The sequence below is a fragment of the Vibrio sp. Vb0349 genome (assembly GCF_033338975.1).
This window is the reverse complement of record NZ_JAWOTS010000001.1, coordinates 362,945-420,615: the sequence shown is the minus strand read 5'-3', so window position 1 is coordinate 420,615 and position 57,671 is coordinate 362,945. Positions and strand designations below refer to the sequence as shown.

The 57,671-nt window shown below is 44.6% G+C and carries 51 protein-coding genes (2 of these 51 running past the window's edge); 20 read left to right on the top strand and 31 right to left on the bottom strand.

Going from position 1 to position 57,671, the window contains the following annotated elements; translation table 11 throughout:
* On the bottom strand, window positions 1-711 hold the 5' portion of the coding sequence (locus tag R7Q47_RS01920) for a YbgA family protein (RefSeq protein ID WP_017635475.1). 240 nt of this gene lie to the left of the window's left edge; 711 of the gene's 951 nt are visible here — the first part of the coding sequence; it begins with the start codon at window positions 709-711; its stop codon lies beyond the left edge, outside the window.
* A 398-nt stretch (window positions 712-1,109) separates the two neighbouring features.
* Between R7Q47_RS01920 and deoD the strand changes: the two genes are divergently transcribed.
* The 9 genes from deoD (at window position 1,110) to R7Q47_RS01875 (ending at window position 11,799) form a co-directional block, all read left to right on the top strand.
* A complete protein-coding gene (deoD, locus tag R7Q47_RS01915; protein ID WP_226082797.1) occupies window positions 1,110-1,820 on the top strand; it encodes a purine-nucleoside phosphorylase in 711 nt (236 codons plus the stop codon).
* A gap of 70 nt (window positions 1,821-1,890) precedes the next feature.
* Window positions 1,891-3,360: a hypothetical protein gene (locus tag R7Q47_RS01910; protein WP_005383936.1), complete on the top strand. Its 1,470-nt coding sequence runs from the start codon at window positions 1,891-1,893 to the stop codon at window positions 3,358-3,360.
* 166 nt (window positions 3,361-3,526) lie between these two features.
* Window positions 3,527-5,011 carry a hypothetical protein gene (locus tag R7Q47_RS01905; protein ID WP_149191630.1) on the top strand — a complete coding sequence of 495 codons (1,485 nt, stop codon included), beginning with the start codon at window positions 3,527-3,529 and terminating at the stop codon, window positions 5,009-5,011.
* Window positions 4,995-6,578, top strand: a complete 1,584-nt coding sequence (locus R7Q47_RS01900; RefSeq protein WP_149191631.1) for a GGDEF domain-containing protein — start codon at window positions 4,995-4,997, stop codon at window positions 6,576-6,578. The genes R7Q47_RS01905 and R7Q47_RS01900 overlap by 17 nt, the downstream gene beginning before the upstream one ends.
* Before the next feature lie 244 nt (window positions 6,579-6,822).
* The gene (locus R7Q47_RS01895; RefSeq protein WP_262583690.1) at window positions 6,823-7,203 is read left to right on the top strand and encodes a DUF3302 domain-containing protein; all 381 of its coding nucleotides are present in this window, start codon (window positions 6,823-6,825) and stop codon (window positions 7,201-7,203) included.
* Complete coding sequence (locus R7Q47_RS01890) at window positions 7,203-8,333, top strand: HlyD family secretion protein (RefSeq protein ID WP_318088569.1); 1,131 nt, start codon at window positions 7,203-7,205, stop codon at window positions 8,331-8,333. The genes R7Q47_RS01895 and R7Q47_RS01890 overlap by 1 nt, the downstream gene beginning before the upstream one ends.
* 335 nt (window positions 8,334-8,668) lie before the next feature.
* Window positions 8,669-9,217, top strand: a complete 549-nt coding sequence (locus tag R7Q47_RS01885) for an ECF-type riboflavin transporter substrate-binding protein (RefSeq protein ID WP_005375133.1) — start codon at window positions 8,669-8,671, stop codon at window positions 9,215-9,217.
* Window positions 9,218-9,223: 6 nt separating this feature from the next.
* Window positions 9,224-10,963, top strand: a complete 1,740-nt coding sequence (locus R7Q47_RS01880) for an ABC transporter ATP-binding protein (protein ID WP_005375132.1) — start codon at window positions 9,224-9,226, stop codon at window positions 10,961-10,963.
* Window positions 10,960-11,799 (top strand): energy-coupling factor transporter transmembrane component T family protein, encoded by an 840-nt coding sequence (locus R7Q47_RS01875; RefSeq protein WP_213972890.1) that lies wholly within the window; start codon window positions 10,960-10,962, stop codon window positions 11,797-11,799. The genes R7Q47_RS01880 and R7Q47_RS01875 overlap by 4 nt, the downstream gene beginning before the upstream one ends.
* 122 nt (window positions 11,800-11,921) lie before the next feature.
* Here R7Q47_RS01875 and R7Q47_RS01870 read toward each other — a convergent pair whose 3' ends face one another.
* The 4 genes from R7Q47_RS01870 to napG all read right to left on the bottom strand — a co-directional run bounded on the left by R7Q47_RS01870 (window position 11,922) and on the right by napG (window position 15,415).
* Window positions 11,922-12,203 carry a YrhK family protein gene (locus R7Q47_RS01870; protein WP_213897528.1) on the bottom strand — a complete coding sequence of 94 codons (282 nt, stop codon included), beginning with the start codon at window positions 12,201-12,203 and terminating at the stop codon, window positions 11,922-11,924.
* Window positions 12,204-12,409: 206 nt separating this feature from the next.
* Window positions 12,410-13,591 carry an MFS transporter gene (locus R7Q47_RS01865; RefSeq protein ID WP_005375129.1) on the bottom strand — a complete coding sequence of 394 codons (1,182 nt, stop codon included), beginning with the start codon at window positions 13,589-13,591 and terminating at the stop codon, window positions 12,410-12,412.
* Window positions 13,592-13,790: 199 nt separating this feature from the next.
* Entirely contained in the window at window positions 13,791-14,645 is an 855-nt protein-coding gene (napH, locus tag R7Q47_RS01860) for a quinol dehydrogenase ferredoxin subunit NapH (RefSeq protein WP_047104522.1), read from the bottom strand.
* Window positions 14,645-15,415: a ferredoxin-type protein NapG gene (gene napG, locus R7Q47_RS01855; protein WP_064376387.1), complete on the bottom strand. Its 771-nt coding sequence runs from the start codon at window positions 15,413-15,415 to the stop codon at window positions 14,645-14,647. The genes napH and napG overlap by 1 nt, the downstream gene beginning before the upstream one ends.
* Before the next feature lie 395 nt (window positions 15,416-15,810).
* Between napG and R7Q47_RS01850 the strand changes: the two genes are divergently transcribed.
* Window positions 15,811-16,311: a GNAT family N-acetyltransferase gene (locus R7Q47_RS01850; protein ID WP_017820512.1), complete on the top strand. Its 501-nt coding sequence runs from the start codon at window positions 15,811-15,813 to the stop codon at window positions 16,309-16,311.
* 46 nt (window positions 16,312-16,357) lie between these two features.
* Here the strand turns inward: R7Q47_RS01850 and R7Q47_RS01845 are convergent, their stop codons facing one another.
* Window positions 16,358-17,335 carry an ecdysteroid 22-kinase family protein gene (locus R7Q47_RS01845; RefSeq protein WP_248486583.1) on the bottom strand — a complete coding sequence of 326 codons (978 nt, stop codon included), beginning with the start codon at window positions 17,333-17,335 and terminating at the stop codon, window positions 16,358-16,360.
* Window positions 17,332-17,607 carry a GNAT family N-acetyltransferase gene (locus R7Q47_RS01840; protein WP_115386799.1) on the bottom strand — a complete coding sequence of 92 codons (276 nt, stop codon included), beginning with the start codon at window positions 17,605-17,607 and terminating at the stop codon, window positions 17,332-17,334. Before R7Q47_RS01840 ends, R7Q47_RS01845 begins: the two co-directional genes overlap by 4 nt.
* Window positions 17,608-17,734: 127 nt before the next feature.
* Here R7Q47_RS01840 and R7Q47_RS01835 point away from each other — a divergent pair, with 127 nt between their 5' ends.
* Window positions 17,735-18,481 (top strand): flagellar brake protein, encoded by a 747-nt coding sequence (locus R7Q47_RS01835; protein WP_042521645.1) that lies wholly within the window; start codon window positions 17,735-17,737, stop codon window positions 18,479-18,481.
* Between the two features lie 124 nt (window positions 18,482-18,605).
* Here R7Q47_RS01835 and R7Q47_RS01830 read toward each other — a convergent pair whose 3' ends face one another.
* From R7Q47_RS01830 to R7Q47_RS01820, 3 genes are all read right to left on the bottom strand, one after another.
* Window positions 18,606-19,565: a porin gene (locus R7Q47_RS01830; RefSeq protein WP_171344177.1), complete on the bottom strand. Its 960-nt coding sequence runs from the start codon at window positions 19,563-19,565 to the stop codon at window positions 18,606-18,608.
* A gap of 397 nt (window positions 19,566-19,962) precedes the next feature.
* A complete protein-coding gene (locus R7Q47_RS01825) occupies window positions 19,963-21,591 on the bottom strand; it encodes a methyl-accepting chemotaxis protein (protein WP_206949142.1) in 1,629 nt (542 codons plus the stop codon).
* 293 nt (window positions 21,592-21,884) lie between these two features.
* Window positions 21,885-24,245, bottom strand: a complete 2,361-nt coding sequence (locus R7Q47_RS01820) for a Lon protease family protein (protein WP_005375118.1) — start codon at window positions 24,243-24,245, stop codon at window positions 21,885-21,887.
* A gap of 187 nt (window positions 24,246-24,432) precedes the next feature.
* Here R7Q47_RS01820 and R7Q47_RS01815 point away from each other — a divergent pair, with 187 nt between their 5' ends.
* Window positions 24,433-24,930, top strand: coding sequence for a hypothetical protein (locus R7Q47_RS01815; RefSeq protein ID WP_005375116.1), 498 nt, complete (start codon window positions 24,433-24,435; stop codon window positions 24,928-24,930).
* 85 nt (window positions 24,931-25,015) lie between these two features.
* Complete coding sequence (locus tag R7Q47_RS01810) at window positions 25,016-26,647, top strand: ABC transporter ATP-binding protein (protein WP_318088568.1); 1,632 nt, start codon at window positions 25,016-25,018, stop codon at window positions 26,645-26,647.
* Window positions 26,648-26,889: 242 nt separating this feature from the next.
* Here the strand turns inward: R7Q47_RS01810 and R7Q47_RS01805 are convergent, their stop codons facing one another.
* Complete coding sequence (locus tag R7Q47_RS01805; RefSeq protein ID WP_213910485.1) at window positions 26,890-28,923, bottom strand: prolyl oligopeptidase family serine peptidase; 2,034 nt, start codon at window positions 28,921-28,923, stop codon at window positions 26,890-26,892.
* A gap of 120 nt (window positions 28,924-29,043) precedes the next feature.
* The gene (locus R7Q47_RS01800; RefSeq protein WP_005375112.1) at window positions 29,044-29,943 is read right to left on the bottom strand and encodes a LysR family transcriptional regulator; all 900 of its coding nucleotides are present in this window, start codon (window positions 29,941-29,943) and stop codon (window positions 29,044-29,046) included.
* A gap of 162 nt (window positions 29,944-30,105) precedes the next feature.
* On the opposite strand from R7Q47_RS01800, the gene R7Q47_RS01795 reads away from it, so the two are divergent.
* Entirely contained in the window at window positions 30,106-31,797 is a 1,692-nt protein-coding gene (locus tag R7Q47_RS01795) for an L-lactate permease (protein ID WP_005375111.1), read from the top strand.
* A gap of 315 nt (window positions 31,798-32,112) precedes the next feature.
* Complete coding sequence (lldD, locus tag R7Q47_RS01790) at window positions 32,113-33,252, top strand: FMN-dependent L-lactate dehydrogenase LldD (protein WP_005375110.1); 1,140 nt, start codon at window positions 32,113-32,115, stop codon at window positions 33,250-33,252.
* Between the two features lie 90 nt (window positions 33,253-33,342).
* Here lldD and R7Q47_RS01785 read toward each other — a convergent pair whose 3' ends face one another.
* Window positions 33,343-33,690 carry a helix-turn-helix domain-containing protein gene (locus tag R7Q47_RS01785; protein ID WP_005375109.1) on the bottom strand — a complete coding sequence of 116 codons (348 nt, stop codon included), beginning with the start codon at window positions 33,688-33,690 and terminating at the stop codon, window positions 33,343-33,345.
* A gap of 300 nt (window positions 33,691-33,990) precedes the next feature.
* On the opposite strand from R7Q47_RS01785, the gene R7Q47_RS01780 reads away from it, so the two are divergent.
* A complete protein-coding gene (locus R7Q47_RS01780; protein WP_005375107.1) occupies window positions 33,991-35,094 on the top strand; it encodes a mechanosensitive ion channel family protein in 1,104 nt (367 codons plus the stop codon).
* Window positions 35,095-35,166: 72 nt separating this feature from the next.
* On the opposite strand, the gene R7Q47_RS01775 is transcribed toward R7Q47_RS01780, so the two are convergent.
* The 12 genes from R7Q47_RS01775 to R7Q47_RS01720 form a co-directional block, all read right to left on the bottom strand.
* Window positions 35,167-35,886: a carbonic anhydrase gene (locus R7Q47_RS01775; RefSeq protein WP_005375106.1), complete on the bottom strand. Its 720-nt coding sequence runs from the start codon at window positions 35,884-35,886 to the stop codon at window positions 35,167-35,169.
* A gap of 141 nt (window positions 35,887-36,027) precedes the next feature.
* Window positions 36,028-36,996 (bottom strand): spore coat U domain-containing protein, encoded by a 969-nt coding sequence (locus R7Q47_RS01770; RefSeq protein ID WP_206971234.1) that lies wholly within the window; start codon window positions 36,994-36,996, stop codon window positions 36,028-36,030.
* Window positions 36,993-39,419 (bottom strand): fimbria/pilus outer membrane usher protein, encoded by a 2,427-nt coding sequence (locus R7Q47_RS01765; RefSeq protein WP_411912862.1) that lies wholly within the window; start codon window positions 39,417-39,419, stop codon window positions 36,993-36,995. Before R7Q47_RS01765 ends, R7Q47_RS01770 begins: the two co-directional genes overlap by 4 nt.
* Complete coding sequence (locus tag R7Q47_RS01760) at window positions 39,419-39,940, bottom strand: molecular chaperone (protein WP_318088615.1); 522 nt, start codon at window positions 39,938-39,940, stop codon at window positions 39,419-39,421. Before R7Q47_RS01760 ends, R7Q47_RS01765 begins: the two co-directional genes overlap by 1 nt.
* The gene (locus R7Q47_RS01755) at window positions 39,940-40,173 is read right to left on the bottom strand and encodes a hypothetical protein (RefSeq protein ID WP_318088566.1); all 234 of its coding nucleotides are present in this window, start codon (window positions 40,171-40,173) and stop codon (window positions 39,940-39,942) included. The genes R7Q47_RS01760 and R7Q47_RS01755 overlap by 1 nt, the downstream gene beginning before the upstream one ends.
* 20 nt (window positions 40,174-40,193) lie before the next feature.
* Window positions 40,194-40,691: a spore coat U domain-containing protein gene (locus R7Q47_RS01750; protein ID WP_318088613.1), complete on the bottom strand. Its 498-nt coding sequence runs from the start codon at window positions 40,689-40,691 to the stop codon at window positions 40,194-40,196.
* A 39-nt stretch (window positions 40,692-40,730) separates the two neighbouring features.
* Entirely contained in the window at window positions 40,731-41,276 is a 546-nt protein-coding gene (locus tag R7Q47_RS01745) for a spore coat U domain-containing protein (RefSeq protein ID WP_005375099.1), read from the bottom strand.
* A 389-nt stretch (window positions 41,277-41,665) separates the two neighbouring features.
* Window positions 41,666-42,697 carry an L-threonine 3-dehydrogenase gene (gene tdh / locus R7Q47_RS01740; RefSeq protein WP_005383983.1) on the bottom strand — a complete coding sequence of 344 codons (1,032 nt, stop codon included), beginning with the start codon at window positions 42,695-42,697 and terminating at the stop codon, window positions 41,666-41,668.
* A gap of 44 nt (window positions 42,698-42,741) precedes the next feature.
* On the bottom strand, window positions 42,742-43,935 hold the full coding sequence (locus R7Q47_RS01735; protein ID WP_205391361.1) for a glycine C-acetyltransferase: 1,194 nt from the start codon (window positions 43,933-43,935) through the stop codon (window positions 42,742-42,744).
* 212 nt (window positions 43,936-44,147) lie between these two features.
* Complete coding sequence (locus R7Q47_RS01730) at window positions 44,148-46,478, bottom strand: putative bifunctional diguanylate cyclase/phosphodiesterase (protein ID WP_005375094.1); 2,331 nt, start codon at window positions 46,476-46,478, stop codon at window positions 44,148-44,150.
* The gene (locus tag R7Q47_RS01725) at window positions 46,475-47,407 is read right to left on the bottom strand and encodes a transporter substrate-binding domain-containing protein (protein WP_005375093.1); all 933 of its coding nucleotides are present in this window, start codon (window positions 47,405-47,407) and stop codon (window positions 46,475-46,477) included. Before R7Q47_RS01725 ends, R7Q47_RS01730 begins: the two co-directional genes overlap by 4 nt.
* Before the next feature lie 62 nt (window positions 47,408-47,469).
* Window positions 47,470-48,879, bottom strand: a complete 1,410-nt coding sequence (locus tag R7Q47_RS01720) for an aminotransferase class V-fold PLP-dependent enzyme (protein ID WP_005375092.1) — start codon at window positions 48,877-48,879, stop codon at window positions 47,470-47,472.
* Window positions 48,880-49,419: 540 nt separating this feature from the next.
* On the opposite strand from R7Q47_RS01720, the gene sodC reads away from it, so the two are divergent.
* Window positions 49,420-49,935 carry a superoxide dismutase family protein gene (gene sodC, locus R7Q47_RS01715; protein ID WP_206953169.1) on the top strand — a complete coding sequence of 172 codons (516 nt, stop codon included), beginning with the start codon at window positions 49,420-49,422 and terminating at the stop codon, window positions 49,933-49,935.
* 27 nt (window positions 49,936-49,962) lie between these two features.
* Here the strand turns inward: sodC and R7Q47_RS01710 are convergent, their stop codons facing one another.
* The 4 genes from R7Q47_RS01710 to R7Q47_RS01695 form a co-directional block, all read right to left on the bottom strand.
* Window positions 49,963-51,336 (bottom strand): sensor histidine kinase, encoded by a 1,374-nt coding sequence (locus R7Q47_RS01710; RefSeq protein WP_017820524.1) that lies wholly within the window; start codon window positions 51,334-51,336, stop codon window positions 49,963-49,965.
* 116 nt (window positions 51,337-51,452) lie between these two features.
* Window positions 51,453-52,184 carry a response regulator transcription factor gene (locus tag R7Q47_RS01705; RefSeq protein ID WP_017820525.1) on the bottom strand — a complete coding sequence of 244 codons (732 nt, stop codon included), beginning with the start codon at window positions 52,182-52,184 and terminating at the stop codon, window positions 51,453-51,455.
* Between the two features lie 146 nt (window positions 52,185-52,330).
* Window positions 52,331-53,026 (bottom strand): spondin domain-containing protein, encoded by a 696-nt coding sequence (locus R7Q47_RS01700; protein WP_206949148.1) that lies wholly within the window; start codon window positions 53,024-53,026, stop codon window positions 52,331-52,333.
* 9 nt (window positions 53,027-53,035) lie between these two features.
* Window positions 53,036-53,719: a spondin domain-containing protein gene (locus tag R7Q47_RS01695; protein WP_005384002.1), complete on the bottom strand. Its 684-nt coding sequence runs from the start codon at window positions 53,717-53,719 to the stop codon at window positions 53,036-53,038.
* Between the two features lie 288 nt (window positions 53,720-54,007).
* Between R7Q47_RS01695 and R7Q47_RS01690 the strand changes: the two genes are divergently transcribed.
* The 3 genes from R7Q47_RS01690 (at window position 54,008) to R7Q47_RS01680 (ending at window position 55,902) form a co-directional block, all read left to right on the top strand.
* Window positions 54,008-54,481 carry a hypothetical protein gene (locus tag R7Q47_RS01690; protein ID WP_248486153.1) on the top strand — a complete coding sequence of 158 codons (474 nt, stop codon included), beginning with the start codon at window positions 54,008-54,010 and terminating at the stop codon, window positions 54,479-54,481.
* 77 nt (window positions 54,482-54,558) lie between these two features.
* Window positions 54,559-55,488: a LysR family transcriptional regulator gene (locus R7Q47_RS01685; RefSeq protein ID WP_206953166.1), complete on the top strand. Its 930-nt coding sequence runs from the start codon at window positions 54,559-54,561 to the stop codon at window positions 55,486-55,488.
* Between the two features lie 30 nt (window positions 55,489-55,518).
* On the top strand, window positions 55,519-55,902 hold the full coding sequence (locus tag R7Q47_RS01680) for a VOC family protein (protein ID WP_005375080.1): 384 nt from the start codon (window positions 55,519-55,521) through the stop codon (window positions 55,900-55,902).
* Window positions 55,903-55,953: 51 nt separating this feature from the next.
* Here R7Q47_RS01680 and R7Q47_RS01675 read toward each other — a convergent pair whose 3' ends face one another.
* Window positions 55,954-57,393, bottom strand: coding sequence for a PepSY-associated TM helix domain-containing protein (locus tag R7Q47_RS01675; RefSeq protein ID WP_248486151.1), 1,440 nt, complete (start codon window positions 57,391-57,393; stop codon window positions 55,954-55,956).
* A gap of 151 nt (window positions 57,394-57,544) precedes the next feature.
* Window positions 57,545-57,671 carry the final stretch of a hypothetical protein gene (locus tag R7Q47_RS01670; RefSeq protein ID WP_318088565.1) on the bottom strand. It continues 233 nt past the right edge of the window, so 127 of the gene's 360 nt are visible here — the last part of the coding sequence; its start codon lies beyond the right edge, outside the window — the gene reads right to left on this strand; the stop codon is at window positions 57,545-57,547.

The following is a 57,671-nucleotide window of genomic DNA, read 5'->3' as shown; positions in this document are numbered from 1 at the left end:
GCTAGCCCGATTCGTTAACGCCTTCATAAGTCCTAAACGATACTCTTGGTAAAAGTCTTCAATTTCATAATTAGCGACATCAGCGACTAAGCGGCCAAGGGAGCGGTATGACTCTGGGTGGTGTGCCATTAACGTCAGTTTGTAGCGCGAATGAAAGTCGATGATTTTGCCACGAGTAGGCTCACCATCCATCGAGTCGTAAAAGTCATTTAGACAAAATACTCGAGTGATAAAATTTTCTTTCAATACAGGGTCGTTAAGTCTGCCATCCTCTTCAACAGGCAACCAAGGCATTTTTTGCATCAATGTTTGTGTATACAAGCCAACACCTTCTTTCGCAGCACTGTTCTTGCTGTAAACCTTGACTCGCTCCATGCCACAAGTTGGTGACTTAGCACAAACGATGTAACCACAAAGCTGCTCACTTTGAAGTTCATCTACTTTATTGGCCGAGTAAGTGAGCATATTGTCGGTATGATCATTTTCTGGATTTTTGGTTTCAACCAATGCAACACGCTCTTCATTAGAAACAAGACGAATGGTTGGACGGGGTACTGGCATACCTACGCCGACTTCAGGGCATACCGAAATAAAGTCAAAATACGGGCTAAGCTCTTTAGTCACAAAGTTGCTCACCTTATGACCAGAGTCAAAACGCACTCGTTCACCCAAAACACACGAACTGATACCTACTTTGATCGAAGATTCCATGATGACGCATCCCTATACAAAAAGTTTTATTGTATAACTTATAGCAAGCCTTTCCAGATTGTACAAGAAAATAAGTTGTACAATTTAATCGTTTTACTTCACTCGAAAGTATTTCGATCAACCAGCTTTCAGAAAAAAGTTTGGCCCAAAAACAAAGAATTTGTGCGCGCAATCGACAAACTGCTCAAAAGCAAATCGATTGCTCTTTTGGTTTCAACAGATTTAGTTATCAATAGGAGTTGCAGTTTCTAAATGCGTGGTTTTTGTGACTAAGCTCTCAAGGGGCTACTGTACGTCCCGATATTATTGCCTCAACGAAAACGAACAAGTTCAACAGAATTGGTAATAGCGTTCTATAATAGAGGCGTTTTATCAAAACAAAACTTTGGAGAGCACTTATGGCAACCCCACACATTAACGCACAACCAGGTGATTTCGCTGAAACAGTTCTGATGCCAGGCGACCCGTTGCGCGCTAAATACATCGCTGAAACGTTCCTAGAAGATGTGAAACAAGTTTGTGACGTTCGCAACATGTTCGGCTTTACTGGCACTTACAAAGGCAAAAAAGTTTCTGTAATGGGCCACGGCATGGGTATCCCGTCTTGCTGTATCTACGTACACGAGCTAATCGCTGAATACGGCGTGAAAAACGTTATCCGTGTGGGTAGCTGTGGTGCAGTACGTGACGACGTGAAACTAATGGACGTTGTTATCGGTATGGGTGCTTCTACAGACTCTAAAGTTAACCGTATCCGTTTTAACAACCACGATTTCGCAGCAATCGCTGATTACGGTCTTCTAGAAGAAGCAGTTAACCAAGCACGCGCTCAGGAAGTGCCTGTAAAAGTAGGTAACGTATTCTCTGCAGACCTGTTCTACACACCAGAAGCAGACATCTTCGAGAAGATGGAAAAACTAGGCATCCTAGGTGTAGACATGGAAGCGGCTGGTATCTACGGCGTAGCAGCTGACCTAGGCGCGAAAGCACTGACTATCCTGACAGTTTCTGACCACATCATCCGTGGTGAAAAACTAGGCTCAGAAGAGCGTCAGAAGTCGTTCAACGACATGATGAAAGTTGCACTAGAAACTGCAATCAACATCTAAGAACAAATAGTAAGTAATAATTTGCAGCCAGAGTTATGCTGGCTGCCCGAATTATCCCGAGGGGGCGATTGTGTCTAACGGCGAACTGCCAAAAGACGCAGATGGGTTACAACTCAACTTTTGTAAAACATTGGCGTGTGACAACTTTGGATTGAGTGATGCAAAGCGTTACGTTCTGCAACATGCGAACCCTAAGCGTCCGGCGATGGTATGCCGTGAATGTGGAGCTTTCCCCCCCTTACTTAATAATCGCGATGTCGTGAACGAACTTCATCGCCTGCGGCACGTCCACAGTGACGGGTTGCCTGCTTGCCGTAATGATGATTGCGACAACTTTGGACTTTCTGTCCACACTCACAAACACCTCTATCACGCTTTCGGTTACAGTGGCGATCGCCAACGTTACCGCTGTAAAGTGTGTCAAAGTACCTTTGTCGACAAGTGGTCTGGTGCCAACAAGAAGCTTCAATTTCAAGAGAACTTGATGGGCTTGTTGTTTACGGGATATTCCGTACGAGAAATCTGCCGTAAGCTTAGTATTAACCCAAAAACCTTTTACGACCATGTTGACCATATAGCTAGCCGCTGCCGCCGTAAGCTGGCAACCATTGATGCGCGCTGGGTAAACCACGCAACGCATTATGAATTGGCCTCAAACTATATTGCATTGCAACCGAACAGCAATAATGGTGTGTATTGGATTGTTTCTGGCGAAGCGCATTCTGGCTATATTCTTTGCCAGCACGTCAATTATTCCGCTGATGAAGAGCCAATCGCAACGCTCGATCATAATCCTTACGATGAGGTGTCTCGTTTTGTTTCCCAGGAGTACGTAGCGGAAGCAAGTGAGCCGCTTGCGGAACCTTCTCATCACCTCAGAGAGCGAATTGACCAAAAATACCAAACAATTTTGGCTCGCGGTAACGTAGAAGACCCTCTTGGTAATCTATCTGTATTTCATTACCCTTCAAAAGGGGCATTAGTCCGTCCACCATACACCTCATATGCACACTATTTGCACGTACTTGATATGTGCTGCCCAAACAAACGTGTATCTCTATACATGCCTCAAGATCCCCTACTACGTTCGGCTGCACTGAGCGTTTGTTTACCTCGCATTAAAGAGAAAAGTGTCGACTTGATGTACGTAGAAGAGGACGCTAGTTGGGACATGAGTACTCCCTTTGGCAAAGTCGATATCGCCTATATGAGTTGGTGGCGCGATCGTTGGGCAATCTCTAGTCAAAACGAAAACCACAAAGGCATTTGCTACCTCGCTGGCGATCAAAATGAGCCTGAAAAATGGTTTAACGTTGCGACAACTCGTCATGTGAAGTTTTATCAAAACCGCTTTCAGATCCTTTTCGAAAGCTTCATTAACGAGCCACGTCGCAAATTACGACCTGCTGGTATTTTACCTCTTTTAGATATATTCAGAGCTTGGCATAATTTGTGCTATCAGGATAAACAAGGTCTTACCGCTGCACAAAGGTTAGAAGTCTCTGATGCACCTTTGACAATCAAACAGCTCCTATCGTAGCTATTCTATTGGTAATTTAGATGTAGTAATTAGGGGTTGTAACGGTATACATTACGGCCCCTGATCGTTTACCAAAACGTTATCCGCATCGCTTTGGTAAAGAAACATGCATCTAACCACTTAATATTAGGTGTGATTTCCAGTTCGATAGTCATGGATGTGAACGTTGGATAAAAACCAAATTCAGCTAGAAGATGATCTCACTAAGCTTAAAGGCCAAATAAAATCGGCCCCTAAACATACCTTTAATATTGCGCAGCAATATCGTATCCGCGCGGAACAAATTTTATTTGTGGACGGAGAGATCAAAGCCTTACTCATCATGGCGCAATGCTGTTGGTGCCTAATGGATTACCGACAAGGCTTAAAACTCGTCAAAGACGCTTACAGCAAACAAACACAGCTTGAAACCGACGATAATCTCCCGGAAATTCTCCATCTTTTTGCACTCCAATATTGGGGCCAAGCAAAGTATTATTCCGCGCAACAATATTGGATTAATGCGCTCGAACAATCTGCTCTTGTTGATGATGTTGAAATTCAAATCGAATCTCTAATTGGGCTTGGTAATGTATGGCGCATCACTAATGAACACCAACTTGCCGCTTCAACTCATGAGTTAGCCGTTAAAGTGGCAAACAATGTTCGTATTGCTTGGTTAGAAGGCAAAGCGCGCATCCTATTAGCTTGGGACTATTACTTACTAAATAAGTTTGTCGAGATGCTTACGGTACTGGATGGAGCAACCGAAGTATTAAAAGATCATGATGACAGTACGTGGCAAGCCGAGATCTGGGACTTTAAAGGGTTAGCACTGCTTGGACTAGAACGCCTTGATGCGGCCGAAGAAGCCACCCAAAAAGCCCACCAGCTTGCCATTGAGCATGACCTCGTTTGGATGAAAGCACACTCTTTTATTAGCCGAGCAAGACTTGAGCTTTTGCGCCAAAATACAGACAGCGCTGCCAAGTTGCTACTTGCAGCAGAAGAGTCTGCACTCAGTTTCGACCACGGTGAGCTACTCAGCCAAATTTGCTTCCAACAATCACGAGTCGCTGAAGAACAAGGTGACTTTGAGTCTGCGTTTAACGCGTTCAAGAAATACCGTAAGCACGCACTCAAAATGCTCAAAGAACAAACTCATCGAATCAGCATGGATAAAGCAAGAGGCTCTAAACGCCAACTAGAGCAGCGAGCACGTAAGCTGATCAATCATATTCGCTCTCAACACGAATACGACCCTGAAAAACAGTTCTCTAATGTCGTTTCTGAGACCTACTGGTGGGAACAGTTAGTTTTGTTTAAAACGGAGCTCAAACGCTCTAACCACGCCATCATTATGATTCAGCATTCAAACCCCGAAGTTCTCGATGTTTGTACCGAGCTCGTTCATGCATTGACAACCTCCAGCGACCTCATCTCGAGAATTTCCAGTAACAGGCTAGCAATGTTAATTGCAGAAAAAGGTCAAGCAGCAGAAGAGGTCTACCGCACTGTCCAAGCGATGTTAGACATCTATCCATGGAAGCGACGCGGAATCAAAGGCCCGAAACCGATACTGTATTTGCAAGATATCCTGACCTTCCCATTCACGTTAGAACAGCTCGAAGAAAGTTATATTGAGGTAATGAAGAATGGAACAACTGCTTAGCAAGGTGACTGACGCAGGTATCGATCCTTCTTCCGTTTCAGGTGAAGAAGCGATTACGCTATGGGAACACATAGGGTTACATATTGCGTCAACAAACCGTGAGAAAGCGCATTGCTATATCATTAGCGCCGAGTATCGAAGAGAGATCAAACAGCTCAACGACAGCATTAGTGAATTGAAACAAGCCCTTGAGTTGCTTGTTTTACCAGAAGATGCGGAAGATATTCTTTCTGTGAAAGCAAGCTTGAGTGAGCGTTTAGTTGAATTAGGTGACTACAATGCGGCATTAACCGAGTATGTTGCTTCAACCAATATCGCCGTCGAGTACGGCTATATTGATGAGTACGTATTGGCCATTATTGGAATGGGTAATTTGTGCGATGCCTATGGGGATCACCAACGTGCATTACGTTATTATCAAAAAATAGATGCTATCGATCACGCTATTGGCAGTCGATCCCTACGCCTTCGTTACAAGCTGTACATGCTTGCATGTTATATCAGCTTAAACCGTACCGCAGACGCCAAAGAGTTGCTGAGTGAATGTGAAGAACTGAGCATTCTCGTCAGTGATAAAAACCTCGCCGCGCAAATTCACCTCTACCGAGCCAAATTACATCGTCTGCAAGAAGACTACCCCAATGCGTTGCTGGCTATTTCGAATGTTCAGTATACAACGGGTAGTGCCACGACATACTGGTTATCCACGATGGTCAAAATTGAGACTGCGTATTGTCTAAACGGTGTAGGGCACACTTCTTTAGCTAACTTAACGCTGGACTCCATCAGTAAAAGGATTCAAAAGCAGCTATCTCCTATCGTTACTCAGCATTTTTATAACGCGATGAGTCAAGTTTACGCCTCTCAAGGGGTGTATCAAGAAGCATTAAATTGTGAAAAAAAAGCGCATAGAATCGAATCTGATCTTGTAAAACATATTCCGATCGGTGAGTTAGGGTCTGCTCAACTACGCCGACTTTCACGCTTTGAGTTACAACTCAAACTCATTTTGTCAGAGCTAGAAAACAAAGAACTAAAAGAAACCACCAAGCAGCATAAAAATACTGTTGCTCAGCTACAGCAGGACGTCTTTACCGATCCACTTACGTCTTTACACAACCGACGCTGGTTAGAAGTTAAACTAAAAGATCTACTTCTGCACGATACTGCATTTGCATTGATGGTCATCGATATCGATCACTTCAAATCCATCAATGACGAACTAAGCCACTTGGTGGGCGACAAAGCGATCAAAAGTGTGTCACAGGAACTGGCGTCCTACTTCAGATTTAAAGGCGCATCGTGCGTACGATTTGGTGGTGAAGAGTTCCTCGTGATCCTTGAGAATACCCAACTGGAACGCGCAGAAATGCATGCCGAGAATTATCGTGAACGGATTTATCAATATGGTTGGGACGATATTCTTGGTGAACGGGGGCTGACCGTATCCATAGGGATTACCTTGCATCGAGAAGGCGAGAATACTCAGCGAACTTTTTATCGTGCAGACAAAGCTCTTTATCGCGCCAAAGCCAACGGCAGAAACCAAGTCTGTACCGAACTTTAAACCATGCCCCGGTTGACATCTGGGGCTTTGTTATACTTTTTACTTATCCTTCCTCTATCACTTCACTGTTTGTTTAAATAAGTACTCAGCAACACCTTAACTGCCAATAAACATCAGTGGATACTTACATCGCATAAACATAATTCCTACATAAAAACCGCTTGATTCATCTGTAGTTAAGACAAATACTTAAATTGTTAATTTACGTAGATTTTCCATTTCGCAATAAGCACAGGTAGGTAAGATGTTTCTAGACTATTTTGCACTTGGGTTACTCATCTTCGTTGCTTTAGTGATCTTTTACGGAATCATTGTCATTCATGATATTCCATATGAAATCGCCAAAGAGAGAGAGCACCCGCACCAAGACGCAATTCACTACGCTGGCTGGGTCAGCCTTTTCACTTTGCATGCGCTGTGGCCATTTTTATGGATCTGGGCAACATTATGGCGCAAGGAACGCGGCTGGGGTTTTAAACAACTAGAACAAGAAACACACGACATTCATCACCGCCTTGAAGAACTCATCGATGAAGTCAACGAACTCAAAAACGAAGTATCGATGTTGAAACAACAAAAGATTCAGCAAATGCCTTTGCCTGAACAAAGTAAAGAGGACGAATAATGGACTTATTGCTGATTCTGACTTACGCAGCTCTTTGTATTGCCATTTTTAAAATTTTCAATATTCCTCTAAACAAATGGACCGTTCCAACCGCCGTACTTGGCGGCGTAGTGTTAGTGGGCACACTCGTGCTGCTTATGAACTACAACCACCCATTTACTCAATTGGGTAACCAAGTGTTCCCGACTACGCCTATCGTCTCTGGCGTGCGTGGCCGCGTGGTGGAAGTGCCAGTCCAGGCCAACCAACCGCTCAAAATGGGCGATATTCTTTTCAAAATCGATCCTGTGCCTTTTGAAGCAGAAGTTGCTCGCCTGGAAGCGAAAGTCAAAGAAGCAAGCCAAGGTGCGTTGGGCTTAGAGTCGGATCTAAGAGAGGCAGAAGCTGCTGTATTGAAAGCGCAAGCGGACAGAGATAAAGCACAAAGGGAATTCAGCCGATATCAAAGGGGCTTTGATCGTGGCGCGTTTACTGAACAAGATTTGGATACTCGACGCCAAGCGTATAAAGCGGCAGAAGCCATGTTAGACGTTGCGATTTTGCAACAAGAACAAGCGCAAATCGCTCTGGACTCTGAAATCGGAGGCGAAAATACCCAAGTCGCGCAACTTCTTGCCGAGCTGCGTAAAGCAGAGTTTAACCTAGAGCAAACCGTCGTTCGTGCGCCAACCGATGGTTACGTTACGCAATTGGCTTTGCGTCCTGGTGTTATGGCTGTGCCGTTGCCACTTGCCCCGGCAATGACCTTCGTACATACCGAAGACATTACGTACACCGCGGCATTCAGACAGAACTCATTACAACGCTTGAAGCCAGGCTTTGAAGCAGAATTTATGTTCCGCGCAATTCCGGGCAAAGTGTTCCGTGGCGAAGTCATTGACGTGATTCCAGCCATTGGTGAAAGCCAAATTCAAGCGCGAGGCGCTCTGCTTGGGACTGATGCCTTGCGCACGAGCGGACGTGTTTTTGCGAAGCTGAAAATTACCGACGACTTGAGTGGATACCACCTACCAATGGGTACTGCGGTTGAAGTTGCAGTTTATTCAGACAGCTTTACTCACGTATCAGTGATGCGCAAAGTTCTTATTCGTATGAAGAGCTGGCAGAACTATTTATACCTCGACCATTAATGAACATATAGCGCATTCATTTATCGGTAAAAATAACATCAAACAGTGTAATCAGGGGCTGACGATCAGCCCCTGATTCATTCTAGCCATCCAGATAGATAGCATTCCCACTTTTATTAATATTCTGTATAATGCGCGCCTTATTTTTAATGCTTGCTAAAACCAAAGCCAGTCAAAGGGATACGTGAATCAAATCACACATTTCCTGAAGAAAAATAGAGCAAACAATAAGCAGCTTGGTTGTTTTGAATATATGTTACACAATCAAATAACTAACGCTTTCCGACAAAACAATTAAACGTTCTTTAAAATCGACTATTGAACTGAGGTTATCTATGAATCTTTCCGCTAAAACTGTTGTGGTTATTGCAATCGGTGCTGCTCTTTACGGTATCGGCGGCTTACCTATGTTTGGCATCCCTGTGTTTGCAAACACAACGCTAAAACCAGCAATGGCAGTATTAGCATTGTTCTCAGTACTATTTGGACCACTTGTTGGCTTCTTGGTTGGTTTTATTGGTCACTGGGTTACTGACCTATTTGCAGGTTGGGGCGTATGGCTCACTTGGGTACTTGGTTCAGGTATTGTTGGTTTGATTATCGGTCTATTCCCTTCTCTAACGCGCTACCGTTTGGAGAAAGGTGATTTCAATATGAAAGACTTCGCGTTATTCGTAGTACTTGCGCTATTAGGCAACGTATTTGGTTACGGTTGCTCTGCATTCCTCGACACGATTTTATACGCAGAACCGTTCACTAAAGTGTTTACCCAGCTTTCTATTATCGCGATCGGTAACACCATTCTTATTGCTATTGTTGGCTTCTTCATTCTTAAATCTGTCGCTAAACGTAACAAGCAAAGCCGTAACTTAACAGAGGCTTAATGTCGAATGACAATCGAATTTTCTAACTTCTCTTTTAGATATGAGTCGCTGGACAAACCGACGCTAAAAAATATCAATCTAAGGATAGAGAAAGGAGAGAAAATCGTCATTATCGGTCCAAGTGGTAGTGGTAAATCTACCCTTGGGCAATGTCTTAACGGACTGATCCCACACGCAATCAAAGGGGAAACCAGTGGAACATTGACCATCAATGGTCAAGACACCGCCCCTTTCGACATGCACCAATACACTGAGCAAGTTGGCACCGTACTGCAAGATACGGACAGCCAATTTGTCGGTTTGAGCATTGGCGAAGACATTGCATTTGCGCTGGAGAACCAGCTAACTTCAAATATCGACATGTACCCATTGGTCAAAGCCACGGCCAAAATGGTCGACTTGGAACAGATGCTAGAACGCTCACCCCACGATTTATCTGGCGGGCAGAAACAGCGTGTTTCTTTGGCGGGCATTCTCGTCGATGATGTCGATATCCTTTTGTTTGATGAACCACTAGCTGCGCTTGACCCTAAAACGGGAAAAAAAACCATCGAGATCATCGATGATCTACACCGCGAAACGGGCAAAACCATCGTAATCATTGAGCATCGTCTTGAAGACGTTCTGCATTGCTCAGTTGACCGTATTATCTTGATGGAAAGCGGCAAAATCATTGCCGATACAACGCCAGATGAAATTTTAGCGTCGCCTCTGCTAGAAGATTACGGCATCCGCGAACCGCTTTATATTTCAGCACTGAAAGAAGCAGGCTGCGCGATTGAGGGCGATGCAAAACCTTCTAGCTTAACTACCTTACCGTTGGAGCAATATAAACCGGCAGTACAAGCATGGTTTGATGGTTCAAAAGCACAACCGCCCAAAACGCCAGCCGAGACTTTGCTTGAAGTCCGTGGCCTCACCTATTCTTACGACGGTGAGAAAAACGCGTTAGAAGACGTGAGTTTTGACATCAAGCGTGGCGAGTTTGTCTCTGTACTTGGCAAAAATGGCTCGGGTAAATCGACCATCACCAAACTGATTATGGGCGTTATTGAAGCGGATAGCGGCTCAATGAGCATGAATGGTCAAGATCTTAACGAACTGACCATCTTCGAGCGCAGCCAGAAAGTGGGTGTGGTGATGCAAAACCCGAATCACATGATTTCCCATCACATGATTTTCGACGAAGTGGCCTTCGGCCTCCGTAATCGTGGCGTTGAAGAGAAACAAATCGAAGCTAAAGTACTTGAAGTCCTTGAGCTGTGCGGTTTGAGCAAATACCGTCACTGGCCAATCGAAGCATTGAGCTACGGCCAGAAAAAGCGCGTAACCATTGCGTCAATTTTGGTCTTGGAACCAGAGCTTCTGATCCTTGATGAACCGACGGCAGGTCAGGACTATCGAAACTACACGTCTATGCTGAGTTTCATCGAAAAGCTCAATCGCGAGTTGGGCGTAACCGTAATGATCATCTCTCATGACATGCATTTAGTGTTGGAATACACCTCGCGCTCTATCGTGATTGCAGACAGTAAATTAGTCGCGGATGCACCAATGACGCAGGTATTCAGCAGTCCAGAGCTACTAGACCAAGCAAACCTCACTACCACAAGTTTGTTTGAGTTGGCTACGAAAGTTGGTATCGAGGACACCAATGGCTTTATGCAGCACTTTATCAATGTAGAAAAAGCGCACCGCCAACAAAAAAGCGACGACGTAAACCAACTAGAGAAAGCGGTGGCATGAAAGACAATAAGATGAAGTTTGGTATCAACTACATCGATACCCAATCGCCACTTCATAAGTTGAATGGCATTACTAAGTTCTTGCTTTTCATTGCTTGGGTAACGGTGGTATTGACCACATTTGACTTGCGAATCATCGCGCTGTTGATCGTGCTTGGTTTAGGCTTATTGAAAATGACCAAAGTGCCATTTCATGTCTACAAACCGCTTTTACTGGGTACAGGCACGGTATTGCTGATCAATGCCCTGTTTATGTTCGCGTTAGCGCCGCAACAAGGTACTGAGTTCATGGGCTCATCAACGGTTTTACTCTCGTTACCCGGTAATTACTCGCTCACTCAAGAGACGTTGTTTTACTTAGTAACAGTGACGTTGAAATACTTCAGCATGTTCCCAATCGCGTTGGTGTTTGTATTTACCACTCACCCGACGGAGTTTTCAGCCAGCTTGAACCGCTTAGGTGTACCTTACAAAATCGCCTATGCCGTGAGCTTAACGCTGCGCTACTTGCCGGAAGTGAAAAAGGACTTTGTTAACATCATGCACGCGCAACAAGCACGCGGAGTAGAACTGAGCAAGAAGGCTCCGTTGTTCACTCGTATGAAGAACGTGGCGAAGATTCTTGGCCCTCTGATTTTCTCTAGTTTGGACAGAGCCGATCAAATCTCAAACGCGATGACGCTACGTGGTTTTGGCCGTCACTCCTCTCGCACTTGGTACAGCTTAAAACCACTAACCACAGCCGATATGATCTGCATGGCGGGGATTGCGGTGATAGTGATTGCTGCGATAAGCAAGCGTGTGATGGACACACAACTGTTCTGGTATCCGTTTTAAATTCTGAAGCTTCAAACTGCACATAACGTGGTTAGTGTTGTGACCACGTTATCTTCCGTCTTTCCCCTCGATAACTCGCCTGCTGGCTTCTTGCTTGCAAGTATTCAAAAGAAGCGGTGATTTCAGCGGCTCGCTGATGTGCCAGAAAGTTGCTTATTCAAACGACCAACATGAACTAAACTCATCAGTTTTATCAGGGGCTTAATGATCAACTGCGCACTGCCCACGATGAAAAGCCAAGTACCACTTTCAATCAACGAATCGTTCAAAAAGAAAAAGCTACCAATTAAAAACCAAATAGCAATGAGTAGGTCGTTTACAGCTCCTAACGCCTCATAGCGGCGCTGAATAACGATGTGACGGCTTCCTAGATCTAAATCCAACTCTCTGCCATGTATCTGCACTGTATAGCTCCCCTCTTATTGTTTCGCGTCAGTTATGCCCAAGTTATTTCGATATACTTAGTTCTAAACCCTAACGGACGTGGCATGCATTGACAACCATTGGGGGGATTATCTATTTGCAATCAAAAGAAAAGGGCGCATAAGCACCCTTTTCAGCGAGTCTAATTACAGGTATTCACTTCAATGGCTAGATAGTGAGTACCAACTTAACTCCACTTCAACAAACGAGTTTCATTGCCTTCTTCCGGCTTCGCTGGAATATTGAGTGACAACAGCAAGCTCACTGCTGCCATACCAGCGCCGATGTAAAATACGCTCGCAGGTGAAACAAGCCAGATGACACCAAACGTAACAGGTATTACAACTGCAGCAATATGGTTAATCGTAAACGCAACGCCTGCGGTCGACGCCATATCGGCAGGATCGGCAATTTTCTGGAAGTAGGTTTTAATCGCAAGCGCTAACGCGAAAAATAAATGATCGACAACATACAATGCTGCCGCCCACTCTGCCGTTTGCACCAAACCGTACCCGACGAACACGAAGATCAAACCGACGTATTCAAACATCAACGCTTTGCGCTCACCAACAACGCCGATAAAACGGCCTATTCGCTTCGCAAACAAGAAGTTAAAGACATAGTTAATCAGGAACAGCAACGTAATATCTGCGGCGGAGTAACCAAACTTTTCTACCATCAAGAAACCAGCGAACACCGTAAAAATTTGACGGCGTGCTCCACTCATAAACGTAAGCGCATAGTATAACCAGTAACGTTTACGCAGGATGAGCTTCTTGTTCTGAGGCACTTTTGTCTTAAATTGTGGGAAGGCAAATGCCATCACCAAAATGAGCACAAAACCTAAACCACCAGCCATTAAATAGACCGTTTTAAAATCAAGTTTGAGCTGTTCGAGCGAAACCCAAATGGCGCCGTAGGTAAACAGAGAAGCCAAAGCTCCAACAGAAATAAACTTACCCAGCATTTCTGGCGCTTCTTCTTTAGATAGCCATTGTAAAGACAAAGACTGCTTGAGTGTTTCAAAGTAATGGAAGCCGGTGGACATTAACAAGGTTGTAAAAAGTAGACCGTACAAAGTGGGAAAATAACCTGTTAATGCCGTACCAAGCGTAAGCATCGCCAAAGAGACGAGCATAAAGCGTTGCTCTCGGATAAACAGCAATACAAACACGGCGGTAAAGGCCAAAAAACCCGGAATTTCGCGCACACTTTGCAATAGGCCTATGTCGGCACCATCAAAGTTTGCTTTCTCTATAACAAAGTTGTTCAACAACGCCATCCAGGTAGAAAAAGCAATGGGCACGATAATGGAAATTAACAGGAGGAAATTTTGCGGCGTTCTCCAGCCGTGCGATGAGGTAGTCATGATGTTTCCTTTAAATATGAAGGCATCATCATAGCTTTAAATGTAACAAATTCGCAATATCATTATTATTTTCAGCCCAGAGCAAGCAGATATGGCTGAGGGATATTGTTATGAAGACAAACATCGCACTTAACTCCTTGGCGAAGCGCGATGTTCAAGTATCAAGAGAAATAAATCATGAGTAAATGTGCTCAGTGGCTTAATCAATGACTTTTACTGATAGGCGATTTTTAAATTCAAACACATGTTCTGGACATACATCCAAACAACGACCACAGCTAATGCAGTTTTGATCCATAACTCGACGATCTCCCTCTTTCAAAGGCTGCCGAAGCACTTCTGGTTCTGGGCAAACGTAAAAGCAATCCATGCATTTGGTGCAATCTTCGCGCCGAACAGCAGTAACGCGCAACAGGCTTTTTCGGCCTATCACGCCATAGGTAGCCCCCAGTGGACATAAGTGCCCACACCACCCATGCTCAACCAAGAGTAAATCCAACACAAACACTAGGGCGATTAGCACCCAACCTGCGCCCATACCAAACACCAACCCGCGATGCAGTGCCGCAACTGGATCTAACCATGTCCAAAGAATCGCGCCAGATAGCGCACTGCCCAACATCAAAACAGGGATCAGCCAATAACGAATCATGGGAGACCAACGATAGCTCGCTTTAATGTTGAACTTTCGACGCAACCACGCCGCCAAGTCTGTCACGATGTTCAACGGGCACACCCAAGCACAAAATGCGCGCGGCGCCAAAATCGCGTAAAACACCACGACAATCACTACGCCTAACAACGCATTAAACTCCGGAACATGCCCTGTCGCCAAAGCTTGAAGCACGATTAACGGGTCACTTAACGGCACGGTATCGAGCAACATACTTGATGACAGATTACCAGTTAGAATTCCCAGCGTCGGCCCAGCCATAAATAGCGCAATGATGGTGAACTGACATAGCCGACGTAAAATCAAAAACCGATGCGCGCGCCACCAACCAAGCTTTTCAAGCGCTTCTTTGCCAGCATTTTGAGCTAAATTCTTTGCCATTACTTACCTCCTTTTAGCGATTCAAGCGCACCTTCCGGCACAGGCGTCTCACTAGGGAGGATATTTTCGAGTGGTTTGTCGAGCTCTTTCCAACCAAAATTGTAGTGGCTGCCCACTTTGCCTTTCGCCAAATCCGTCGGGACGACTTTAATAGCAGCGACATCCAACACGCACGCTTGTTCACACTTACCACATCCGGTACACACTTCGGAATTCACTGTAGGGATAAGTTTGGCGTGATAGCCAGTTCGATCGTTGTGAACCATCTCTAACGTGATGGCTTCATCAATCAGCGGACAAACGCGATAACAAACGTCGCATCGTAACCCTTGCCAGTTAAGGCAAGTTTCATGGTCAATAAGAACCGCTGTACCCATTCGAGCATCATCAATATCGGTTAGTTTCGGATCCAGCGCCCCACTCGGACAAGCGACAACACAAGGAATGTCTTCGCACATTTCGCAGGGAATATCGCGTGCAGTAAAGTAAGGTGAGCCAGTCGCGACGGGTGAAAGTAATGTCGCAAGTTTCAAGGTATCGTAAGGACATGCCTGAACACACAAGCCACATCGAATACAAGCTGATTCGAAATCGCCTTCCGGCAGTGCACCAGGCGGACGAATAGGCACACCTTTGGTTTCTCGAGCTTGGCTTTGTAGCGATTGTAAGCCCAATACACACGCAGCTGCGCCAACACCAGCCGCAGTTCGAGCTGTATCACGCAAAAATCGGCGCCGACTTTGCGATATTTTAGACTGAGAGGATTTCATGCTATTTCCTCAACAAAACTCCCTTATCAAGTTAAGCATAAATAGCCCTAAACGTGTCGTTTCCCTATACCTCATAGGAGGTAACCCCATCCTCTATTGATTCAAGTCAACTGACGCACAGTGCCGTCGTCACAGTTTGACTAAATGCGTTTATTTACTGCGACATGAAATTCACCACGATACTCTGCAGTACGCGCCATTCTCAGTACAATAATTCAACACCTTTGCAATCTACTCGCTCAATTCGATGATAAATCACTACTAAAAATTCAAAAAATGACATCATAACAAGCTAATTTAAAAGGCATTTATCCATTAAACATAAAAAAACACTATCCAAATAAGAAAACTGTGGTTAGATTAAAAATTAAAACTAAAAAGCGAAGGAGAGAGGCATGGAAATTATCGTACGTCCAACGACCGTCGAAGACGCAGCGGCACTCGTAGAAATCTATTCACAACCAAAAGCACAACGTGAAACCCTGCAACTCCCAAAGCCTTCGCTCGCGATGTGGGTGGAAAGGTTGTCAAACATACCTGATGGTGTTTATAGCTATGTCGCTGAAATTGATGGTAAAGTCGTCGGAAATATTGGCTTTCACCACTCTCTACGTCCAAGAACGATGCACACGGCATCGTTTGGCATCGGAGTACATGATAGTTTCCATGGACTCGGTATTGGTAGCAAATTGATAGAAACAGTCACTGAACTAGCAGATAACTGGTTAAATGTGAGAAGAATTCAGATAGAGGTCAATGCCGATAACGACGCCGCCATTGGGCTTTATAAAAAGCATGGATTTCAAATTGAAGGTGAAGCGATTGACGGTTCCTTCCGTGATGGTGAATTCATCAATACCTATTACATGGCGCGCATCAGACCAGGCCAAAGATAAAACAAAGCCTCCTACTAATTGGAGGCTTTTCTTTTTAAACTTCGACTCACTTTCGTAAGTAAGCCAACGCTCTGCGAGTCAATGCTTCTGTGTAGGGATTGATCTTCCAGTGGTCGGAACTCCAACCTTTCACAAAGCGCTGAAAGTCTGCCCAAGCCACAGCAAACAAAGGACGCCATTCACGCTCGACTTCATTAGGGTCAAGATTCGGTTGATAGCCCATTAGCGCGTGTTGCAACTGAGCAAAATACGTATCCAAAACCCAAACTTCCATCTCTGCACAACGTTCTGGCTTAACGGCGCTACTCATAAACAATGCCACATCTTTCATTGCACCCCCACATCCAACGTATTGAAAGTCAACCGCAGCAACGCTTGATTCTTCTTCATCAAAACAGAAGTTCGCCAATTTGGCATCACCATGTACTAGTGTTTTAAACTTAGCTTGCGAAAGCGTTTGATCAATCAATTGAGCCGCATTTTGTAGCTCAGTGTCTTGCAATGCTTCAAGCTCGTCGGGTCTGGTTGCTAAGTGCCAGTATGTTCCGGTATGCCACAACTTATCCGAACGAACATCGATGTATCGCGCATGAAAGTTCGCCAACCAAGTGAGGCAGGCTTGTAGATGCTCTAGCTGTGCATCTGTGATGACTTTTGGAAAGCCCACCTCGGCGAGATCTTCCATCACAATGAGCCATTCATTCTCCGATTGGAACGTTTTTAGACCTTGTGGTACTCGGCAGCGAGTATCCACCCCTCCGGAAAAATGCTCATACCAATTCACTTCCACCTGATAAGAATGCAACTTTCTTTGATGAGAACGGTCCGTATTCCAGCCTCTAGGATGCTCTGAAGGCTTAGGGAGTTTTACATGCTTAATGATCACCGAACGAGTAGAATAAGTAACTCGGACTAACTCTCCATAGCCTCCCCATAGCGATTGTATGACTTCTACAGAGCGGTAATTACCTAGATTGAGTTCCTGGCCAATATTTTGGTAGCGTTGGTGGTTGTTACTCATCATGTGAGCAGATGTGACCACGTTTGGTTCTTCTCCATGTAGTGAATAACATATGGGCAAACTGGTTTGATTTGATAACCGAGTGACTCAATTTCTGGCAACACCGCTTCCATCATCACTTTTCCGTACCCCTTACCTCGCAGTGCTTCAGGAACAACCGTTGATGTAATGTGCATGACATTACCCTTAAGCTGATAAATTAACTTGGCTTTATAGCCCTGCTCTAAATCAACCCAGAATGTACTATTCGTGGCTTCATGAGTTACTTTATGCATATCTTGCTCTCTAATTTTTGTTACAGATTGATTGAATCAAACTATATCACTGAATAAAATCGATACCATGCGAGAGTGCTGCTTCGCCTCACGCGATTACGTTCTTACATCAGGTACGACAATTATAATGAGAAATATGAGCCCAATTGCCAGAGACGGCAAGCTACCTCTGCAAAGCAAGAAGGCACCAGAACGTCAGGCAAGTACATTAAATAGCACCGATGCAATGGCAATGGTCGAACATGGCAGTGAAGTGAGCTTAAACGTCACCACCCCCGTTGGTACAAAGTTTATTACAACCAGCACATTTGTTGGCTGTCACTCAAATAATACTGCATTGATAGAGGTTCCGAACATCTCCGATGAAGACTTGAAGTTCTATTTTCAAGAAGGCTTTTGGATCAATGTAAAAGCCTACTCTCATCGAGGTGAAGGGGCCGTTATCCCATTTCGGGCCCAATTACAGCATCGACTAGGCGATCCGTACCCAATTTTGGTGCTAGACCTACCCAACACTATGCAGGTCTTTCAGCTTCGCAAAGAAGTGCGTTACGAAGTAAATTTGAGAGCGCGTGTTTGTTTAGAAGCCTATCGAACTGAATGCGAAATAAGAGATTTATCTCGTAGTGGCTGTCGTTTTGTAACATCACCAATGAGCCGGCCACTTCAGGTTGGTGACCACGTTTCATTGGATCTAACGATGCCCGGAGAGAGTCGTATGCTAGCGCCATTGCGAGGTCGTATTTGTAATTTACAAAAATCAACGCACTATGCTCGCTACGGAATGGAGTTTGATGAGGTTGGTAAAAACAACGCTAAAAACCTCCTCAGTCACCTCAAATTTGATGGTACTAAGCTCACACTAAAAAGATAGATTTGATAACCCCTATCGCTTATCAAGAAGCTTTGAAGTGCTAGAAAACAAGAAACCCCTTACTTTTCAGTAAGGGGTTTTTATTTACTAAGAATAAGGCAGTATCTTAGATAAGAGTCATGACTTAGAAGTCGTAACGTAGACCTAGCGCTAGCTCATCTTTTTCATCAGCGCCTTCGTTATCCATTAGATCGAAGTTGTATGATGCGTAGCCACGGAAGTTAGGCTTGAAGTAGTAAGTTACATCAACAGCTAGGTTTTCTACAGTATCTGCGTCTTCTAGTTCACCTTTGTTGAACGTAGAAGTGAATACAGTTTGACCCATAGTGTAAGCAGCGGCTAGTTCGTAGCCTTTGTAATCAAAAGTCTTACCTGCAACATCCATATCCGCGCCAGTGTAGTTACCAGCGAAGTAGAAGTCACCTACAGAGTATGCAGCTACCAGCATGAACTCATCGCTGTCGTTTTGATCTGCGTAACCAGCACCTAGTTCAAAACCAGTGTTAGCAAACGCGTAAACACCAGATAGAGAGAAGCCATCTTCCTCGTTGTCTGTAAAGCCTTGTGCATCTGTTGTGCGATCAGCAAAACGGTAGCTAGCGCGTACAGCTAGTTGCTCGAATTGGCCTTTGTAAGACAGCATGTTATCTGTACGGTCAGAAACAGGCAGTTTAAGTGCTGCTGTGTTACCGTGGTAAGCCATAATGTCAGTAAAGTCAGTAAGAACCACTAGTGCACCGTCGTTTTTACCGTAAGTTACTTCACCGTATTTGCCACCCAGACCCGCATAAGCGTAACGAGTTTCAAGATCACTATTGTTATCTACGGCACCTTCTTCTTTTGTTTTGAACTCACCTTCCCAAAAACCAACGCCGTATAAGTTTTCATTGATTTCCTGTTTGCCTAGGAAGTTAAGACGGATGCGAGTACGGTCTTCTGCCTTACCATCCATCATAGAAAGACGCGCTTCAGCGCGGCCGCCCATCTCAAGAGAAGTGCCATCTTGGTTGTATAGTTCTGAAGCGACAACTTGAGATCCTGATGCCATTAGCGCCACTGCTACAGCTAAAGTTTTTAATTTCATTTTTATTTTCCATATCATTGTTTTATATGTATTTTCTCACCAGAAAAACAGGACTTTTCTGTACCAACGAGAAAACTGGCGGCATAGTAGCAGCTGTTATTTTTCACGCAACGTGTTGAATAAACAGCGATTATAGAAGAAAACACCACTTAAAATGACGATATGAATACCTCTCAACCATCAAGTTATCGGTTGAGTTAAAAAAAATGTTCGCGTCAAAAAAAAATTGACGAAAAAAATGTAAAAACAATATCACAAAACGTGACATTGCCCGCAAAAAAATCTTGTTAACTGACTGTTTTAGATAGACTTATTGATAATAAATCCGATTATTACAAACAAAAAAATCCCTGAGCATTCACTCAGGGATTTAGAGATTTGATAAGTAGATGATGAATTAAAGCTTAAAGAAACTTAATTGCTCTTTCTGCTTCTCTGCAAGTAATGAAAGCTCAGTACTCGCACTTGCACTCTGGCTGATGCCCGCTACGTTTTGGTTTACAAGCTCCGACATGTTAACCACGTTGCGATTGATATCTTGAGTAACTTGAGACTGTTCTTCGGCTGCGGTTGCTACTTGCGTGTTTGAATCGTTGATGTTGGCGACTGACTCGGTAATTCCAACCAACGCTTCATTCGCTTGTTGCGTCAGCTCGTTGTTGCGGCTAAGCATATCAAGGCTGACTTGCATACTGTCATTCGCAAGCCCAGACTGCGCTTGAAGCTCTTCAATGATCGTTTGGATCTCTTGTGTCGAGTCTTGAGTACGCGCTGCTAGCATCCGTACTTCATCAGCTACTACCGCAAAACCACGACCAGACTCACCAGCTCGCGCCGCTTCAATCGCAGCATTCAATGCTAGCAAGTTGGTCTGCTCAGATACGCCGCGAATCACTTCAATAACATCGTTGATCTGTACAGATTGCTCTTTTAGACGCAAAACAACTTGCGCTGCATCGTTCAATGCTTGAGACATTTGCGCACTTGCTTCCGCACTTTCTTGGAAGATAGCCAAACCTGATTGAGCAAGTCCATCAGCTTCACGCGCAGTTGCGTCAGCAGAGGTCGCGTTATCACTCACATTATTCGCAGTGCTTGCAAGCTCGTTAACCGCAGATGCAACTTGCTCGATCTCCGCCAACTCTTGTTGAGCGTTCGCTTCCGCTTGCGTCATTACCGCAGCCAATTCGGTCGATGCAGATGCAACTTCCTCACTAATACGGGTTAACTGGTCCACAGTGTTGTATAACTGCTCTGCGGTTTGGTTTACATCTTTGCTCAGCTTAGAGATCTCATTGTCCCCATCGACATCTGCACGTACTGATAGATTACCCATTGCTAACTGACGCATCACTTCTTGCAGCTTTTGGATTGGTGTAACAATCATGCCAGATAGGAACCAAGCGCCTATCAATGAGAAAGCAAATACCGCTAAAACTGTCAACATAGCGTTATTTTGCACACGTTCATTTTGCTGATGACTTCTGATAGTAGATTGTTCAGCTTGCTCGTTTACATGCTTTGATAGCGTGTTAATTTGTTGGACCATTTCTCGGCCAACATTGCGATACTCTTTGACAAATGCACGGTACTCTCTATCCGATTTTAAACCTTGATCGTATTGGTTGAAGAAAGCAACTGAGCGCTCTGAATATCGCACATAGGATTCAATTGCTTGGCGAACTTTAACGGCATCGTCACGGAATAGGTTTCGGGCTTCAATTGCGCTTAAATCGGCATCAACTTGCTTTAAGCCTTCTTTCAATTCGGTTAGAAAATTCTCACGACGAGAAGCATCGTAAATAGCGTAAACCGCGCTTATGCGCAGAGGGTAAATTTGGTCGTCAATACTCGCCAATGTGTCTTTGTGAAAAACCAAAGATTCTTGGTTGGAAGCAATAACATCTTGCTCTGCTTGAAGATTGTTTTTAGTAATCCAAAGAGCAATAAACAAAACAATCGCGGTAAATAATACCGGAACCAAAATTTGCGTTCGTACTGACAAATTTTTCAGTGATAACTGCATGACAGGGCCTCAGTTGTATGCGTGATGTCTATATCCAAACAAACTCGAGCTGTGCTTATAACAACGTTACTTTTCGGCAGTTTGAATATCTATGCTTCCTTGCGACGGGATAAATCCCAGACGAATAAAAAAGTGGCGAATATTAGAGGTCGATCACACTTTTGTCTAGTACAAAAACTCTCCATTTTCAATCTGTTATTGACAATATCCCGACAGTGGCGTCGGGATATTGTCGTTATGATAAATTATGATCACTTATGATGAGATACATTCACATTTAGGACGGTTTCAGCCTATTTTCTCAACGAATTGAGCTTAGCTTGAGCAAGGCCAAAAATGGTATCGATTGGATAAGAACCTTCATCAGTTGGCTCACCAGCAACTTTCCCCGTAAACAATTCGATAGCTTCAGTAACATGGTCAATCGCCCAAATATTAAACTCGCCTTTTTCGACTGCTTTCACGATGTCGGAACGAAGCATTAGATTGTGAACATTAGAGCGCGGAATAATGACCCCCTGCCCGTCATGACGACCTTTAATTACACACACATCATAAAAGCCTTCGATCTTTTCGTTTACGCCACCAATAGGCTGAGCTTGACCAAATTGATTCATCGACCCTGTTATCGCAATGTCTTGTCGGTTTGGTTGCTTTGAAAAAGCAGACACAACCGCACATAACTCAGCCATGCTGGCACTATCACCATCAACACCACCATAAGATTGCTCAAAGGTAATGGTTGTCGTTAATGGCACTCGTGCCGTTTTACCAAATACGGAAGATAAGTAGGCAGACAAAATCATTACGCCCTTAGAGTGAATACTGCCACCCAAATCCACGCTGCGCTCGATATCGATAACATCCCCATCACCGTAACACGTCGTCGCTGTGATGCGATTCGGTGCACCAAACATGTAGTCACTAGTGCTCAATACCGAAAGTGCGTTCACTTGGCCTACGGCTTCTCCTTCGGTGCGAATCAGCGTTGTGCCGTTAATAAAGGTTTCCATTACGTTATCGCGTAATCGGCTTACTCGCATTTCTTGGTTATTGAGCGCCTCTTCAACATGCCCAATACGGATCATGTTAGAGTTAGCTTGACGAGCCACGTAGTTCGACTCTCGAAGCAAGTTGGCGATATTAGCCGAATGTAGAGATAGCTTGGATTGGTCGCCAGACAAACGTGAGCTGTATTCGATGATCCGAGCAATGGCTTTGCGATCGCAATGCAGCATATTGTTGTCATGCACCACGCTAGAGATAAAGCGCGCGTAATGCAGCTCAGACTCCGGCGTACGTTTCATTTCGTCTTCGAAATCTGCCGTCACACGGAACAACTCGCTGAACTCTGGATCGTAATGTTGGAGCAATTGGTAAGTTCGATAATCACCAAATAAGATAATTTTGATATCAAGCGGAATCGGTTCAGGATCGAGTGATACCGCCCCCGTCAATGTGACTTCTTTTTCTAGAGACGTAAAACTCAATTGACGAGCACGCAATGCGCGCTTCAAACCATCCCAAACGTAAGGCTGTTCAAGTACTTTCTGAGCATCCATTAATAGAACGCCGCCATTCGCCTTATGCAAGCTCCCTGCGCGAATCAGCGAGAAGTCGGTAAACACCGTTCCCTTGAAAGTGGCAGTCTCAATCGACCCGAAGAGTGAATGATAGTTGGGATTTTCTTCAACAACGATAGGAAATTCGCTGCTTTTACGGCTTACCAAGACGTTCACTTTATAACGACGTGGCAATTTTTTATCCAAGGATGCCGTCGCAATTTCGCCTTGCTCGCCACTTTGGTCAAGGAAGATATCTGCGTTTTCAACAATATCTTTTTGCAGCTCAGTTAAGTAGGTTTTGATTTCGGAATATTGCGCGTAATCCACTTTGAGTTTTTTGATGAAGTGAGTAATCACATCAAGCGTCACTTCATCATTGAGCTTTTTGATTTTATCGCTGTATGTCTCTTCCCACTCCGTAAGCTCACGAACCATCGAGCGCAATCGCACTTCGAGTTCATCAATAGCATCGCTGAATTGCTCTTGTTCTTTTTTGCTTAGTACATCAAAAGACTCTTCCGTATGAAGCTCATCACCGTTCATGGCGACAAACTGATAATCCCCCTGCGTAGTCAGTGTTAGGCTGATGCCCTTTTCTTTTGCCTCTCGACTAATACGATCCAGCTCGTTTTGTTGCTTAGCTGCCAATTGATTTTTTAATCGCTCAGCGCGGCTAAAGTACATTTCATTGTCGAATGCTAGGGGTAAAGCATTCAATAATTTGCCCATTAAAGCTTCAATATCAACACGTAGTTTATTTCCGATACCACAAGGCAGCTTTAATACCTTTGGTGTACGGGTATCCTCAAAGTTCGCAACGTAACACCAATCAAACAGGGCTGCTGCATCGTGTTGGTGACGATTCAGATAGCGCAAGATCATGGTGCGTTTACCTAGCCCATTCTGACCAATGGCGTAGATGTTATACCCTTTCTCTTTGATGGACATCGCAAACTCGACCGCTTTTTGCGCGCGCTCTTGGCCCACGATTTCATCAATTGGAGGTAACTCCTTGGTCGACTTACATGGCATATTCTCTAGATCTGCTACAGAATATAGCTGCTTAGCTTCCAATCTTAGTATTGCCATATCCACTTCCTTTTTTCTTATTTTCGTCATTTGAGTGTAGAGATTATTTGCTTAATTTTAAGTGATTTACCTTCCACCCTAGATTGATTGGACATTTTATGAACACATAAGTGATATTAACACGCACTTGCAATTGATAATCAATTTCATTTAATATCTAAACAAATCAAATGTTGTGGAGATGGATATGAATATTGAGCAATGCTGGATGCGCTACTTAAAAGCGGAGCAACTGATGGAACAAGGCCATTGGCCAGAAGCTCATCGTTTATATGACGACGTGCTCAACAATCTACCCAACCACATTCATTTAGCGCTAGAAAATGCACAAACTAAACCTTGCCAGTTTGTATGTCTCATTACGGGGCTTAGAGATGCCAGCGTGACGCAATCAGAGATTCTCAACAAACTCGGCTTACAACATGATGCGTTCTCAATACTCAATCAAACTTACGCGCTATTTCAATTTTTGCAGCTAGAGAGCCATGAACTGATTGAGCGCGTAGGTCACCTACTTGGTCAACAGAGCGAAGACTTGTTAGCTCACATGGCGGCATTTTGCTCTGCCCAACGTAATGCTCAATGGATGATAGAACTCGAGCACGTAACGCGGGCGCATGAGCAGTTCTTACATTTGCAAGCAATGAGTTCGGCAAAATCTTCGCCTTCTCACCTGTATAATTAATCTAAAGCTCAAGCATTGAGGCCAGCTAGGTTTATGCTGTCCATTGCTTGAGTATCATTTGCTTTATCAACCACAAGGATCTGTGATGTCTTCTAAAACCATTCTTTCGGTGAACAACCTATCAGTCAGCTTTACGACAAACGATGGGATCGTCGATGCAGTAAAGAATGTTAGCTTCGATTTAAAAGCAGGCGAGACGCTGTCCATCGTTGGCGAATCTGGCTCTGGCAAGTCAGTATCAACCAATGCACTGATGAAACTACTGCCAGACAACGCTATTTTGCATGAAAGCTCATCCATCATGTTTGAGGGTAGCTCCATCTTGGATAAAACAGAGCGTGAAATGCAAAGTATTCGCGGTGATCGCATTGGCATGATTTTTCAAGAGCCGATGACCTCACTAAACCCGTACATGCGGGTGGGTATCCAAGTCGCTGAGGCCATCATGTGTCACCGCCCGGTCGACAGACGAACAGCAAAAGCAAAGGTGTTAGAGCTGTTTGAATTGGTTCATATGCCAAACCCAGAAAAAGCGTACAACAAGTACCCACACGAATTTTCTGGTGGTCAATTGCAACGCATCATGATTGCGATGGCACTGATTAACGAGCCCGATATTTTGATCGCCGACGAACCTACAACAGCGTTGGATGTCACAGTTCAAGCAGAAGTGTTGCACCTGATTAAAGAAATTCAGGCTCAGATGGGCATGGCAATCCTATTTATTACTCATGACTTAGGCGTCGTAAAACACTTTGCAGACCGCATCATTGTGATGTGTAAAGGAGAAGTCGTCGAAGAAGGCGAAACGCAAATACTCTTCGAGGACCCAAAGCACGAATATACACGTATGCTAATCAACTCGATTCCTAAAGGCAGTAAGGAGCCTATTAGCGAAAGTGCTACACAGCTTTTAAAGGCCGACGATATACGAGTCAAATTCTTGGTAAAGTCGCATTTTATTGCGAGCAAGAATGAGTACTTCGAAGCGGTAAAAGGCATTTCTCTTGAGCTTAAACAAGGAGAGACCCTCGGGATCGTTGGGGAGTCCGGTTCAGATAAGTCTACACTCGGCCGAGCTTTGATAGGTCTACTGCCCTCAACTGGCAAAATAGAATACAAAGGCCAAGATATGGCCTTGCTGACAAACAAAGAACGTTTTGAGCTGAAAAAAGACGTTCAGATGGTATTCCAAGACCCTTATGGTTCGCTTTCTCCTCGTATGACTATCGGCGAGATCATCACAGAAGGATTAACTGTCCACCAACCAATGTTGAGTAAAAAAGAACGTATGCAGAAAGCGCGCAACGTGCTCCGTGAGGTCCGCTTAGATCCCGCGTCCATCAACCGTTATCCGCACGAGTTTTCAGGAGGCCAGCGTCAGCGTATTGCTATCGCGCGAGCACTGATCCTTGAACCTTCGTTTATTCTGCTTGATGAGCCAACCTCTGCATTAGACCGCTCGGTGCAACTGACAGTGATTGACCTTCTGAAAGATTTGCAGAAAAAACACAATATTGGCTACTTGTTTATTAGCCACGATCTATCAGTAGTTAAAGCACTCTCTGATCGTGTTCTAGTCATGCAAAAGGGCGAGGTCATGGAACAAGGTACGGCCGAAAAGATTTTCCAAAACCCTAAAAATGACTACACGAAAAAACTGATAGATGCCTCATTTGATCTTGAAAACAGTGAAAATCAGCACAATGCGGCTTAGGTTCATCACAGTTTCATATTCATAAACTAGGATTAAGAAAAGGTGATGAATTCATCTTGTCTTAAGAATGGCGTAGCTGCCTTTCGGTTTGGCCGCCGAGACTGGTTGGTTCAAGAGTCAGACTTAGTCAACCTGGCTCAAATACTGGCAAACAGTATGAATTGAGTTCCCCCAACCATGAAAAATGCCGCGACACTGTCGCGGCATTTTTTTATTCTCAGAAGCTTCGAACAACTAGGGCATTAAATCGACTCAATACCCATATTATGTAACGTAAATGCATACACGTCTGTGGTGAGGTCAATTTGCTTACTCAGCGGCATTCCTGCACCATGACCGGCATTAACATCAATGCGTATCAATACTGGATTAGCGCCTTGCTGTTTGTCTTGCAGCTCCGCAATAAATTTGTACGAATGTGCTGGCACAACTCGGTCGTCGTGATCAGCAGTTGTCACCAAGGTAGCAGGATATTGCACGCCTTCTTTTACATTGTGAACAGGAGAGTAACCAAGCAAGTATTGGAACATCGCTTCACTTTGCTCCGACGTGCCATAGTCATACTTCCAGCCTTCTCCAGAAGTAAACGTGTGATAACGCAGCATATCAAGCACGCCAACCGCAGGCAGCGCGACTTTGAATAGTTCAGGGCGTTGCGTCATACACGCTCCAACTAACAAACCACCATTAGAACCACCGCGAATCGCTAGGCGATCCGAGCTAGTGTAGTCGTTTTCAATCAGGTATTCCGCCGCCGCAATAAAGTCATCAAACACGTTTTGCTTTTGCTGCTGAGTGCCTGCGTTGTGCCAGGCTTTACCGTATTCACCGCCGCCTCGCATGTTGGCGACAGCGTATATACCACCCAACTCTAGCCAGTTGGCTACATTGCCAGAAAACATTGGAGTAAGGCTGATGTTAAAACCGCCGTAACCATACAACATGGTTGGTGCTCTACCATCAAGTGCAATGCCCTTCTTGTATGAAATGATCATCGGAACTTGCGTGCCGTCTTTTGAGGTGTAAAACACCTGTTTTGATTCATACTCATTACGATCGAACGGTGCCTTTGATTCCTGAAACAGTGTCGATTCACCAGATTCGACATCAAATGAGAAGATCGTCGGAGGCGTCACGTAGTTAGTGAATGTGTAATAAAGTGTGGTTTCTTCTTTTTTACCCGCCAGACCATAAGCCGTGCCTTCTCCCAGCAATTGTACATCTCGAATCCACTCACCTTGGTAGTTAAACTGCTGCACTTTAGAAAGCACATCTACCATATAAGTCGCAAACAGATAACCGCCACCTTTGCTGATTTCTAACGGCTGTTCTTGTTCAGCAATCACGTCAGCCCATTGTTCTGTCTGAGTGTTGTAGCTGACAACTTTGCCGTTCGGCGCATCTAGGTTGGTGTAAAGCAGCAAGGTCTCGTCTTGACTATCAATCAAGTAGGTGTCGCCTTGCGTTGTATCGCGCAGCGTCACAATTGCTTGGGAGTCAGACTGTAAATCGATATAAAACAGACGATTACCCGATGTAGATTCTGCGCCAGAGATAATAAGGAAGCGATCATCTGTCGTCGTCGTACCAGACACATAACGATGAACTTGCGTATCCAACTCACCAAAAATCACTTTATCTTCAGATTGAGGGGTACCAAGTTCATGATAATAAAGCTTGTGATGCTCAGTTCGAGCAGACAACTCGCTGCCTTGCGGCTTATCGTAGCTTGAGTAATAGAAGCCTTTGCTGCCCAGCCAAGAAATCGACGTAAACTTCGCATCAACAATCTCAGGCTCTAACTGTTCTTTGGTTTCCGTATCAATGACAAAGATCTTACGCCAATCACTACCCCCTTCTGAGATGGAATACGCGACCAAACGGTAGTCTTTAGAGAAGCTGACTTCGCCAAGAGAGGTCGTGCCCTCTTCGGAGAAAGCATTTGGATCAAGGAAAACCTCGGCTTCTCCCTCGCCTTTACGTCGATACAATACGCTTTGGTTTTGCAAACCGTCGTTTTTGTAGAAGTAGGTGTAGTCACCACGTACAAATGGCTGGGAATATTTTTCGTAGTTTTGACTGTTCGCCACTAAGTCACGGATTTGTTGGCGGTACGGTATCTGACCAAGGAAATCGAAGGTGACCGAATTTTGACCCGAAACCCATTGTGCGGTTTCTTCACTGCGATCATCTTCTAACCAGCGATAAGGGTCGGCAATGTCGTGACCAAAATAAGTGTCCACGACAGAATCTTTACGTGTTTTTGGGTAATGCATAACGTCCGTGTTACTCCGTTGTTTTTATTAAGTTGTTTATCTTCAATCGTTTTATTGCGGTGATTACCTTAGAGCACCCAATTTTGATTTCAACGACATTGTTTTAAATCTATGAAGAACCTAGAAATAATGAGATATCGTTAAGTACCGGTCACGAATGTGCTCAATAAGCAGCTTCACTTTGTTCGGTGGTTGACGAGTAAACGGATACACCGCGTAGATACCCAACTTTTTACCTACTAATTCAGGAAAAATATCCACCAGTTGACCATTACGAATATCGTGATACACCAAGCAGCGCGGGACGTAAGCAATACCATGGCCGCCCAGAGCGGCTTTACGTAATGCGGTCGCGTTATCAGTAGAAAAGCAGCCCGATACTTTGACGATGTAATTGCCATCTTCTCCTTTAAACTCCCAATCCGTTGCACCTGTGGTTTGGTAAGCGTATTGCAGACAATTGTGCGTGGTGAGATCAATCGGCTCGATCGGTTTCCCATTTTTAGCGATATATGAAGGGGACGCGCATACCACCCATTGGGAATCGAGAATATGTCGTGCGATCAAACTGGAGTCGGCTAGGTAGCCAGTTCGAATGACTAAGTCGTAACCATCAGCCACTAAATCGACAAAGCGGTTATCCAATGACATGTCCACGGTCAGACCCGGATGAAGGTTACAAAACTCGGCAACAGCATCAGCAAGTATCAAATCTCCAGAGATACACGGCACGGACATTTTTATATGACCGCTCACATTCTCTCCAAAGCCTGCAACAGCATCCATAGCCTCCTGAGTGGCCTGCTTCACATTTTTAGCACTGTGGAGTAACACCTTACCTGCCTCGGTCAAGGTTAATTTGCGCGTTGTTCGATATAATAGCTGAGCCCCTATTTCTTCCTCCAACCTCGCCATTCTTTTGCTAACTACCGAATTTGTAAGGTTATTTGCCTCTGCAACCTTACTAAAGCTGCCAAGTTCGATTACTTGAGAAAATAGGATTAAGTCGTCTGCTCTCATACCATTATGTCACTTTTGGAATTAATTATTTTCATTATTTCCCTATATCAACAAAAAATAAAGGAGTAAATTCACGCCAAATTAACAAAACCATTACAACAAAAAGTCACCTCTACAGCGGATTGACACCGTTCGAGAAGTCAGCGTACGAAGGATGTACAAATGAGTGAAACCCTACTTGCCCTAGTGGCATTTTCGCCAATTGTTGTTGCCGCCATCTTATTGGTTGGTCTCAACTGGCCTGCTAAAAAAGCCATGCCTGTTGCGTTCGGTCTAACCGTCGCTATCGCACTTATGTTTTGGGATATGTCAGCCAATCGCGTACTGGCTTCCGTATTCCAAGGACTCGGCATTACTGTCTCTGTTCTATGGATCGTGTTTGGTGCCATCTTCTTGCTCAACACTTTAAAACACACTGGAGCGATCACCACAATCCGTAATGGATTTACCGATATTTCGGCTGACCGCCGTGTACAAGCCATCATCATTGCTTGGTGCTTTGGCTCGTTCATTGAAGGCGCATCTGGGTTCGGTACCCCGGCAGCAATCGCTGCACCACTGCTGGTTGCAATCGGCTTCCCTGCGCTAGCCGCTGTCCTAATGGGCATGATGATTCAGTCTACGCCTGTTTCATTCGGCGCGGTAGGCACGCCTATCATCGTAGGTGTAAACAAAGGTTTAGACACCCATAACATCAGTGAGTCGTTGGCCGCACAAGGTGCAACGTGGGAAATGTACCTGCAAGATATCACAGCGCACGTTGCTGTCATTCACGCAGTCGTAGGTACGATGATCCCAGTATTAATGGCGATGATGTTAACACGCTTTTTCGGCAAGAACAGAAGCTGGAGTGAAGGCCTGGATATTCTACCATTTGCGCTATTCGCTGGTGTCTCTTTCACCGTTCCATACGCGTTAACCGGCGTATTCTTGGGCGCAGAGTTTCCTTCACTTATCGGTGGTTTGGTTGGTCTGTCTATCGTTGTTACCGCAGCGAAAAAAGGCTTCTTAGTACCAAAGACTAAGTGGGATTTCGAAAGCGAAGACAAATGGCCTGCAGAGTGGTTAGGCTCGCTAAAAGTCGATCTAAACGACAATCCGGGCAAGCCAATGAGCATCGTAAAAGCTTGGGTTCCATATGTAATGCTGGCAGTTATTCTCGTCGCAAGCCGCGTTAGCCCTGAGCTGAAAGGCTTTGTACAAAGCGTAAGTTTGTCGTTCAGCAACATTCTTGGTGAGACTGGCGTTAGCGCTGCGATTCAGCCGTTATACCTTCCTGGTGGCATTCTGGTGTTTGTCGCACTACTTGCTGCAATGTTACAAAGCGGTAGTGTAAAGCCATTGCGTGAAGCGTTTGGCGAGTCAAGCAAAACACTGATTGGGGCGGGTTTTGTCTTGGTATTTACCATTCCGATGGTTCGTATCTTTATCAACTCAGGCATCAACGGTGCTGACCTAGCAAGTATGCCCGTCACAACCGCAAACTTCGCCTCTGACCTTGTTGGTTCTGCGTTCCCAGCGCTGAGTGCCACCGTTGGTGCACTGGGTGCGTTCATCGCTGGCTCAAACACGGTATCAAATATGATGTTCAGCCAGTTCCAATTCGAAGTGGCACAAACGTTGTCTATTTCGAGTGTGATTGTTGTATCACTCCAGGCCGTCGGTGCTGCTGCAGGTAACATGATTGCGATTCACAACGTTGTTGCCGCATCAGCCACGGTAGGTTTGCTTGGTCGAGAAGGCGCAACATTGCGTAAGACGATTATCCCTACGTTCTACTACATTGTAATGACAGGCATTATTGGATTGGTGCTGATTTATGGCTTCCAAATGACAGATGTCTTAATGAAGTAACGCGAAACGCAGGGTTTACAACCCTGCCTAATTTGACACAGCTGTCTGCACTACTACCCCGACATGTTGATTTAGCTTGCTACATCAATTCCCCCGACAGCTGTGTCATCCTTTCCAGTTTGCATAACTGATTGAGTGATTTAATAAAATTTTTCAACCAATTATGTAAATGGGTTACCAACATCACCGGTTCAAACGTAAGTGAACCATAGGTAACTATACTCATTTTGATGTCTTCACTGCTTTGCGATGAAGACTCAACGAAAGAGCAAATTGCTCCACAACTTTGCTTAGAATAACCGCTAGGACACCATTATGATTATCTCAGCTTCTACTGACTACCGCGCTGCCGCGAAAGCCAAGCTTCCCCCGTTTCTATTCCATTATATTGATGGCGGCTCTTACGACGAACGCACGCTGAAGCGTAATACTGACGATTTAGGTGATGTCGCTCTTCGCCAACGCGTCCTACGCGATATGACAGATTTGAGCCTCGAAACCGAGATCTTCGGTGAGAAACTGGCAATGCCAATCGCGCTAGCTCCTGTTGGTCTAACTGGTATGTACGCGCGCCGAGGCGAGGTGCAAGCAGCAAAAGCAGCCGAGAAAAAAGGCATCCCATTTACTATGTCGACTGTTTCGGTTTGTCCGATTGAAGAAGTCGCACCTGCAATTGAACGACCAATGTGGTTCCAGCTTTACGTGCTTAAAGACCGTGGCTTTATGAAAAACGTACTTGAGCGTGCAAAAGCAGCAGGCGTAACAACGCTGGTGTTTACCGTTGATATGCCAGTTCCTGGCGCACGTTACCGTGACATGCACTCAGGTATGAGTGGCCCTAACGCGGCCATGCGTCGTGTACTCCAGGCGATGCGCCACCCAAGCTGGGCGCTGGATGTGGGTCTACTTGGTAAACCGCACGACTTAGGTAACATCTCAACTTATCGTGGCGAACCAACAAAGCTAGAAGATTACATCGGCTGGTTAGGCGCAAACTTCGACCCTTCTATCTCCTGGAAAGATCTTGAGTGGATTCGTGATTTTTGGGATGGCCCAATGGTTATCAAAGGCATTCTAGATGAAGAAGACGCGAAAGATGCGGTACGTTTCGGCGCAGATGGCATTGTGGTATCTAACCATGGTGGCCGTCAGTTAGATGGCGTACTTTCAAGTGCTAAAGCACTACCAAGCATTGCGGATGCGGTAAAAGGTGATCTTAAGATCTTCGTAGACTCTGGTATTCGTACTGGTCTTGATGTCGTTCGTATGCTCGCACTTGGTGCAGACTGTACGCTTCTTGGCCGTTCATTTGTGTACGCATTGGCAGCACAAGGCGGAGCAGGCGTTGAAAATCTACTGGATCTGTACGATAAAGAAATGCGTGTAGCAATGACGCTGACTGGCGCTAAGTCTATCGCGGATCTTTCACGCGATTCGCTAGTGAAAATCCCATAATCTTTGCAAGCGAGCAAAACAGAAACGAAAAAACGAGCCAACAGTGGCTCGTTTTTTATTGCTCTTCAACCCGATAATTTGACGAGCAAGCTAGCTAACTTGGTGAACGTACTCGATCACGACTTGGTTTCCGTCGATAAACACGTTACTGATATCGCCATCCACCGTCACACGATTTTGTAAATAAACGGTACCAGATGCAGATAGATCACGCTCCGTCAAAGACGGAATCACCTGACCAGGACGTACATGTAGCTGCTCGCATAGCTGTTTTACAAAACCTAGCGTCAGTGGAGAATTACCACGTAACAAGCCAGAAAACTCGTGTAGACTCAAACCAAGGCGCTTCGCCATTTCCATTTGAGTGATGTGCATTTTGGCTTTTTGTGACATCCAGATGTCGTAGAGCGCGTTTCGATCCAGCTCTGTAAATTCCATATCTGCCTCCGCTAATTCAAGAGTCAATACACTCTCACACTTACTTAAGATAAATGTTAGCGATAAGTCAGAGAAGTTATAATTGATCGTCCAAATATCAACCCTCAATCATTGGTAGCGTACCTCTGAACATGCATGAGGCGGTCGCTCAGCAAAACGTAAAGGTAACTCTCTTGTCATTGGAAGGAAAAGTCCATCTCGGCGGTTTAGACATAAGTAAATGATTTAAAGGAAATCACTGGGGTGAAGGAGTAATATCTGCTACCTTTCCTTCCATGGTTCACTAGAAATAAGTTACATATGCCACAGTGGTTTACCGAATTACAAAGCTACATTGAAACGTCTCATCAAAATTGGAGTGGAAGCGTCCTTTTCATTACGCTCGCTAGCTTTATAGCTTGGATAGCTTGGCGGCTGATTCGCTCTCGCCTCGCTGCGCTCGTAGAGAAAACGCCCTTCCACTGGGATGACATGTTGCTTGATGCGCTAAAAGCGCCAGTCAGTACACTCATTTGGTGTTGGCCTGCAACCGTCTCTATCGGCATCATATTAGAGAGCGAGCTCAACGATAAAATAAACTGGTTAAGTACGCTGAAACTGATTTTAATCATCAGCATCTTCGTATGGACCGTTATGCGGCTCATTACCAATGTTGAAGAGCATGTTCTCGAACAAAAGAACCGAGATGAAACAACAGTACAAGCGATAGCTAAGGTCGCGCGCCTGTTCTTTATTACCGTCGGAATTCTAACCGTAATGCAGGCATTTGGTCTGTCACTATCGGGCCTACTTACCTTCGGTGGTGTTGGTGGTTTGATCGTCGGTTTAGCGGCGAAGGATTTGCTGTCTAACTTTTTTGGAGGTCTTATGATCTACTTCGATCGTCCATTTAAAGTTGGCGATTGGATCCGTTCTCCAGACCGACAAATAGAGGGGACGGTAGAACGCATTGGCTGGCGTATGACCATTATCCGAACTTTCGATAAGCGTCCACTGTATGTGCCAAACTCAGTGTTTAGCAGCATTGTCGTAGAAAACCCATCTCGCATGCTGAACCGACGTATCTACGAAAAAATTGGACTTCGTTACGACGATGCTGAAAAAATGCCGCAAATTATCACCGCGGTAAAAGAAATGCTGAAAAATCACAAAGACATTGATGCACGCCAAACACTTATCGTCAACTTCGATACATTCGGTCCATCATCATTGCACTTCTTTATCTATACCTTTACTAAAACCGTGAATTGGGTGAGATACCATGAGGTTAAGCAGGACATACTGCTTAAGGTAATCAACATCATTAAAGAACACGATGCAGATATCGCGTTCCCTACTCAGACGCTTAAGCTTGATCCTATACAAATGGTAAAAGCGGAAGAGCAAGAAGATCACGGCTTCTAGTTCTCACCAATACCCAAATAATCAAGCCCGCTGTGTTTAAGCGGGCTTTTTATTTTTCTTCGCATGAAGTGGTTATTGTTGCGTTAACACCATACGTGCATTCAGCGGTTGGATTGGGCGATTGTTTTTCCCCATTACTTCCGAAAAAGATTTTATCTGCTCAGGAGAAATAGTTTGTGCTTCTTTCATCACCAACCAACGTACACCTTCAGAGCATGGCGGTGTCGTTAGTGAGCCGTTAAAGCGGTAGTAGTCTTTATCACTTGGGATAAGGGCATCAGCATCAAATGGAACCTTGATGGTAACATCTTGATCTTTAGTTGGAATGTTAGCTAGCATCTTAGCTAGATCTGGGTTCGCGTCACCCAGTTTAAAGAACACCGCGACAACAGCTAGATGACCTACTTTGTCGGCATGCACAAAGTGTGCTTCTAGAGGGTATTCTTTACCGTCCACATGGTTTTCAGATGGCGTATGGAAGTGGAACTGTTTCAACGTAAACTCTTTACCATCAATGGTGAGTGTGTTTTTACCTTCTAAACCAGTCTGTAAAGTGTGACCGTTGTTCAGCAGTGAAATTGCCTTACCTTCGTAGTCGAAATTCAATTTTTCTAGCTTCGCTTCGGTCGCCGATTCAATGTTGATTGGGCTCTGGTTTTGACCTTTTGCGCACTCAGATGCAAACTCACCCCAATGAGCAGGTCCATGGTTTCCCTCGTAGCCCCAGCTTGCTGCATAAGCTGTTCCTGTAAATACCAGTGCCAAACCTAATGTTGTTAGTGACTTCTTCATCATTTTCCTTATTTCTGAAAGTTAAATTCCGTGAGAATAAAGCCATACTAATCTCACAAAATTAAGCAGTGACAGAGTGAAAACTATGATTACAAAAGATTTTTGGAATAGAAGCCTCTAATGATGTAATTGACATGATGCTCAAAATTGAACGTCAACGATTATTGAGTCGGTGTAAGTACCTGCAGGAGGGGTCGTTTGGCTGGTTAGTATCTGCGCGCGATAATTATAATTCTGTGGAGTGATACCATCAGGAATAGAGCCGCCAGTATCGACGTCACTGTGTTCACGACGTTCAGAACTGGTTCCTCCCCAGCGATCCATCGATGATGACTTATAGATTTCATACTCCAAATAGTGACCACTAGAAATCATTCGCCGCTGACCGCCGGACGCATTTAGGCCGTCATTCAAGCCAATGGAGAAGGAACTATTCTTGGTACAAGTTAACGATATAACCTGACTGACTGGCTCAAAACCGGCCACTAATGGGGACGAACCAAAATCAATATCTGGCGCCGTGATCATACAATCAGGGGTCACTTCCAACTCAACCGTAATCACGCTTTGAGCGCTGCCATTGGCGCGGCCAATGCATACTCCTAGAACCCCGATACCCTTACAGTAATCCCAAATCCAGGATACGGTGATTTGGTCTTTATAAGTCCCAGCGGAAAGATTACTACCCACTCCCGTCCGAGCATAGAGCGGAAACTCGGCTTGAGTGCCAAACAACCCGAGTAAATCGAGTAACCCGATTTCAAAAAAATTGTAAGTTTGGCCGAATACATACTCTTGTGAAAGACCTGGATCGCCAAAAATCTGATAGCTGAGCTCCGAACTCGGATCATCCTCATTTAATAGCAAACCATTATTTATACTGTTAAACGTTGCTGATACGTAGTCGCCACTTAACAAAGACACAAGTGTAGAAAAGTCACACGTAATCCCCGCATGAGGCTGAGCTGAGCTTTGCTGCTGAGAGCTTGAAACAGTAAACGAAGAAACATTGCCAAACAAGATTAAAGGTGCTGCCGCCGTGAGCTGACAAGCCATTGTCGAGCACGAGAAAAAGAGAAGTAGGCTAGCAAACCAGCTGCGCAAAATCATAGTGCGGTCTCTTCTTCGGCTTTGATACAAACCTGCTCAGGCAATGTTTGTATTTTTTGACTGTCACGCTGATACAACCCCTCAATAAACACTTTACATGGCGACTGTCCTTGAGGATAAAACTGAATATAGCGGCCTGGGTCAACGCCTTCAAAGTACGTAAAACCATCCCAACCAATTTGGCTTGTTAAGCCCGTTTCTGAGCGGCCATATGTACCAATCGGAAGGAACAAATGATTTTCGTCTACCACCGTCATGCTCAGTGCAATTTGTAGCTCTATTGGGAACTCTAACAGGTAGCCGTAGCCCGAATGTATCGAAGCAAACTGCTCTGTTGCAGAAAACGCAGCATTGGCAGGTAAATTAAGTGGATCGATTTCATATTTGGCGGTGTAATACGCCGTAGCCCAAGGAACAAGTAAGTAACCTTCATCGTCTGTCACTCCGACAATTTGATTTTCATATTTAACCGGAATACCTTCAAAACCACTGGTGCTCACCACAGCGAAGCTGTCATACACTTCATTCGCCGGGAATATTTCTCCATCCAACGTAGAGACCGAACCTGCCATTTCCGCAAAATAATCATAGTCGCCACTGGTGCCATTTAACCCCGCTCTGAACTGCGCCCATGACGCACGGTAGGTCAAATCAGCCTGTTTACGGTTTTCTGGGTGTTCGTTAATATCATGCGCTAAATTGACGCCCCACCCACCTCGTATTGGCGCAAGGCGGCTGTAACCCACTCGCCCTCGCACATCGCCATCGTCCTCTCTTTTCAGCGTTAGCCCCGAACTTCCCCCCAAAGAACTGAAAGGTAGAGAGAATTGCGCCAACGTAACACTCTGACCACCAATACTATGATTGTAAGAAAGGGACATATTGATATTAAAAGGCAGAGCGTAGCTATAAGTGAGATTTAGGGTACGTGAATCTGAGTCGGATTGTTGAATATCAAAGTACCCACCAGAAAGTGAGCCCCAATCTCCCAAACGGACTCCCATATTGATTTGTGATAGATGGCGCGACGCGAGTGAAGCGTCTTTGCCTTCATCGAGCATTTCGTAATTTGGTAAATGAGATAAGGTATAAAAGTCGGCTTGTTCTACTTGAGTTCGAGCAGCGAAGCTAAACAGCCGAGACTGATAACTATAACCTAGCGCATATGAGGTAGATTGATCCTGAAAATTACTCACACGAAACGAGGCATCCACCGTACCCAAGTTGAAAGCATTAGTGACAAAGCCCAGCCCCGCAACGATCAGGTCATCTTTTGCTTCAGCTTGAGCTTCTAATGTTAACCAATCAGTCATGCCATGACGCAGAGCGGTAACCACGCCACCGTCTCCATAGTCGTTAGATGCATTACCGAAATTTTCTCTGATCGCACCAATACTCGCACTGTAAGATGTAAATCCGGTCTTGAGTAGATCGGAAGAGAGAAAAAATGGGCTGGTCATGACCGTTTGCTTACCTTGAGCATCCGTTGCAATTACCGTTGCTTCCCCAGCACCAGAGAGCATTGGAATATCGTTAATAATGAAAGGACCGGGCCCAACATTCATTGAGTCAGTTTTAAAGCCATTGATAAACAAATCTAACGTAGTGGGCGCTGTGACCTCACCGTAAAATGCAGGTAACGGCGTCGTCACGACATCCGGACGCATAGAGAAATCATGCGACAACTGAATACCCGCCAGTCTTACTGGTTGGCTCCAAGATAAAGGGCGAACAATATAGTCCCCTACCTCTATACGAATTCGCTTCTCTTGATTGACGTACTCGTAACTCGTATCAAAACGAGTGTACTGGCTGCTTTGCTGGGACTGAACATCGCGATGAAAGTTAGATTTAAATATCCCGGTAGTAGAAAAAACGCCAAACTCAGAAAAGGCTCTGACTTCATGATTGATAGAAACCTCCTTTTGTCGGCTTTCGTTCTCGTACACACCAAATACGTTGTAGTTAAGCAGGCCACCACGCCCAAACTGAGCTGGGGAAAATCGCCCCATATCCTGCGCTGATAAGTTCTGCATCGGTAACCAATTAGGCGGTACGTCAATTGCAAGTTGCAATGACGATTGCAAGTAACGCACGTTAACACCTGGGATAGACGTAACCTCAAGTCTCTCTTCGGTTCCAGGCAACGACTTGGCGGTAACCCCAACTGAAATGAGGTCCTCCCGGAGCAAAAAGAACTGATCGCCAACTCGCTCAACTTTCGCAACAAGCCCTGTTGCTCTTTGATTGATCACCAACTCCAGATTGAGGCTGATATTCTCAAACTTTTCTAAAGAGAAATTTTCAGGACTCGGTAGCTCAGAGAAGTGGTTTGCTGAATTTGCACAAAGACCAATACTGCTCCACGTTACGCTAAGTAATACCAACCAAAAGAAAGCATTCATTGTATTAAATCTATTCATTATTGCTTCAATGGTATTTGGTAACGTTTACCTCCAATATTCGCGCTCAAACTCATAGGTCTGACATTACTATGGGGAATAGACCAAACCTTATACTGTTCAGGAAGAATATAGCCAGCTAGTCCATCGGAAATAACGACAGGATCTTTATTTGGTAGGTTCAATTGTAAATTCACTAAGCGAACATGGTGTTTTCCTGAATTTTTAATGTGAACAAAACGCTGATTATTTTTCTTAATAAACTGTGCCTGTAAATCATCCCATAATTCACTGTCACGGTTTGGTTTTTGAGTATCAGTCAGCCCTTTCCCGTAAATAAACAAAGGTATCGAGTAACGCATTCGGACTTTTACAGCGAGTTCATTTTCCGTCAATTCTGTTTGAGGGTTTTGAGTTGGCGGTAATTCATCTATGATCACTCGGTATGCATACTCCTTACCCGCAGAGGCTTCATCTTGGTTGATGATGCGGATTAACTGCTTTTCACCTGGTTCAATTTTGACAAACGGAGGGGTTGCAATTAACTGGCTTTGACTTGAATAGCTATCTTCTCCTTCGTTTTGTTCCCACTTAAAATTCTCACCTGTAAATAAGAATCAACACTGCCTTTATTTACCATCCAAAGTGATGTTGCATTGCTCTCCTCTGATATTTTGGGGTAAATCGGCCAAATTAATAATGAGTTAGCGTTGGCATTTGAGAAAAAAACAAAAAGGAAGGCTATTAATAATAGTTTTTTGAGTATGAATTCCATTTCACCCCTCCAAAGTTCACTTACCACTCTAATGTCAGCGTAAGCGTATCCATATAAATTCCAGCCATTTCATTCCCATTTATTGTCGCCTTTGCCCAGATAGGAAACTGAATATTATCTGGGTCTTGGTCAGTATCGACGGAATATTGCGTGTCAATATCAAGCACCTGCATATAATTTAGATCCTGAAACAAAAAGTAATCTACCGTTGTCGCTTCTTCACTGTGCTTTAGCTTACGTACACCATCCGATGCATTCATCCCGCCATTTACGGAAACATTCATCGTAATACCCGGAGTACAACTTAATGTGAGTGATGAACTGTAAGTGATGCTGCCTTGTACTTCCGTCGCGTAAACTGAAGAATGCTCACCAAAATCTAACGTGCCTATTTGCCCGGCTTGGGTTGCGCTTTCTTCTTGTACTGCGCCGTTAATCAAACAACCTGTATCTACGGTGGCAGACACCTGAAAAGTTTGTGTCGCATCAGCCAGCACAGTTAAAGAGCACAAACTCATCGCGACAAGTGAAAAGCCCCTAACAACCAGCGTCACGTTTTACCAGCTTAGCGTCACACTGATGGTATCGGAGTATGTACCGGCAATGCTGCTCGTACCGTAAGCTTTCGCAAAAAGCTCAATAGTTTGCGATGTTGCACTAGTAAATTCAGACAGAGCTACCGTCCCGCCTTGTATAATTTGTGTGCTTCGGTCTGAGTCGGTAAACAACGTATAATCAATAAATTGCGCGCCATTTGACATCGCATAGGTACCAACGGTCGCACTTGCATCATACAATCCGGTGCCCAATGTAAACGTCGGTGTCACACCGTTACTACAAAGCACTTCAATACCCGTCGCACTACCACCATTTACCACACCATCTTGTTCACTGAAGATTGCAGGCACGTCTCCAAAGGCGAGTGAGCCAAAGCCAACGCCAGAAGCTGCATCTACCGCATTATTTCCATTAATCACACAACCTTGTACAAGGTTAATTGAAACATCAATCGTACCGCTCACTGACGCTCCACTCGCTTGCCAACTAAATGAGGTTAAGAGCAGAGGCATCATCAGATAAAATCTTTTCATATAAAGCTCCATTTTTACATTCCACTGTATATCGGTAACCTTTTTATTAGTTATAGCTCAATTATGACAAACCAAATGCATATAAAATGTAAAACAATAAAAAGAAGCAGGATAAGGATAAAGACGAACAGCAAATAAAAACATTAAACTTAAAAATGGCGATTTTTAAGCATTTAATTCCAAAGGATAACCACGAAAAACAAATGGTTATTATCTTATTCCAAATACAGAATCGACAATGAGTTAGAAGGTAGGGTGAAGTTGAGTGGAAAAAATCTAAAAAAAGTAGCAGAACGACACGAGAAGTTTAGAAAAGATTGGCGACCATTTCTTCCCGAAACAAGAATCTTCATGAAACAAAAATGCGCCCCAAAAAGGAGCGCATTTCTTACTTGAATAAGTTATTCCCAATCAAGAATAACCTTGCCTGACATGCCAGAGCGCATGACGTCAAAGCCTTCTTGGAAATCATCAATCTTGTAGTGGTGCGTGATGATTGGCGATAGATCCAAACCAGATTGGATCAGTGAAGCCATCTTGTACCACGTTTCGAACATTTCACGGCCGTAAATGCCTTTGATCACCAAGCCTTTGAAGATAACTTGGTTCCAGTCGATACCCATGTCTGATGGCGGAATACCGAGTAGTGCAATGCGACCACCGTGGTTCATTGTGGTTAGCATTGAGTTGAATGCTGCTGGGTTACCAGACATTTCTAGACCAACGTCGAAGCCTTCTGTCATGCCTAGCTCAGCCATTACGTCTTCTAGCTTCTCTTCAGCCACGTTTACTGCGCGTGTTACACCCATCTTACGAGCAAGTTCTAGACGGTATTCGTTCACGTCTGTGATCACTACGTGGCGAGCACCAACGTGCTTTGCTACTGCCGCTGCCATGATACCGATTGGGCCAGCACCTGTGATAAGCACGTCTTCGCCTACTAGGTCGAAAGAAAGTGCTGTGTGTACTGCGTTACCAAACGGGTCAAAGATAGACGCTAGATCGTCAGAGATGCCTTCAGGGATCTTGAACGCGTTGAACGCTGGGATCACTAGGTATTCTGCGAATGCACCTTCGCGGTTAACGCCCACACCAATCGTGTTACGACATAGGTGAGTACGGCCGCCACGACAGTTACGACAATGACCACACGTGATGTGACCTTCGCCAGATACGCGGTCACCGATTTCAAAGCCACGAACTTCCTGACCAATCGCAACCACTTCACCCACGTATTCGTGACCGACAACCATAGGCACTGGAATTGTCTTTTGTGACCATTCGTCCCAATTGTAGATGTGTACGTCTGTACCACAGATAGCGGTTTTCTTAATTTTGATCAGAATGTCGTTATGGCCAACTTCAGGTTTATCAACCTCAGTCATCCAGATGCCTTCTTCAGGCTTTAGCTTTGATAATGCTTTAATTTTCATAATGTAACCTTAATTAAAGGCCCTATTGTCTAAGGCCTAGAATCTTAAATAAGACCCATGTCCTTACCAACTTGGATGAACGCGTCGATTGCACGGTCTAGTTGCTCGCGAGAGTGCGCCGCAGACATTTGAGTACGGATACGTGCTTGACCTTTTGGTACAACAGGGAATGAGAAGCCGATTACGTAGATGCCTTTCTCCAGCGCACGCTCTGCGAATTCTGCTGCTACTTTTGCGTCACCAAGCATGATCGGAATGATTGCGTGGTCAGCACCACCCATTGTGAAACCAGCCTCTTCCATACGAGTACGGAAGTGTGCTGCGTTTTCCCATAGACGATCACGTAGGTCACCGCTCTCTTCTAGTAGATCTAGAACGCGGATAGAAGCGCTTACGATTGCTGGTGCAACAGAGTTAGAGAATAGGTATGGACGAGAACGCTGACGTAGCCAGTCAATCACTTCCGCTTTACCAGATGTGTAACCGCCTGAAGCGCCGCCCATTGCTTTGCCTAGCGTACCAGTGATGATGTCGATACGGTCAACCACGTTGTGGTGCTCGTGCGTACCTGCACCTGTTTTGCCCATGAAGCCAACAGCGTGAGAGTCATCAACCATAGTCAACGCGCCGTACTTCTCTGCTAGGTCACAGATAGCCGGAAGGTTTGCTACTACGCCGTCCATTGAGAACACACCGTCCGTTACGATAAGAATGTGGCGAGCACCTGCTTCTTTCGCAGCGATCAGTTGTTGCTCTAGCTCTTCCATGTTGTTGTTTGAGTAGCGGAAACGCATTGCTTTACATAGACGAACACCATCGATGATTGACGCGTGGTTTAAAGCGTCAGAGATGATTGCGTCTTCTTTGCCTAGAATAGTTTCAAATAGGCCCGCGTTTGCGTCGAAACATGATGTGTAAAGAATCGTATCTTCTTTACCTAGGAACTTAGAAAGCTTCTGCTCAAGCTCTTTGTGGATGTCTTGCGTACCACAGATAAAACGTACTGAAGCCATACCAAAGCCGTGCTCGTCCATGCCTGCTTTACCCGCTTCGATAAGTGCCGGGTGGTTGGCAAGGCCAAGGTAGTTGTTCGCACAGAAGTTTAGTACTTCTTCACCAGTAGAGATTTTAACAGCCGCTTGCTGTTGAGACGTAATGACACGCTCTGATTTGTAAAGGCCTTCCGCCTTTACTTCTTCGATTTGCTGCTGAATCTGTTGGTAGAATGCAGAAGACATTTGAAATTCCTTCCTAGTTATTTTGGCGAGTATTTACTCGTTTAGAATTAGGTTGAGCCTTTATGTGACGGGCGTCACGGGCTATCACTCATCAATTAATTGTAGTGTAATTCAAGGAAGGAGGAAGGATTATACCTTAAGGTGGAAAAGCATTAATGAATCCTAGGCACAAATTCGATTAATGCTTTTCTATGAGGTTGTTATAAAAGGAATTATAGCCAGGTAGGCTTAGCCAAAAGTGCTTCAAAGTCCTTAGCAGGTAATGGTCGACTATAGTGGAAACCTTGTCCGAACTCACAGTTTAGGTTTTTCAGGTAATCCACATGACGCTGTTCTTCGATGCCTTCTGCGACGATCTTAAGATCCAGCGCTTTTGCCATTGCTATGATTACGTTCACAAGCTCGCGGTCTGAGTCGTTCTCGAACATATTTTGCATAAAGCTACGATCAATTTTTAAGCGGTCGAACGGAAACTTCTGCAAGTAACTCAGCGCAGAATAACCAGTACCAAAATCATCAATAGTAAGTTTGGTGCCTAACGCTCGTAAGTTATTAAGCATGTCTAATAGCTCAGAATCGTGATTGAAGAGGAGACTTTCTGTCACTTCAATATCGAACTTATCTGACGGAAGACCAGACTCCTCAAGGCTGTGTTTAATAAACGTAAGTAAGCGCTCGCAGTACCTAAATTGAACACTAGAAAAGTTTACAGAAACAAACAACGGAGTCAGACTCTGCCATTGTGCCGCTTGTCGACACGCTTGTTGAATAGCAAACTCACCAATTTGATGAATTAAACCATTTTTCTCTGCAATAGAGATAAACTCTTCAGGGTTTACGAATCCGTACTTGTCATCATTCCAACGCATTAGCGCTTCTGCCCCTACGATTTTACCACTACTCAGCTCAATAATTGGCTGATAATACAGCTCTAACAACTGATTGGAGATCGCACTTCTCAGACGATTTTCCAGATCTAAGTAGCGTTGCAAGTCTTGGTTCATATTATGGTTATAAAAACAAAAGCCATCACGCCCATCTTGTTTCGCCCGATACATTGCCATATCTGCACATGCAAGAAGCTGCTCAGCGTTGTCTCCATCATCCGGGAACACAGACATTCCGACGCTGCTACTCAAGAAGAATTCATGGTTGTTCCAAACAAACGGATCGTTAAACGCCGAAAGTACACTTGAAGCAACTCGCTTTGCAGTATCATTATCAGGCAAATCAGGGATGACGAGTAAAAACTCATCCCCACCAATTCTCGCCAATAAGTCTGTTTTTCTCGCGACTTGATACAGTCGCTGAGCACTGAGTTTAAGGATTTCATCCCCAACAAAGTGTCCCATTGAATCGTTAATCTGCTTAAAGTGGTCTAAGTCGATGAACATCACCAAAACTTTAGACCCACTACGCGATGCCCTAATTAACTCCAAAGCCAATCGCTCGGAACCATAACTACGATTAGGCAAATTAGTTAATGTGTCATATTTAGCTTGGAAGGCGAGTTCTTTTTCAGACGCTTTTCGGCGTTCAATTTCGTTCGTTAATTTTTTATTCTGTTGAGAAAGAATATCTTTACGCTTTTTTTCTTCCTCAAGCTTAATTTTCAATTCAATCCTATTATTGTTCGTGATGAATGCATAACATAAAGCAATGACGATCATAACGGCCAGAATACTCAAACCAATAATAAAGAGCCGTGATGTAAATATATCTCGTTCACTCAAAGGCTCGAACCACGCCATCAATTTGAAGTGATGTTTATCCACAGGCACTTCAAAGTAAATTTTTCCGTCTACAGCCTCAGAAACGAAATAGTTCTCATCCTTATTGTGAGAAGGTGTTTTATTTATGGTATCCCATACAACCATTTCCACGTCTTTTATTTTTAGCACCATTCGGCTATAACTATCTTCGTGTTCTTGGTTAGTAAGTTGGTCAATAACAATATTCTTATTAAGATCGGCAATTAAAAAGGCAACAGGCTTTCCGGAGAACTTAACTTGCTTAATGACTTGAATGCGAACGTCATCATTGTATCGCGTCGCACAAACCTCTTCGGGATGCCCGTGTTGAGTCATTAAGGTTTGTATGTCCATTTTGTGCTCGGCAAGGTTTTCAGATCCAGTGGTGACAATGGTGACTCCATCACTGCCTACTAGCGTGAGCTTCTTATAGATTTGGCTGCTATTAATTAGCTTACTGTCTATCTTCTCATCGAAGCGACGCTTTAAATTAATTAAACTGGCACCTAATCCATACTCCATTGACATGCCAGAAGCTAAATTACCAAAGAATGTTTGTATTGTTTTATCTGTAGCTAGATTATCAACATCTTCACTCGCTATGGTAAATAAATTATCGAGTGTGCTTGCATAACTTTTTACTTTTAAATCTAGTTCTCTGTATTGAGATTCTTTTAATTTATTTTGACCTACGCTAGTCACAGTAATAAGCATAGCTAAGTAAATTGAAACTAATATTGCGCTTATTGTAATAAATCTTTTACTGGAAAATTTTTTAACGGCCTTATTCATCGGACTTTCTTTTTATCTTCTATAAAGTAATCGTTATAAAAGTAGTAAATAGATGGATAGTATTTTTTTACTAGTTTTTCGTATGAACCGTCTTTTTTTATCGAGTCTAAATAACGATCAAATGCTTTGCGTAATTCAGGGGAATTTTTACGGAATGCAACAGCCATTTTTTGATTTTCAGATATAGGGCCAATGACTTTTATTTCGCCCGGCCATTTTTCGAGGGCAATTAGCGTATCCGCAACATCTAATAATGTGCTTTCCGCATCATTTTTCATTATCGCTGGAACCATCTCATTAAGGAGACGCGCCCCATCAGGTAATATAACTTTTGCACCTGTGTCATATAAGTCATAAAGGTTAGGATCCAAGCAAGAATGTTCTAAAGCTAACACTTCGCGACCATCGATCAGCTGCTTGACGTTTTTAACATCTTCATCGACCGACCCACTTGGTTTAATCGGGCTCAGACTAGAGTCGGATCTGGAAACCAACCATACACCTGAAGGAAAATAATCTTGTGAAAAATCGACAACCTCAGAACGCCAATCAAGAATAGTAACGCCATTTGCGATCAAATCGCCTTCAATTGGAACACTTTCTCCGACAACAGCCTGCTTGTTGTGATATTGCACATTTTGCCCTGTCAACTTACCAACCACGTCGCTCCACTGTGCTGGAACATACTGGTACTGAACACCTAACGACTTGGCAAAACCTTTTATTATCTCTACATCCAAGCCAGTCAAAGTTTCCACTTCACCTTGTTCAATATAGGAGACAAAGTTAGCGTACGGGACACCAATGTGACGCAGTACACCACGTTCACGGATTTGTTGTAAATCGTCTGACCAAGCGGCAGACGACGCAACAGAGGTAACCATGAGCGCCACCGTCGCTAAAGTTCTTTTGAATGTTATGACTGACATAATAATATCCTTACCTTTCACAAAGCGCCCAATAATGGGCGCTTGAGTGATAAACAACGATGTTAGAACGACGAGTAATACAAATTCGTCATCGCCACTACGAGCCCTTCCACATCTTGTTCGTCATGGAACAAATGCGTAGAGATACGCAGCGCGTAAGTATCAAAGTCATCATCCTTATGCAGCTTAAAGCTAGTCGTACGGATGATGTAACCATACTCTTCACGTAAACGATCTCGGAATTCCGTCAGTATCTCTTCATTAGTTACATCGGAGAACGGGTTAACCGTCGTTAAGCCACTGGTTAAGCCTTCCACGTTTGGTGAATACATTTTGGCTTGTGGTAAGTACTCTTGAAGCAAGGTTTTACATAAACTACCAAGGCTTACAACTCGCTCTTCGATACGGTCTCGACCAATCTCATCCCACATTTTGCAACTATCAACTAGTGCTTGTTTCGCAGGATAGTTATCGTTACCAATGTATTGCATTTGCAGCTGTTTACCCAGGTAATCAGCATGAGAAAGTGAGGAGTTGATCAACCATAACGGGTTCTCTCGGTCACTCCAATACTCATTCAAACGGTTACCGTTATCACGAACATACAGAATACCCGTCGCGCCCGGACCACACTGCCACTTATGACCAGATCCTGCATAGAAATCACAATCCATATCGTGGAAATCAAGGTCAAACATACCGACCGTATGCGCGCCATCAACAAGAGTAGGTACACCATACTCTTTTGCTAAAGCACAAATGGCTTTTGCTGGTAGCGCGGTTCCTGTTTTGTATGTGATATGAGAGAAAACAATTAGGCGAACGTTTTGATTCGCATCAAGCGCGTCTCGGAACGCTTGAATGTAATCTTGCTCAGAAACGTTTTCGGTACCAGTAAATACTGGTAGTTGAATTTCTACCACATCCACACCAAAACGATGTTTCGCTACGTTCATAGGTGATGTTGCAGCAATATGTTCATGGTGTGTCGTTAGAATCACATCACCTGGTTCAAAGTGTAAGCCATTAATGATCGAGCATAAGCCATCAGTAGTGTTGCGGCTGAGAATGATCTCTTCTGGGTTAGCACCAAAACCTGGTGCGACGTCTTTAACCATCTCAGAAACATACGGCCAAGAGCCAAATTTGCCTTTCATATCCCAAGGGTATTTAGCCACCAGCTTGTTGTTATGCTCGTAATCTTCAAGAACATGTTTTGGCATTGAACCTGTTGTACCAATGTTCATGTAAGTGGTTCGTTTATCCAAAACGAACTGTCTTCGCACTTTACGCCAGAAGCGCTTATCGTGTTTTCTACCTAGCCCGCGGCTGCTCCAATCAATTTTCTGTTCTCGTGCTTGAGCTACGCCTGAGAAAGCGGAAGCACTCACACCAGCAACAACAGCTCCTGTTGCGCCTTTCAGAAAATTACGGCGGCTGCTATTAGTCTGAATAGATTCCTTGTCTTTCATCTTTTTCAATCCTTGTCGGAAATTAGCCATATTATTAATTTTAAGTGCGTAACTATCTGTTACTAAAACATTATTACCCATTACAATCAGAGTTTAATTTTTTCCTCTGCCATTAAGTGACTTTAGTTCCAATTTTTTATCTTATTTGATGATATAAGCAACAGTTTGACCACAAATCTATAAACAACAATGTTCACATTAATATATTCGTTAATTTGATTATTCTTTATTGCGGACAATTCCACCAAATTCTTTATAAAACAATTATGAGCTTTGTTATAAAGTCATTAAAATTTAACTTTGCGTTAATTTAAAAATATTCAGGCTATTTTAAGATTGGCGTCTATTCTTTTTATATCTTAACGATCTCAACATGTTAAGACTAAATAAAAGAAAGCTGATTTCGGATCGAGATATCAGTTTAAGACCATAAAGTGATACACATCACTCTATGACATAAACTCACCGCTCAACAGACATAAGTAAAACAGGTTTTCACCAATATGTGCTTGAGCGTACACCCTAAAAGAAGGAGGTCCCATGTTAAAAGGATTGCTATGCATTTCAGTTGCATCCGCTCTTGTCGCCGCCCCTAACGCGCTAGCAAAAACGGTAGAAATGACTGCTCTCAACACCAATGAGAGTGCGGGTACCATTGAGATTTCACAAAGTGATTATGGCGTTGTTTTTACGCCTCAATTATCAGGTTTGTCAGCAGGTGTGCACGGTTTCCATATTCACACTAATCCATCTTGCGATAGCATAGAAAAGGATGACAAAACCGTATTAGGCGGCGCAGCAGGTGGCCATTATGATCCTAACAACACAGGGAAGCATGGCTATCCTTGGACCGATGACAATCATTTAGGCGACTTGCCTCCACTCTATGTGGACATGGACGGCAATGCCAATCAGCCCGTTGTCGCTCCTCGCCTAAAATTATCGGATTTAAAAGGTCGAGCGTTAATGATCCATGCAGGTGGTGACAATCACTCCGATCACCCAAGTAAGCTAGGTGGTGGCGGCGCTCGCGTCGTATGTGGTGTTATTGAATAAACATTAACTTATGTCTCACACTTCTCTTTAGATTGCGAGAAGTGTGAACTTCTGTTGATACTGAGAGGAGGTTGCATTGGTCTCAAGGTAGCTGTGGTGAAGCATTAAGATCGATTGGACAATCTTCGTCCCGATCCCCAAAGAACCGCCCTCCGCTTCTTTCTCGATGTGATTGACGAAGGTAAAATGGATACGCGACTTATCCTCACTCAAATGCGCTTGGCAATGCACTTCTGAACCGATTGGGCTGTGGCGCAATGCATTTTCAAGCAGGTTCAATACCAATCGCTCCAATAGCCCCTTGTCACCCACGGTTTGGATTTCGCTATCGATATCCACTTTCAATACCACTTCTTTACGAGAAAACTGGCTCTGCATCGTTTCAGCACATTCTGCCATCAAAGCGCCCAGATCTACGGGGCGGTACTCGTAATTTGGCATTGGAGCTTCTTTGCGTGCGGCGTCTAATAAAGAATGCAGTTGAGTTGAGAGCTTCTCACAATTTCGGAAAGCAACGTCAATCAAAGGATCGGATTCCGGATGTTGCAAACGCCACGTTTCCAAATAGCCCAGCACGCTCGATAACGGCGTTTTTAAATCATGACTAAGCTGCAACAAGCTTTGACGACGATGAGACGATTGATACTCCAACTGTAAAAACTGTTGCTGAATGTGCTTCGCCATCATCTGATAAGAGTGCGCAATCGGCACGAGCTCCGGCACTTGGTGAGTAAAATCAGGTTGCAGGCGGAAATCATGTTCGGCTTGCTGTTGAAGTTGCTTGGTCACACGCTCAATCGGGTTCAATAGGCTACGTTTCACCAGCACATAAGCCCCAAGAGCAAAGCCTAAAATGGAGACTAAGACCAATCCTGCCAGCGCGATATAAGGAGTATCGACTTGAGCATTGGCAATGGCGTCATGTCGGGTACTGCCAATCACCACGTAGAGATAACCGACCGTAGAGCCTAATTCCTCTATCGCGGCGACAGAAAAGACTTTGTGTTCACCACGATTACGTGGGTCTTCACCCAAAATAGGAAAAGGCTGGTCATTTAAGAATTGCTTAATGGGATTGAGATCCACCTTCCCCATGATCTCCGCCCCTTCCGGTGCTGCATGAGTGGTGATATTGCCTTGGCTATCGAGGAAGTAGATTTCAAAATCAGGGCCGATCAGCATGAGCGTGTGAAAAATCGACTTGAGCGCTTTAGGGTTGTAATCCGTTCCGATCATCAGCGGATTATCATCACGCATGTGGCTGGCTAGCTCTTTATGCAGGCTTTGCTTGGTGCGTAACTCAATGGTTTCTTTTTGCCAATTGTAAGTCAGTGCAATCACCACCGCCGCGAGACAGAACCACAAGCTAGTAAATACCACTAAGCGAGATTTGAAGCTCATCCTATCGCCTCCTTAAACAGCGGTGTTTTTGCAACACCCGTGATGATTGAAAAATGATGGTGAAAACAACTGCCGACTTACTGTCTTGGCTTGATGTTTTGACTTACTTTCTTGCATTAGTGTCTTGGTTGAAACTTATATCCAACACCCCACACGGTTTGGATGAAGTGATGATCAGAATCAGACAACGACAACTTGCTGCGTAAACGATTTATGGTGCTACACACCGTGTGGTGATAACCAGAATGACTGGTGTTCCAAACGTGATCGAGCAATTCATCTTTACTGTAGACTCTGCCCGGACGAGTCGCGAGAAACTGCAGCAAAGTAAACTCTGTCGCGGTGAGCGTGACATCCTTGTCGTTTAAGGATACTTGGTGCAACTCCGGAATGATTCTCAGCGGGCCAAAATCCATCGCATCATCGAGGACTTCATCTGCCACCTTTGCTTCAGCGGTTTGGCTGACTCTGCGCAGCACGTTTCGCACTCGTGCTTGAAATTCTAATACGCTAAATGGCTTAGTGATGTAGTCATCAACGCCTGCTTCTAAACCGTCAACCTTATCCATTTCACCGTCTCTGGCTGTCAGCATAAGCACTGGGCTCCAATCTTGTTGCTGACGCAAATAATGGCAGATGTCTAGACCATCACCATCTGGCAAACCTCGGTCAAGGATCAATAAATCAAAGGGTTGTTGCTGGTATTGCGTTTTAGCATCGGCGACATTTGTGGCTCGCGACACTTGGTGTCCCTGAAACTTAAGATGCATCTGAACCAGTTCTGCCAAATCATCGTCATCTTCCACCAACAAGATGTTCGCGACTAAATTGATTGCCTGTTGTTCCATGGTCCTTTCCTTGCCTTCGAGTATCCTCACTTTGCACATGACCGGAACAAATTAGAAATTCTTTCAAAAAAGGTTCCGATGACGCCATGAGGGATAAAGCGCTCGGCTACAAGCGCTTTGGAAAGGAGACGTCATCGGAGCCTGTGTTACTCGACTCGAGTGATGGTGACTTTCGCACCTGGGTTAAGGAAACGATAGTTCGCAGAAAGTGCTGAGTTTGCTAATCCGTCATCTTGGCTAACAACACCCGCATGGAATGCAACAACGTCATTACTGTCATTACGAGCGGCATTGAAACCCTCACCGCCACCTGCTGGGCCCGGAATGGTTGCAGCAAGTTCATCGTTCAGCTCTGTGCCGGAATCCCAAACGTTCATGCTCATTTCGTAGCTTTCACCCACTGCGAGCGATTTGAGCGATAGCCCCGTTTCGCCAACAAAGGCATCATTGGTATTCACGAACATAGACGCCACAGACAAGTAACCGTAACGACTAGGGTCAACCGTAATGGTGACTTCGTCCGATGCACCCGGCAACACCAATCCATTACCCGAAATACCTTGGTAAACACTGTCATTGCTGTTCATCAATTCAATCAGCTCGGCGTTACTACCGCCTTCAGCAAGATGCTCAAGTTCAACAGATGCGGCTTGTCCAATTTCAAACAATTGGTAGTCAGCATTGTGAGTGAGTACCGCGAGCGGAGACATAGGTTGATTCGCAGTCAAGTTCGCCACGTTGACGGTGTAGCGGTACGATTTCACTACGTCATTATCATCATCGCTTGGACAACCGGCGAGCAAGCCGACTGAAGCTGCTAATAGTAAGATTCTGTATTTCATACATCCCCCTTACTTCACAACGATTGTGATGGTTGCAACTGGGTTTAACCAACGATGGCTGCTGCTGTCTAGGTCACTGATGCCGCCGGTTGGATCGCTATCACCAAGGTTACCCGGATGCACGTGAACTTTGTCGTTAGTTACTGTTGCTTCAACGCCTGTGCCGCCAGTACCAAAGGTAATGAAAGGTGGGTTTGGCATGCTAGACGCAAGTTCATCGTTCGCTTCTGTACCGGCATCGTAACTTCTTAGCGTTGCTCGGTATGTACCCGCTTCCGTTGGGATCTTCCAGCTATCCAGACCGACAAAACCATCATTGGTTGGCAGCAACATCGCGCTCAGAGAAAGATAACCGTGGTCGCCACTGTCCAAGGTGAAGGTGGTTGCCACACCCGGATTCAAAATACCACCAGCAGGGTTCTCAACCACCGCACCACCAGCGTTACCAATCACACTAGCAAGACCAGAGATATCACCGCCTTCTGCCATTGCTTCTAGTTCTGGCGTTGCTGCTTGACCCGTTCTGAACATTTGAAGATCAGAGCCATGTGCAGCAACAATAAGAGGCGTAAAGTAGATGCCTTTGGTTGCGTTTGTCACGGTGATTTCCAATTCCGCCGCATTCACTGATGCAGAGCCTAGTGCCATAGCGACTGAAGTCATGACGAGTCCGAGTTGGGTACGTTTTTTCATTGTGATTCCATCCTTTAATGAGGGTTGAACTACCCAAGCCCATGTATACGGCTTTACTTCTTTGTTCGTGACTTGAGTAGGTTAAGCATTACGTTTCGAACGTTTTGCGTTCTTGCCTCTAAGAATGACGAGCAAATCTATCAGCAACTTCATCGAATTCTCATAAAATTCTCACAAGTTCTGTTCGAATTCTGTCAGCAGCACTTTTTTACTCTTAATCAGGTGTTTACACTTCGCGCTTTCCCCTCCTACAATGCGGTATTCCCTGTTTAAATCACGATTCTCACCATGATTCATAACGTTCTGTCTGCCTACTATGGCGAAATCTACGGCATCGCTTTTTTCAACCACTACTTGAGCCATTACGCCCAAAGTGAACAACAAACGCTGTGGCAAATCTTGATTGAAGTGGAAGAACTCACCGCAGAAAAGCTCAAACCTGTACTGCTGAAAAATGGGATGGATATAGAAAGTCGATACCAAGAGATGCTGGATAAAGGCTTGGAAGATGCAACCAAATGGATTGATTTACCATGGCAAGAGTTGGTGGCGACTCTTCTGAAATGGGTAGAACCTTATGAGGTCAAGTATCGAGAGTGGCATGAAGAAGTGAAAGCTTCACAGCAGTATTCAATCGCTGAGCGAGAAGCTATCGAGTTGATTGCAGACCACGAAACGGCCATTTATCACTGTTGGCAGCAATACCATACTGGTGAATCTGGCTTGCCTGAACTCAATGCATTTTTGGCAAAATATCGTTAAAGCGAGACGGTGACACTTGAACCTCGTGAAACCGTACCAGACAATATCGTTATTCCGCAGCGCAGAACCGAACAATTATGGTTAATCCAAAACTCATTGCCCTACTTCCTGATCTTGCTTCGTTTATCTTAGTGGTAAACGAAGGCAGTTTTACCGCTGCAGCCAAACAACTCGGCGTGACGCCATCGGCTTTAAGTAAGTTGATCACACGATTGGAACAAGCCCTCTCGGTGAAACTGTTTGAGCGCACAACTCGTAAGTTGATCATCACTCAAGCAGGGCAAAAGGTTTACGACCAAAGCATAGCAATGGTGAATGCCGCGCAGCAAGCCGTTGAGTTATCTGCAGAAGATCATGCTGAGCCAACAGGCGCACTCACAGTAGCAGCCCCTGAAGCATTTCTTAATTCGGTGCTTCAACCGTTTGTGTTGCCATTCCTAGAACGTTATCCAAATATTCAGCTTAAGCTGCGTGCAGCAGATGGTGAGATCGATCTGTTCCGCCAAGGAATTGATGTCGCATTCAAGCTCACCGACAAACCCGATGAGAACCTGGTACTCAAGGAGATCAGCAAGACCAATCTCGTTTTATGTGCCTCTCCAGATTACCTCACCAAACACGGTATGCCTGAGCATCCCACTGAGCTTGAGCAGCACGACTGCATTTACCTTGCCGAGAACGACAAAGACAACATCTGGTCATTCTTTAAAGAGGAAGCTTTCCACTCCATTGCCGTAAGTGGACGCTACGCCGTCAACCATTCTCAAATGCGCTTGAATGGGGTTAAGTCTGGCTTGGGAATTGGAATCTTCCATGACTTCGTGATCAAAGACGCATTAGAGCAAGGGGAAGTGGTGGAAGTATTGCCGGATTGGATGATCAAGAGTAACTACCACGGCGCTATCGCGATGCAGTATGCGCAAACCAAATACATGCCCGCTCGTCTGCGCGTGTTTATCGACTTCGTTAAGGAGCATTTAGTCTCCGAGGACACTAGCCATGCTTGAGGATACGAGCCATGCTTGAAGAGGCTAACCATGTTTAATGCCATTCATCACGTCGCGATCATTTGCAGCGATTACCCAAGGTCAAAACGCTTTTACACTGAAGTGTTGGGGTTAAAAGTCATTGCTGAAAACTATCGTGAAGCCAGAGACTCATACAAGCTTGACCTCGCTTTACCTGACGGCAGCCAAGTTGAACTGTTTAGCTTTCCGGGCGCACCAGAGAGACCGAGCTTTCCTGAAGCACAAGGGCTACGACATCTCGCGTTTTTGGTTGATAATGTTGAGCAAATAAAAGCCTACCTAGAATCGAATGACGTTGAAGTTGAGCCAATTCGTATTGACGAATTCACAGGCAAAGCCTTTACCTTCTTCCAAGATCCAGATGGCTTACCGCTGGAGATTTACCAGAAATAAAAAGAGCCAGCACTTCGCTGGCTCTTTTATTATTCCATTCTTTGTCTGTTACTAATTCAACGCCGTTTTCAGTTTCTCAACGCGGTTGAACAACAGCCAATCCAGTGCGAGAACCGTAACAATTGCCAAACCGCCCATCGGGAACGCGAGACACAATATCACTAACGTTACTAAGCCAAGCTTCCAAATACTGTCTTGTTGAAACTTAGGTGGCGCGCCCAATGCGGCACTGCGACTTGGTCTACGAATCCACCACATCACCACACCTGTGATTGAGATTAAGATGAACGCCAAACAGAACACTACGTTGAGTACTTTGTTCAATATACTCACATCACCTTGATGCAATGACACACCTGCCGCCATGAACTTGGCAAATAGGCTGTAATCTTGCCACGTTACATCCACCAACAAGCGACCGGAATACTGGTCAAAGTGGCTGGTGCGATCTTGTCTTGGGTCGGAAATATCGCCGCCCATAGAGTTAGCTGCAACGGTGTAAACGCCCGTCTCAGAGCGTGGCAAAAACAGCTTATAGCCAGTGAAGCCCAACATTTCAGCCTTGAGGATGATATCATCAATGGAGAGCGCATCATGGTTGCCTGCGTATGCCGTCTCTTCCTTCATATTGGCATGATCATGAGCGGGCTTATCTTTCGACTCTGGCACAGCAGCAAGCTCTAAGTTCCATGGCATCTCTTCTGATGCACCATGGTTAAGATCTTTATGTGTCAGCGTGGATTCCGGTTTCTCACCCCATGTGTAATAGGTTGGGAAGGTATTCCAAGCTTGCACCATTTTCGCCCCCCAGATCCCTGCCCACGACAAACCTGAAATCAAAAAGAACAACAGAACAATCGACAGCACGCCACCTAAATTCGCATGCATGTCACGCATCAAAATTCGAGGGCCATTGTTAAAGCGAATTTTCAAAAAACCGGCGCGGCTGGCGTTGTCTCTAGGTACCCAAAGGTACAAACCAGACACCAACAGCAAAATCCCCAGACTTGCGGCGATTTCAATCAAACGGTCGCCTAGGTCGCCGATGAGCAACGTGCCGTGAATGCTGTTCATCAGTTCATAAATGCTGTCACCACGATTAATGGTGCCTTGTACGTCTCCTTTATAAGGATTTACTGCAACAATCAGCGAGCTGCCTTCTTGGTTTTGAATCGAGAATCGGTTGGCAATATCGGCCGTTTTAGCAGGTACAAACTGAGTGACATTAAAATCGGGATACGCCTGCTTTACGGTTTCCAATTGTGCAGAGACAGGAACCATTTGCTCTTGTGGTGAAACTTGTAATGTCGCTTCGTATCGAGCCAGTTCGATTTCATCATCAAACAACATCACCAACCCCGTGAGGGAAAGCATGAGCATAAATGGAATGACGAACAAACCTGCGTAGAAGTGCCATCGCCACGTCATAAAGTAGATGGATTTTGCGCGTGAGGCTTCCTTGAGTTGAGGCTTTGCCGAGTTTCTCAACATGTGTATTTTCCTTTTTTCATTCTTGAACACCCAAATTCAGCCAAACGCATCCTGCACATACGCATTCGTATGCGGTGCTATTTGACTTAGATTCAGGAGTACCACTGCTCGAAGTGGCAGTGTTATGTGACTTTACTTGTAATGGTTATTGTTATGAGAAAAGGGAAACTGGCGGCGCTCGAGGAACTGGTGTTTCAAATCGCACACTTAGAGCCAAATAAGCGTAGCTGTCAGAAATCACCAAGCTCAGTCTTGAGAGTATTGGTGTCGTTGGAAGT

What these genes read in the sequence shown, in the direction of transcription:
- deoD (WP_226082797.1), top strand. Translation starts at nt 1,110, where the DNA reads ATGGCAACCCCACACATTAACGCACAACCAGGTGATTTCGCTGAAACA.
- R7Q47_RS01900 (WP_149191631.1), top strand. Translation starts at nt 4,995, where the DNA reads ATGGAACAACTGCTTAGCAAGGTGACTGACGCAGGTATCGATCCTTCT.
- R7Q47_RS01895 (WP_262583690.1), top strand. Translation starts at nt 6,823, where the DNA reads ATGTTTCTAGACTATTTTGCACTTGGGTTACTCATCTTCGTTGCTTTA.
- R7Q47_RS01890 (WP_318088569.1), top strand. Translation starts at nt 7,203, where the DNA reads ATGGACTTATTGCTGATTCTGACTTACGCAGCTCTTTGTATTGCCATT.
- R7Q47_RS01885 (WP_005375133.1), top strand. Translation starts at nt 8,669, where the DNA reads ATGAATCTTTCCGCTAAAACTGTTGTGGTTATTGCAATCGGTGCTGCT.
- R7Q47_RS01880 (WP_005375132.1), top strand. Translation starts at nt 9,224, where the DNA reads ATGACAATCGAATTTTCTAACTTCTCTTTTAGATATGAGTCGCTGGAC.
- R7Q47_RS01875 (WP_213972890.1), top strand. Translation starts at nt 10,960, where the DNA reads ATGAAAGACAATAAGATGAAGTTTGGTATCAACTACATCGATACCCAA.
- R7Q47_RS01865 (WP_005375129.1), bottom strand. Translation starts at nt 13,591, where the DNA reads ATGACTACCTCATCGCACGGCTGGAGAACGCCGCAAAATTTCCTCCTG.
- napH (WP_047104522.1), bottom strand. Translation starts at nt 14,645, where the DNA reads ATGGCAAAGAATTTAGCTCAAAATGCTGGCAAAGAAGCGCTTGAAAAG.
- napG (WP_064376387.1), bottom strand. Translation starts at nt 15,415, where the DNA reads ATGAAATCCTCTCAGTCTAAAATATCGCAAAGTCGGCGCCGATTTTTG.
- R7Q47_RS01850 (WP_017820512.1), top strand. Translation starts at nt 15,811, where the DNA reads ATGGAAATTATCGTACGTCCAACGACCGTCGAAGACGCAGCGGCACTC.
- R7Q47_RS01845 (WP_248486583.1), bottom strand. Translation starts at nt 17,335, where the DNA reads ATGATGAGTAACAACCACCAACGCTACCAAAATATTGGCCAGGAACTC.
- R7Q47_RS01840 (WP_115386799.1), bottom strand. Translation starts at nt 17,607, where the DNA reads ATGCATAAAGTAACTCATGAAGCCACGAATAGTACATTCTGGGTTGAT.
- R7Q47_RS01835 (WP_042521645.1), top strand. Translation starts at nt 17,735, where the DNA reads ATGAGAAATATGAGCCCAATTGCCAGAGACGGCAAGCTACCTCTGCAA.
- R7Q47_RS01830 (WP_171344177.1), bottom strand. Translation starts at nt 19,565, where the DNA reads ATGAAATTAAAAACTTTAGCTGTAGCAGTGGCGCTAATGGCATCAGGA.
- R7Q47_RS01825 (WP_206949142.1), bottom strand. Translation starts at nt 21,591, where the DNA reads ATGCAGTTATCACTGAAAAATTTGTCAGTACGAACGCAAATTTTGGTT.
- R7Q47_RS01820 (WP_005375118.1), bottom strand. Translation starts at nt 24,245, where the DNA reads ATGGCAATACTAAGATTGGAAGCTAAGCAGCTATATTCTGTAGCAGAT.
- R7Q47_RS01815 (WP_005375116.1), top strand. Translation starts at nt 24,433, where the DNA reads ATGAATATTGAGCAATGCTGGATGCGCTACTTAAAAGCGGAGCAACTG.
- R7Q47_RS01810 (WP_318088568.1), top strand. Translation starts at nt 25,016, where the DNA reads ATGTCTTCTAAAACCATTCTTTCGGTGAACAACCTATCAGTCAGCTTT.
- R7Q47_RS01805 (WP_213910485.1), bottom strand. Translation starts at nt 28,923, where the DNA reads ATGCATTACCCAAAAACACGTAAAGATTCTGTCGTGGACACTTATTTT.
- R7Q47_RS01800 (WP_005375112.1), bottom strand. Translation starts at nt 29,943, where the DNA reads ATGAGAGCAGACGACTTAATCCTATTTTCTCAAGTAATCGAACTTGGC.
- R7Q47_RS01795 (WP_005375111.1), top strand. Translation starts at nt 30,106, where the DNA reads ATGAGTGAAACCCTACTTGCCCTAGTGGCATTTTCGCCAATTGTTGTT.
- lldD (WP_005375110.1), top strand. Translation starts at nt 32,113, where the DNA reads ATGATTATCTCAGCTTCTACTGACTACCGCGCTGCCGCGAAAGCCAAG.
- R7Q47_RS01785 (WP_005375109.1), bottom strand. Translation starts at nt 33,690, where the DNA reads ATGGAATTTACAGAGCTGGATCGAAACGCGCTCTACGACATCTGGATG.
- R7Q47_RS01780 (WP_005375107.1), top strand. Translation starts at nt 33,991, where the DNA reads ATGCCACAGTGGTTTACCGAATTACAAAGCTACATTGAAACGTCTCAT.
- R7Q47_RS01775 (WP_005375106.1), bottom strand. Translation starts at nt 35,886, where the DNA reads ATGAAGAAGTCACTAACAACATTAGGTTTGGCACTGGTATTTACAGGA.
- R7Q47_RS01770 (WP_206971234.1), bottom strand. Translation starts at nt 36,996, where the DNA reads ATGATTTTGCGCAGCTGGTTTGCTAGCCTACTTCTCTTTTTCTCGTGC.
- R7Q47_RS01765 (WP_411912862.1), bottom strand. Translation starts at nt 39,419, where the DNA reads ATGAATAGATTTAATACAATGAATGCTTTCTTTTGGTTGGTATTACTT.
- R7Q47_RS01755 (WP_318088566.1), bottom strand. Translation starts at nt 40,173, where the DNA reads ATGGAATTCATACTCAAAAAACTATTATTAATAGCCTTCCTTTTTGTT.
- R7Q47_RS01750 (WP_318088613.1), bottom strand. Translation starts at nt 40,691, where the DNA reads ATGAGTTTGTGCTCTTTAACTGTGCTGGCTGATGCGACACAAACTTTT.
- R7Q47_RS01745 (WP_005375099.1), bottom strand. Translation starts at nt 41,276, where the DNA reads ATGGAGCTTTATATGAAAAGATTTTATCTGATGATGCCTCTGCTCTTA.
- tdh (WP_005383983.1), bottom strand. Translation starts at nt 42,697, where the DNA reads ATGAAAATTAAAGCATTATCAAAGCTAAAGCCTGAAGAAGGCATCTGG.
- R7Q47_RS01735 (WP_205391361.1), bottom strand. Translation starts at nt 43,935, where the DNA reads ATGTCTTCTGCATTCTACCAACAGATTCAGCAGCAAATCGAAGAAGTA.
- R7Q47_RS01730 (WP_005375094.1), bottom strand. Translation starts at nt 46,478, where the DNA reads ATGAATAAGGCCGTTAAAAAATTTTCCAGTAAAAGATTTATTACAATA.
- R7Q47_RS01725 (WP_005375093.1), bottom strand. Translation starts at nt 47,407, where the DNA reads ATGTCAGTCATAACATTCAAAAGAACTTTAGCGACGGTGGCGCTCATG.
- R7Q47_RS01720 (WP_005375092.1), bottom strand. Translation starts at nt 48,879, where the DNA reads ATGAAAGACAAGGAATCTATTCAGACTAATAGCAGCCGCCGTAATTTT.
- sodC (WP_206953169.1), top strand. Translation starts at nt 49,420, where the DNA reads ATGTTAAAAGGATTGCTATGCATTTCAGTTGCATCCGCTCTTGTCGCC.
- R7Q47_RS01710 (WP_017820524.1), bottom strand. Translation starts at nt 51,336, where the DNA reads ATGAGCTTCAAATCTCGCTTAGTGGTATTTACTAGCTTGTGGTTCTGT.
- R7Q47_RS01705 (WP_017820525.1), bottom strand. Translation starts at nt 52,184, where the DNA reads ATGGAACAACAGGCAATCAATTTAGTCGCGAACATCTTGTTGGTGGAA.
- R7Q47_RS01700 (WP_206949148.1), bottom strand. Translation starts at nt 53,026, where the DNA reads ATGAAATACAGAATCTTACTATTAGCAGCTTCAGTCGGCTTGCTCGCC.
- R7Q47_RS01695 (WP_005384002.1), bottom strand. Translation starts at nt 53,719, where the DNA reads ATGAAAAAACGTACCCAACTCGGACTCGTCATGACTTCAGTCGCTATG.
- R7Q47_RS01690 (WP_248486153.1), top strand. Translation starts at nt 54,008, where the DNA reads ATGATTCATAACGTTCTGTCTGCCTACTATGGCGAAATCTACGGCATC.
- R7Q47_RS01685 (WP_206953166.1), top strand. Translation starts at nt 54,559, where the DNA reads ATGGTTAATCCAAAACTCATTGCCCTACTTCCTGATCTTGCTTCGTTT.
- R7Q47_RS01680 (WP_005375080.1), top strand. Translation starts at nt 55,519, where the DNA reads ATGTTTAATGCCATTCATCACGTCGCGATCATTTGCAGCGATTACCCA.
- R7Q47_RS01675 (WP_248486151.1), bottom strand. Translation starts at nt 57,393, where the DNA reads ATGTTGAGAAACTCGGCAAAGCCTCAACTCAAGGAAGCCTCACGCGCA.